The 55672-nt window shown below is 74.0% G+C and carries 52 protein-coding genes, 1 pseudogene and 1 riboswitch; of the genes and pseudogenes, 23 read left to right on the top strand and 30 right to left on the bottom strand.

All coding sequences use genetic code 11. The features are described from left to right. Positions 1–257: 257 nt before the first annotated feature. On the top strand, positions 258–902 hold the full coding sequence (locus ACIA5F_RS27200) for a transglycosylase SLT domain-containing protein (RefSeq protein ID WP_399357369.1): 645 nt from the start codon (positions 258–260) through the stop codon (positions 900–902). Positions 903–1053: 151 nt separating this feature from the next. Here the strand turns inward: ACIA5F_RS27200 and ACIA5F_RS27195 are convergent, their stop codons facing one another. Beyond that, positions 1054–3705, bottom strand: a complete 2652-nt coding sequence (locus tag ACIA5F_RS27195) for an FHA domain-containing protein (protein WP_399357367.1) — start codon at positions 3703–3705, stop codon at positions 1054–1056. 253 nt (positions 3706–3958) lie between these two features. Between ACIA5F_RS27195 and serB the strand changes: the two genes are divergently transcribed. Next, entirely contained in the window at positions 3959–5158 is a 1200-nt protein-coding gene (serB, locus tag ACIA5F_RS27190; RefSeq protein WP_399357364.1) for a phosphoserine phosphatase SerB, read from the top strand. Positions 5159–5319: 161 nt separating this feature from the next. Here serB and ACIA5F_RS27185 read toward each other — a convergent pair whose 3' ends face one another. The 4 genes from ACIA5F_RS27185 to ACIA5F_RS27170 all read right to left on the bottom strand — a co-directional run bounded on the left by ACIA5F_RS27185 (position 5320) and on the right by ACIA5F_RS27170 (position 7854). After that, positions 5320–5841 (bottom strand): SixA phosphatase family protein, encoded by a 522-nt coding sequence (locus ACIA5F_RS27185; RefSeq protein ID WP_399357362.1) that lies wholly within the window; start codon positions 5839–5841, stop codon positions 5320–5322. A 108-nt stretch (positions 5842–5949) separates the two neighbouring features. Next, on the bottom strand, positions 5950–6246 hold the full coding sequence (locus ACIA5F_RS27180; protein ID WP_399357360.1) for a hypothetical protein: 297 nt from the start codon (positions 6244–6246) through the stop codon (positions 5950–5952). A 157-nt stretch (positions 6247–6403) separates the two neighbouring features. Then, a complete protein-coding gene (locus ACIA5F_RS27175) occupies positions 6404–6523 on the bottom strand; it encodes an SGM_5486 family transporter-associated protein (RefSeq protein WP_399357358.1) in 120 nt (39 codons plus the stop codon). Between the two features lie 5 nt (positions 6524–6528). Beyond that, on the bottom strand, positions 6529–7854 hold the full coding sequence (locus tag ACIA5F_RS27170; protein ID WP_399357356.1) for a CynX/NimT family MFS transporter: 1326 nt from the start codon (positions 7852–7854) through the stop codon (positions 6529–6531). A 119-nt stretch (positions 7855–7973) separates the two neighbouring features. Here ACIA5F_RS27170 and ACIA5F_RS27165 point away from each other — a divergent pair, with 119 nt between their 5' ends. Next, complete coding sequence (locus ACIA5F_RS27165) at positions 7974–8678, top strand: FadR/GntR family transcriptional regulator (RefSeq protein WP_399357354.1); 705 nt, start codon at positions 7974–7976, stop codon at positions 8676–8678. Here the strand turns inward: ACIA5F_RS27165 and ACIA5F_RS27160 are convergent. The 3 genes from ACIA5F_RS27160 to fabG form a co-directional block, all read right to left on the bottom strand. After that, on the bottom strand, positions 8659–9168 hold the full coding sequence (locus ACIA5F_RS27160; protein ID WP_399357352.1) for a hypothetical protein: 510 nt from the start codon (positions 9166–9168) through the stop codon (positions 8659–8661). The genes ACIA5F_RS27165 and ACIA5F_RS27160 overlap by 20 nt on opposite strands. Before the next feature lie 409 nt (positions 9169–9577). Then, positions 9578–10348: an enoyl-ACP reductase FabI gene (gene fabI / locus ACIA5F_RS27155; protein ID WP_399357350.1), complete on the bottom strand. Its 771-nt coding sequence runs from the start codon at positions 10346–10348 to the stop codon at positions 9578–9580. A 5-nt stretch (positions 10349–10353) separates the two neighbouring features. After that, entirely contained in the window at positions 10354–11073 is a 720-nt protein-coding gene (gene fabG / locus ACIA5F_RS27150; RefSeq protein ID WP_399357348.1) for a 3-oxoacyl-[acyl-carrier-protein] reductase, read from the bottom strand. 145 nt (positions 11074–11218) lie between these two features. On the opposite strand from fabG, the gene ACIA5F_RS27145 reads away from it, so the two are divergent. The 3 genes from ACIA5F_RS27145 (at position 11219) to tyrS (ending at position 15527) form a co-directional block, all read left to right on the top strand. Further along, on the top strand, positions 11219–12781 hold the full coding sequence (locus ACIA5F_RS27145) for a TldD/PmbA family protein (RefSeq protein ID WP_399357346.1): 1563 nt from the start codon (positions 11219–11221) through the stop codon (positions 12779–12781). Next, entirely contained in the window at positions 12778–14196 is a 1419-nt protein-coding gene (locus ACIA5F_RS27140; protein ID WP_399357344.1) for a metallopeptidase TldD-related protein, read from the top strand. The genes ACIA5F_RS27145 and ACIA5F_RS27140 overlap by 4 nt, the downstream gene beginning before the upstream one ends. A 62-nt stretch (positions 14197–14258) precedes the next feature. Further along, positions 14259–15527 (top strand): tyrosine--tRNA ligase, encoded by a 1269-nt coding sequence (tyrS, locus tag ACIA5F_RS27135; protein WP_399357342.1) that lies wholly within the window; start codon positions 14259–14261, stop codon positions 15525–15527. Positions 15528–15641: 114 nt separating this feature from the next. Here tyrS and ACIA5F_RS27130 read toward each other — a convergent pair whose 3' ends face one another. Then, positions 15642–15917: a GlsB/YeaQ/YmgE family stress response membrane protein gene (locus tag ACIA5F_RS27130; protein WP_399357340.1), complete on the bottom strand. Its 276-nt coding sequence runs from the start codon at positions 15915–15917 to the stop codon at positions 15642–15644. 177 nt (positions 15918–16094) lie between these two features. Here ACIA5F_RS27130 and ACIA5F_RS27125 point away from each other — a divergent pair, with 177 nt between their 5' ends. Then, positions 16095–16427 (top strand): DUF3099 domain-containing protein, encoded by a 333-nt coding sequence (locus ACIA5F_RS27125; protein ID WP_399357338.1) that lies wholly within the window; start codon positions 16095–16097, stop codon positions 16425–16427. 146 nt (positions 16428–16573) lie between these two features. Then, positions 16574–16846 carry a hypothetical protein gene (locus ACIA5F_RS27120; RefSeq protein ID WP_399357336.1) on the top strand — a complete coding sequence of 91 codons (273 nt, stop codon included), beginning with the start codon at positions 16574–16576 and terminating at the stop codon, positions 16844–16846. Between the two features lie 50 nt (positions 16847–16896). Here the strand turns inward: ACIA5F_RS27120 and moaA are convergent, their stop codons facing one another. From moaA to ACIA5F_RS27105, 3 genes are all read right to left on the bottom strand, one after another. Continuing rightward, positions 16897–17886, bottom strand: a complete 990-nt coding sequence (moaA, locus tag ACIA5F_RS27115; RefSeq protein ID WP_399357334.1) for a GTP 3',8-cyclase MoaA — start codon at positions 17884–17886, stop codon at positions 16897–16899. A gap of 176 nt (positions 17887–18062) precedes the next feature. Beyond that, positions 18063–19682, bottom strand: a complete 1620-nt coding sequence (locus tag ACIA5F_RS27110; protein WP_399357400.1) for a cation acetate symporter — start codon at positions 19680–19682, stop codon at positions 18063–18065. Positions 19683–19726: 44 nt separating this feature from the next. Continuing rightward, positions 19727–20092, bottom strand: coding sequence for a DUF485 domain-containing protein (locus ACIA5F_RS27105; RefSeq protein ID WP_399357332.1), 366 nt, complete (start codon positions 20090–20092; stop codon positions 19727–19729). A gap of 255 nt (positions 20093–20347) precedes the next feature. Between ACIA5F_RS27105 and ACIA5F_RS27100 the strand changes: the two genes are divergently transcribed. Continuing rightward, positions 20348–21895 carry a S8 family peptidase gene (locus tag ACIA5F_RS27100; protein WP_399357330.1) on the top strand — a complete coding sequence of 516 codons (1548 nt, stop codon included), beginning with the start codon at positions 20348–20350 and terminating at the stop codon, positions 21893–21895. A gap of 122 nt (positions 21896–22017) precedes the next feature. Here the strand turns inward: ACIA5F_RS27100 and ACIA5F_RS27095 are convergent, their stop codons facing one another. The 3 genes from ACIA5F_RS27095 to ACIA5F_RS27085 all read right to left on the bottom strand — a co-directional run bounded on the left by ACIA5F_RS27095 (position 22018) and on the right by ACIA5F_RS27085 (position 24893). Further along, the gene (locus ACIA5F_RS27095; RefSeq protein ID WP_399357328.1) at positions 22018–23061 is read right to left on the bottom strand and encodes a zinc-dependent alcohol dehydrogenase family protein; all 1044 of its coding nucleotides are present in this window, start codon (positions 23059–23061) and stop codon (positions 22018–22020) included. Between the two features lie 30 nt (positions 23062–23091). Continuing rightward, a complete protein-coding gene (locus ACIA5F_RS27090) occupies positions 23092–23724 on the bottom strand; it encodes a lysoplasmalogenase (RefSeq protein WP_399357398.1) in 633 nt (210 codons plus the stop codon). Between the two features lie 71 nt (positions 23725–23795). After that, positions 23796–24893, bottom strand: a complete 1098-nt coding sequence (locus ACIA5F_RS27085) for a sterol desaturase family protein (protein WP_399357326.1) — start codon at positions 24891–24893, stop codon at positions 23796–23798. A gap of 290 nt (positions 24894–25183) precedes the next feature. On the opposite strand from ACIA5F_RS27085, the gene ACIA5F_RS27080 reads away from it, so the two are divergent. From ACIA5F_RS27080 to ACIA5F_RS27070, 3 genes are all read left to right on the top strand, one after another. Then, positions 25184–26158 (top strand): DEDDh family exonuclease, encoded by a 975-nt coding sequence (locus ACIA5F_RS27080; protein ID WP_399357324.1) that lies wholly within the window; start codon positions 25184–25186, stop codon positions 26156–26158. 92 nt (positions 26159–26250) lie between these two features. Next, a complete protein-coding gene (locus ACIA5F_RS27075; protein WP_399357322.1) occupies positions 26251–27036 on the top strand; it encodes an SURF1 family protein in 786 nt (261 codons plus the stop codon). 9 nt (positions 27037–27045) lie between these two features. Then, on the top strand, positions 27046–27801 hold the full coding sequence (locus ACIA5F_RS27070; protein WP_399357320.1) for an SDR family oxidoreductase: 756 nt from the start codon (positions 27046–27048) through the stop codon (positions 27799–27801). A gap of 56 nt (positions 27802–27857) precedes the next feature. On the opposite strand, the gene amaP is transcribed toward ACIA5F_RS27070, so the two are convergent. From amaP to ACIA5F_RS27030, 8 genes are all read right to left on the bottom strand, one after another. Next, entirely contained in the window at positions 27858–28415 is a 558-nt protein-coding gene (gene amaP / locus ACIA5F_RS27065) for an alkaline shock response membrane anchor protein AmaP (protein ID WP_399357318.1), read from the bottom strand. A 4-nt stretch (positions 28416–28419) separates the two neighbouring features. After that, on the bottom strand, positions 28420–29001 hold the full coding sequence (locus tag ACIA5F_RS27060) for a DUF6286 domain-containing protein (RefSeq protein ID WP_399357315.1): 582 nt from the start codon (positions 28999–29001) through the stop codon (positions 28420–28422). Continuing rightward, on the bottom strand, positions 28998–29375 hold the full coding sequence (locus ACIA5F_RS27055; protein WP_399357313.1) for a hypothetical protein: 378 nt from the start codon (positions 29373–29375) through the stop codon (positions 28998–29000). The genes ACIA5F_RS27060 and ACIA5F_RS27055 overlap by 4 nt, the downstream gene beginning before the upstream one ends. 7 nt (positions 29376–29382) lie before the next feature. Further along, on the bottom strand, positions 29383–29574 hold the full coding sequence (locus tag ACIA5F_RS27050; RefSeq protein ID WP_399357311.1) for a hypothetical protein: 192 nt from the start codon (positions 29572–29574) through the stop codon (positions 29383–29385). A 30-nt stretch (positions 29575–29604) separates the two neighbouring features. Beyond that, on the bottom strand, positions 29605–30036 hold the full coding sequence (locus ACIA5F_RS27045) for an Asp23/Gls24 family envelope stress response protein (protein ID WP_399357309.1): 432 nt from the start codon (positions 30034–30036) through the stop codon (positions 29605–29607). Positions 30037–30180: 144 nt separating this feature from the next. Next, complete coding sequence (locus tag ACIA5F_RS27040) at positions 30181–30960, bottom strand: enoyl-CoA hydratase/isomerase family protein (protein WP_399357307.1); 780 nt, start codon at positions 30958–30960, stop codon at positions 30181–30183. A 134-nt stretch (positions 30961–31094) separates the two neighbouring features. Next, a complete protein-coding gene (locus ACIA5F_RS27035; RefSeq protein WP_005319113.1) occupies positions 31095–31316 on the bottom strand; it encodes a helix-turn-helix domain-containing protein in 222 nt (73 codons plus the stop codon). A gap of 356 nt (positions 31317–31672) precedes the next feature. Continuing rightward, positions 31673–33271 carry an ABC-F family ATP-binding cassette domain-containing protein gene (locus ACIA5F_RS27030; protein WP_399357305.1) on the bottom strand — a complete coding sequence of 533 codons (1599 nt, stop codon included), beginning with the start codon at positions 33269–33271 and terminating at the stop codon, positions 31673–31675. A 304-nt stretch (positions 33272–33575) separates the two neighbouring features. Here ACIA5F_RS27030 and ACIA5F_RS27025 point away from each other — a divergent pair, with 304 nt between their 5' ends. Together ACIA5F_RS27025 and ACIA5F_RS27020 are read left to right on the top strand one after the other, a co-directional pair. Beyond that, entirely contained in the window at positions 33576–34466 is an 891-nt protein-coding gene (locus tag ACIA5F_RS27025; protein WP_399357303.1) for a neutral zinc metallopeptidase, read from the top strand. 77 nt (positions 34467–34543) lie between these two features. After that, complete coding sequence (locus ACIA5F_RS27020) at positions 34544–34972, top strand: VOC family protein (RefSeq protein WP_399357396.1); 429 nt, start codon at positions 34544–34546, stop codon at positions 34970–34972. Positions 34973–34999: 27 nt separating this feature from the next. Here the strand turns inward: ACIA5F_RS27020 and ACIA5F_RS27015 are convergent, their stop codons facing one another. Next, positions 35000–36418 carry a hypothetical protein gene (locus tag ACIA5F_RS27015; RefSeq protein ID WP_399357302.1) on the bottom strand — a complete coding sequence of 473 codons (1419 nt, stop codon included), beginning with the start codon at positions 36416–36418 and terminating at the stop codon, positions 35000–35002. A gap of 188 nt (positions 36419–36606) precedes the next feature. Continuing rightward, positions 36607–37734, bottom strand: coding sequence for an alpha/beta hydrolase family protein (locus tag ACIA5F_RS27010; protein WP_399357300.1), 1128 nt, complete (start codon positions 37732–37734; stop codon positions 36607–36609). Between the two features lie 382 nt (positions 37735–38116). On the opposite strand from ACIA5F_RS27010, the gene ACIA5F_RS27005 reads away from it, so the two are divergent. The 7 genes and pseudogenes from ACIA5F_RS27005 (at position 38117) to ACIA5F_RS26975 (ending at position 46955) form a co-directional block, all read left to right on the top strand. Next, complete coding sequence (locus ACIA5F_RS27005; RefSeq protein ID WP_399357298.1) at positions 38117–39391, top strand: anion permease; 1275 nt, start codon at positions 38117–38119, stop codon at positions 39389–39391. Positions 39392–39419: 28 nt separating this feature from the next. Further along, positions 39420–39641 carry a hypothetical protein gene (locus ACIA5F_RS27000; RefSeq protein ID WP_399357296.1) on the top strand — a complete coding sequence of 74 codons (222 nt, stop codon included), beginning with the start codon at positions 39420–39422 and terminating at the stop codon, positions 39639–39641. A gap of 203 nt (positions 39642–39844) precedes the next feature. Further along, positions 39845–39933: riboswitch (cobalamin riboswitch) on the top strand. Positions 39934–39991: 58 nt separating this feature from the next. Further along, entirely contained in the window at positions 39992–40993 is a 1002-nt protein-coding gene (locus ACIA5F_RS26995) for a cobalamin biosynthesis protein (RefSeq protein WP_399357294.1), read from the top strand. Beyond that, positions 40990–42746 (top strand): annotated as a pseudogene (locus ACIA5F_RS26990) (cobyric acid synthase). Before ACIA5F_RS26995 ends, ACIA5F_RS26990 begins: the two are co-directional and overlap by 4 nt. Then, a complete protein-coding gene (locus tag ACIA5F_RS26985) occupies positions 42743–44947 on the top strand; it encodes a putative cobaltochelatase (protein WP_399357292.1) in 2205 nt (734 codons plus the stop codon). Before ACIA5F_RS26990 ends, ACIA5F_RS26985 begins: the two are co-directional and overlap by 4 nt. Then, positions 44947–45546, top strand: coding sequence for a cob(I)yrinic acid a,c-diamide adenosyltransferase (gene cobO, locus ACIA5F_RS26980; RefSeq protein WP_399357290.1), 600 nt, complete (start codon positions 44947–44949; stop codon positions 45544–45546). The genes ACIA5F_RS26985 and cobO overlap by 1 nt, the downstream gene beginning before the upstream one ends. Continuing rightward, positions 45540–46955, top strand: coding sequence for a cobyrinate a,c-diamide synthase (locus ACIA5F_RS26975; protein WP_399357288.1), 1416 nt, complete (start codon positions 45540–45542; stop codon positions 46953–46955). The genes cobO and ACIA5F_RS26975 overlap by 7 nt, the downstream gene beginning before the upstream one ends. Positions 46956–47011: 56 nt before the next feature. Here ACIA5F_RS26975 and ACIA5F_RS26970 read toward each other — a convergent pair whose 3' ends face one another. Then, complete coding sequence (locus ACIA5F_RS26970) at positions 47012–47737, bottom strand: ZIP family metal transporter (RefSeq protein WP_399357394.1); 726 nt, start codon at positions 47735–47737, stop codon at positions 47012–47014. 283 nt (positions 47738–48020) lie between these two features. Here ACIA5F_RS26970 and cobC point away from each other — a divergent pair, with 283 nt between their 5' ends. Further along, positions 48021–49454: an Rv2231c family pyridoxal phosphate-dependent protein CobC gene (cobC, locus tag ACIA5F_RS26965; protein WP_399357286.1), complete on the top strand. Its 1434-nt coding sequence runs from the start codon at positions 48021–48023 to the stop codon at positions 49452–49454. A gap of 82 nt (positions 49455–49536) precedes the next feature. Here the strand turns inward: cobC and ACIA5F_RS26960 are convergent, their stop codons facing one another. After that, complete coding sequence (locus ACIA5F_RS26960) at positions 49537–50475, bottom strand: SCO1860 family LAETG-anchored protein (RefSeq protein WP_399357284.1); 939 nt, start codon at positions 50473–50475, stop codon at positions 49537–49539. Positions 50476–50835: 360 nt separating this feature from the next. Then, entirely contained in the window at positions 50836–51912 is a 1077-nt protein-coding gene (locus ACIA5F_RS26955; RefSeq protein ID WP_399357391.1) for an amidohydrolase family protein, read from the bottom strand. A 148-nt stretch (positions 51913–52060) separates the two neighbouring features. Here ACIA5F_RS26955 and ACIA5F_RS26950 point away from each other — a divergent pair, with 148 nt between their 5' ends. Beyond that, positions 52061–53149, top strand: coding sequence for a pyridoxal-phosphate-dependent aminotransferase family protein (locus tag ACIA5F_RS26950; protein WP_399357282.1), 1089 nt, complete (start codon positions 52061–52063; stop codon positions 53147–53149). A 64-nt stretch (positions 53150–53213) separates the two neighbouring features. On the opposite strand, the gene ACIA5F_RS26945 is transcribed toward ACIA5F_RS26950, so the two are convergent. Together ACIA5F_RS26945 and ACIA5F_RS26940 are read right to left on the bottom strand one after the other, a co-directional pair. Next, on the bottom strand, positions 53214–54272 hold the full coding sequence (locus tag ACIA5F_RS26945) for an aminotransferase class V-fold PLP-dependent enzyme (protein WP_399357280.1): 1059 nt from the start codon (positions 54270–54272) through the stop codon (positions 53214–53216). A 79-nt stretch (positions 54273–54351) separates the two neighbouring features. Further along, positions 54352–55125 carry a DsbA family oxidoreductase gene (locus tag ACIA5F_RS26940; protein ID WP_399357389.1) on the bottom strand — a complete coding sequence of 258 codons (774 nt, stop codon included), beginning with the start codon at positions 55123–55125 and terminating at the stop codon, positions 54352–54354. Positions 55126–55672: the final 547 nt, after the last annotated feature.

Raw genomic sequence — 55672 nt, 5'->3', positions numbered from 1 at the left:
AAGTTCCTTAGTGGACGGATAAAGGCGCCGTCAGGACGGGCGCGAGTAAAGCGGATGCCTCAGAACCGGGGACGGCGGGGGGGCTTGATCCACTAAGCGGGATCGTACGTCACACCTTTGCCAGGGGTTTTTGCCACCGCTAAGAATTGCTCTCGTCGCACAGCACCGCAGATCACCGATCACCGTGGCGCTCCCCTGCGGCTCCCGCTCCCCCAGACGCCGTCCGGGGTGTCCCCGTCGAAGAGGTTGCCCCCGCCATGTCTGCTTCCCGTACCCCCGGTCACAGTCGTCTGACGAAGGCACACAAGCTGTCCGTCGCAGGTGTCGCCACCCTCGGTGCCGCCGCGCTCGCCTTCTCCCTCGTCCCGGCCGGCGCCGGTGAGGCCGAGACGGTCGCCATGGCCCCCGTGGCCTGGACCCAGGCCGTCGACGGCGCGCAGTCCAAGACGGTTCAGCAGCACCTCACCGCCCAGCACGTCGTCGCGGACAAGCAGGCGAAGGCCACGGCCGAGGCCGCCGCGCTGAAGAGCCGCGAGGTGAAGGAGGCCGCCAGCCGCGCGGCCGCCCGCAAGCCGGTCTACGCGAACAACCTTGACGGATGGATCAAGGAGTCGCTGTCGATCATGAAGCAGAAGAGCATCCCGGGCAGCTACCACGGGCTGTACAAGAACATCATGCGCGAGTCCAGCGGCAACCCGCGGGCGATCAACAACTGGGACATCAACGCCAAGAACGGCGTGCCCTCGATCGGTCTGCTCCAGGTCATCCGCCCGACCTTCCTGGCCTACCACGTGCCCGGCACGCCCAAGGACCAGTACCACCCGGTCGCCAACATCGTCGCCGCGGCCAACTACGCCGCCGACCGTTACGGCTCGATCGACAACGTCAACAGCGCCTACTAGGCCACACTGACGCCCCACACCCCCCATGCGCCTCAGGGCGGCCCCCGGAGTCCCGGGTGGCCGCCCTGAGGCGTTTCGCGCGTCCCCCGCGCACGGGCGGGCCCGTACGCGGGGACCTGCGCCGTCCGTACGCCGTACGCCGTACGCCGTCCTACTTGCGCATGACCTCGGGCTCGTGGCGGCGCAGCAGGCGGGAGACCACGAAGCCGCAGGCGACGCCGAGCAGCAGCAGGACGGTGACGTTCAGTCCCCACTGGCCGGCGGTGGCCTCCCAGAGCGGGTCGGTGTTCGAGGGGGCGTCGCGGTCCCACGGCGGCATCAGCGCGGCGAGGTCCAGCGTGGTGCCGGTGGCGGCGACGGCCCAGCGGGCCGGCATCAGCCAGGCGAACTGCTCCAGGCCCGGCGAGTCGTACACCTGGAAGAGGACGCCGGTGAAGACGATCTGGACGATCGCGAACATGACCAGCAGCGGCATGGTCTTCTCGGAGGTCCGCACCAGCGAGGAGATCACCAGGCCGAACATCATCGAGGTGAAGCCGAGCGCGATCACCGACAGGCAGAGCTCGACGGCCGGCGGCAGCAGCAGGCCCTGCTCGGGCAGCTCGCGCGGGAAGAAGCCGATCCCGCAGATGATCAGGCCCTGGACGGCCGTGACGGCGCCGAGGACGATCACCTTCGACATGAGGTAGGCCGACCGGGAGAGCCCGGTGGCGCGCTCACGCTCGTAGATCACGCGTTCCTTGATCAGCTCGCGGACGGAGTTCGCCGCGCCCGAGAGACACATGCCGACGGTGAGGATCAGCATGATCGTGCCGGCGGTGCCGTTGAACGGGTTCGGCGGGGTCGGGGCCGCGAGGCCGAAGGGCGCGGGGACGAGGGTGGAGACCACGCCCAGGACCGCCGGGAGGATCACCATCAGGCCGATGAAACCCTTGTCGGAGGCGATCACCGACACATAGCGGCGGATCAGCGTCCCGAGCTGTGCGCCCCAGCCCTGCGGCTCGGGCGGGCGCACCTGCGCGGCGGGGGCGGAGACCGGCTGGGGGGCCACCGCGTCGAGGTCGGCGGCGTGGAGCTGGTAGTGCTGCGAGCCCTTCCAGCGGCCGGCCCAGTCGTACTCCCGGTAGTTCTCGAAGGCGGAGAAGACATCGGCCCAGGTGGTGTAGCCGAAGAAGTTCAGCGCCTCGTCCGGCGGGCCGAAGTACGCGACCGAGCCGCCCGGGGCCATGACGAGCAGCTTGTCGCAGAGGGCCAGCTCGGCGACGGAGTGGGTGACGACCAGGACCGTGCGGCCGTCGTCGGCGAGGGCGCGCAGCAGCTGCATGACATCGCGGTCCATGCCCGGGTCGAGGCCGGAGGTCGGCTCGTCCAGGAAGATCAGCGACGGCTTGGTGAGCAGCTCCAGGGCGACCGAGACGCGCTTGCGCTGGCCGCCCGAGAGCGAGGCGATCTTCTTGTTCTCGTGGAGGTCGAGCTTGAGCTCGCGCAGCACCTCGTCGATGCGGGCGGCGCGCTCGGACCCGGCGGTGTCGCCGGGGAAGCGGAGCTTGGCCGCGTACGTCAGGGCCGTGCGGACGGACAGCTCCTTGTGCAGGATGTCGTCCTGCGGGACCAGGCCGATGCGCCGGCGCAGCTCCGCGAACTGCTTGTACAGGTCGCGGTTGTCGTAGAGGACCTCGCCCTCGTCGGCGGGACGGTAGCCGGTCAGCGCCTTGAGCAGGGTCGACTTGCCCGAGCCGGACGGGCCGATGACCCCGATCAGGGACTTCTCCGGGACGCCGAAGGTGACGTCCCGCAGGATCTGCTTGCCGCCGTCGACGGTGACCGTGAGGTGGCGGGCCGAGAAGGAGACCGCGCCGGTGTCGACGAACTCCTCCAGCCGGTCGCCGACGATCCGGAAGGTGGAGCGGCCGACGCCGACGACGTCGTCCGGGCCGAGCAGCGCGGCGGTGGACTTGGACAGCGGCTGGCCGTTGACGTAGGTGCCGTTGTGGCTGCCGAGGTCGTGGATCTCGAACCGGCCGCCGGGCATCGAGCGGAACTCGGCGTGGTGGCGGGAGACCTGGAGGTCGGAGACGACCAGCTCGTTCTCCAGCGCACGGCCGATCCGCATGACGTGGCCCAGCGCGAGCAGGTGGAACGTGGTCGGGGTGCGGTCGGCACCGGCCTCGCCGGGCGCCGGGCCGGGCGCGGCGACCTGCGGGTACGCGTGCGGCTGCGGCTGTGGCTGCGACGGCTGGTACGGGACCTGCGCCCGGAGCTGGGTCTGCGCCTGGGCATGGGCATGGGCCTGCTGCTGGGCCTGGACCTGCTGCGGTACCTGCTGCTGAGCCTGGTGCGGGACCTGGTACTGCTGCTGCGACTGGGGCTGGGTGTACTGGTGGGGCTCGGTGTACGACTGGGGCTCGTGGTGCTCCTGCTGGTACGGGTACTGCTGCGGTGCCTGCGCGGGCTGCTGCCAGCCCTGCTGGGGCTGGTGTGCGTACGGCTGGTGCGCGGCGGGCTCGTACGGCGGGGCGACGGCGTCGAGTCGCGGGCCGTCCGTGGCGTTGCCCAGCCGGACCGGTGTGCCGGGCGCGAAGGCGGCCCGCTGGACCCGGGCGCCCTGCGCGTAGGTGCCGTTGGTGCTGCCGTGGTCCTCGATCTCCCAGCCCTGCCCGGTCCAGGCGAGCGTGGCGTGCCGCCACGAGACCCGGGCGTCCTCCAGCACCACGTCCCCCTGGGGATCACGCCCCAGCACGTACGACCTGGACGGATCGAGCGTCCAGGTCCTTCCGTTCACTTCCAGTACGACTTCCGGCACTGCAGCCCCACTTACGGTCCCCCGGGAATCCCCCCGCGAGCAGGGAGTTCCAGGAATGGCGAACATCCGGGGGGAACTATTTCAGGCTCGCGCCCACCCGCTGAATCCGGGCCTCGCCGCCCGGTCCGCCCCGGGCCGGTGCGGCGGCGGGCCGGTGGCGCGGACCTTCCCGGCGGGCCGGGACGGCGGCGGGCGACCGCAGGGTGGGACGGGGGTCCACCCGTGGGGAACGGGGAGATACGGTGAGTCCACCATGAGCGCTTCGCAGACCTCCGACGTCCCCACCCTCCTCGTCAAGATCTTCGGCAAGGACCGTCCCGGGATCACCGCCGGGCTGTTCGACACCCTCGCCGCCTACTCCGTCGACGTCATCGACATCGAGCAGCTCGTCACCCGTGGCCGCATCGTCCTGTGCGCCCTCGTCACCCAGCCCGGCAACGGCGCCGAGGGCGGGCTGCGGGCCACCGTCCACAGCTGGGCCGAGTCGCTCAAGTTGCAGGCCGAGATCCTCTCCGGCACCGGCGACAACCGGCCGCGCGGCAGTGGCCGTTCCCATGTCACCGTGCTCGGGCACCCGCTCACGGCCGAGGCCACGGCCGCCGTCGCCGCCCGGATCACCGCGACCGGCGGCAACATCGACCGGATCTTCCGGCTCGCCAAGTACCCGGTGACGGCGGTGGAGTTCGCCGTCTCCGGCACCGCGACCGAGCGGCTCCGCACCGTCCTGGCCACCGCCGCCTCGCACATCGGGGTGGACGTGGCCGTGGTCTCGGCCGGGCTGCACCGCCGGGCGCAGCGCCTGGTCGTCATGGACGTGGACTCGACCATGATCCAGGACGAGGTCATCGAGCTGTTCGCGGCGCACGCGGGCTGCGAGGCCGAGGTGGCCGAGGTCACCGAGCGGGCCATGCGCGGCGAGCTGGACTTCGAGCAGTCGCTGCACGCCCGGGTGGCGCTGCTGGCGGGCCTGGACGCCTCCGTCGTGGACAAGGTCCGCTCCGAGGTACGGCTCACCCCGGGCGCCCGGACCCTGATCCGCACCCTCAAGCAGCTCGGCTACCAGGTCGGCGTGGTCTCCGGCGGGTTCACCCAGGTGACGGACGACCTCCAGGAGCGGCTGGGGCTGGACTTCGCCTCCGCCAACACCCTGGAGATCGTCGACGGGAAGCTGACCGGCCGGGTCACCGGCGAGATCGTCGACCGGGCGGGCAAGGCCCGGCTGCTGCGCCGCTTCGCCGCGGAGGCCGGCGTACCGCTGTCCCAGACGGTGGCCATCGGCGACGGCGCGAACGACCTGGACATGCTGAACGCGGCCGGGCTGGGCGTGGCCTTCAACGCGAAGCCGGTCGTGCGCGAGGCCGCGCACACCGCGGTGAACGTGCCGTTCCTGGACGCGGTGCTGTACCTGCTCGGGATCACCCGGGAAGAGGTCGAGGCCGCCGGCCTGGCCTGAACCGTACGGTGCCGCAGGAACGCGGGACGCAGGACGGGAACGGGGCCGACGGGCCCCGGCGGCCTTCGCGGCTGCCGGGGCCCGTCGTGCGTGCGTCACCCCGGGGGTGCGTCCGTCCGTGTGCGGTACGTCCGTCCGTGGGGGTGCGCCCCCTGTCGCGGTCAGTGGTCCTTCGGGGTCCAGAAGTCGAGCAGGGTGCCCACCCCGGGTTCCAGGGACTTCCAGGAGCCGGTGAAGGAGACGACGGCGAGCGCCGCGGTCGGGAAGCCGGAACGGTTCATCCGGGCGAGGCCGTCGCCCTCCGCACGGCCGGAGAGGAGGTCGGCGAGGGCGTGCGTGCCGGGGTTGTGGCCGATGACCAGGAGGTCGGCGACCTCGTCGGACGTCTCGTTCAGCAGGGCGACGAGCTCGCCCGGCGAAGCCTCGTACAGCCGCTCCTCGTACACGGTCCGCGGCCGGTACGGCAGTTCCTGGACGGCGAGCTTCCAGGTCTCGCGGGTGCGGGTGGCGGTGGAGCAGAGGGCCAGGTCGAAGACGATGCCGGTCTCGGCGAGCTTCAGACCGGCGGCCGGTGCGTCCTTGCGGCCCCGCTCCGCCAGCGGACGGTCGTGGTCGGACACCTCGGGCCAGTCGGCCTTGGCGTGCCGGAGGAGGACGATCCTGCGGGATGTGTCGGCGCTCATGGCTCCCAGCTTCGCATGAAATGAGCCATGGGGCGCAGGGTGTTGGGGGCTCGCCACGTGGAGCGGGGGCGTGCGGGGCGCGGGGGCGTGCGGGGCGCGCCGGGGACGTCAGCCGACGACGCGCAGGACCTGGGTGGTGACCTGGAGCAGCGTGGGGCCGTCCCCGGTGGCGGCGCGGGCCTCGCCGGAACCGGCGAGGAGGAGCAGGAGGAGCCCGAAGGCGAGCGCGGGCAGGGCCAGCGCCCACCAGGGCAGCCGGGTGTCGGCGCCGGTCGCGGTCCGGGAGGCGGACGGGCGGGGCCGGGGGAGGGCGGCTGCGGGCGGCGCGGAGGCGAGGGCCCGTCGGGCGGGGAGGACGGTCCGTCGGGCGAAGGGGAGGGACCGGGTGTGCGTGGGGGCCGACATGGCCGCCTCCGTGGGTGCGGGTGGGGCGGGGTTCGCTCCGTCGAATCTATGGATTCGAGGCAGCCGCTCCCATCCGGGGCGCACCCCACTTCCCCCTGAGCCTGACCCCCTAAGGGTCGGTGGGGGTAGCCCTACCGGCCCTTGGAGGGGCCTGTCGTCACGGGGAGATGATGGTGGCGATGACGGCGATGACCACGGTCACGAGGATCATTGCGCCGAAGACGAGGCCGAGCTTCTTGCGGCCGTCCTGCGGGTTGGGTTCAAGTACGGGCGACATGCCGTTCAGTCTCGCATGCCGCATTCGTCCTCGATCGTGCGGTCCCGGCCGGCCAGGACGCCCAGGGCGATCTGCGGGACGAGCAGTGCGGCCATCACCGCGAGGGGGATGTCCCAGCCGCCGCTGTGCTGGTAGAGGGCGCCGATGAGGAGCGGGCCGGGGAGGGAGATGAGGTAGCCGGTGCTCTGGGCGAAGGCGGAGAGCTTGACGACTCCGGCCGGGGACTTGGCGCGCAGCCCGATCAGGGTGATGACCAGCGGGAAGGCGCAGTTGGAGATGCCGAGCAGGAGCGCCCAGACCCAGGCTCCGGCGACGGGGGCCAGGTAGAGCCCGGCGTATCCGACGAGGCCGAAGAGGCCGAGGGTGACGGCGATCGGGCCCTGGTTCCTCATCCGGCCGGCCAGGCCCGGGATGACGAAGGCGAGGGGGACGCCCATGACCATCGTGACGGCGAGCAGGACTCCGGCGGTGGAGGCGGAGACCCCGGCGTCGCGGAAGATCTGCGGGAGCCACCCCATGGCGACGTAGGCGCCGGTGGCCTGGAGGCCGAAGTAGCAGGCCAGGGCCCAGGCGGTGCGGCTGCGGAAGACCTTCGGGCCGGTGTCCGCCCGGACGGCCGTCCCCGGGCCGGAGCCCGCGGTGGATTGCGCGGCGGATTCCGCGGCGGCCCGTTCGGTGCGGCGGGAGGCGCGGGCGATGGGCAGCCAGGGCAGTACGGCGGCTGCCGCGAGCACGGCCCAGATCAGCAGGCCGGTGCGCCAGGTGCCGCCGAGGGCGGAGGTGAGGGGGACGGTCACGGCGGCGGCGAGCGAGGTGCCGGCGGCCAGGGCCATCGAGTAGAGGCCGGTCATGGTCCCGACCCGGTCCGGGAACCAGCGCTTGACGATCACCGGGAGGAGGACGTTGGTCAGGGCTATGCCGGCCAGGCAGAGGGCGCTGGCGGCGAGGAAGGCGGCGGCGCCGGTCGCGAACGGGCGGATCAGCAGGCCGGCCGCGATGGCGGCCATCCCGGCGCAGACGACGGCGGCCGGGCCGAAGCGGCGGGAGAGCCGGGGCGCGGTGACGCCGAAGACGGCGAAGCAGAGGGCGGGGACGGAGGTGATCAGTCCGGCGACGGTGCCGCTCATGCCGAGGCCGGTACGGGTCTCCTCGAAGACGGCGCCGAGGCTGGTGATGGCGGGCCGCAGGTTGAGGGCGGCCAGCACGATTCCGACGATGAGCACCGGGCCGAGCCACGTGGGGGCGACGTGGGCGGAGGGAGGAAGGGGAGCGGCGGTGGCGCCGCGCACGACCTTCGGGCGGTTCATGGTCTGGATTTCTTCGTCGGACATTGAACCATCATAGAATCATGGGATGATTGGTTGTCCAGTCGCCCTCTCCGGCCCCGCGTCCGGTCACGGCGCCGGACCCCGCCCCTTCCTTCCGTCCCGTCGTCCCCGAAGAGGAACCCATGCCGCTGACCTCGCCACGGCGCTCCGCGCTCGTCGACCAGGTGATCGCCCAGCTGCGGAACCAGATCACCTCCGGTGAATGGCCGGTCGGCTCCCGCATCCCCACCGAACCGGAGCTGGTGGAGCTGCTCGGCGTCGCCCGCAACACCGTGCGGGAGGCCGTCCGGGCCCTCGCGCACAACGGCCTCCTCGACATCCGCCAGGGTTCGGGGACGTACGTCCTCGCCACCAGCGAACTCGCCGGGGTGATGCACCGCCGCTTCGCCGGGGCCGATCCCCGGCACGTCGCGGAGCTGCGTTCGACCCTGGAGTCCTCGGCGGCCCGGCTGGCGGCGGAGCGGCGCGGCGCGCGGGACCTCGTCCAGCTGGACGTGTTGCTGGCACGGCGCGAGCAGGCGTGGGCGAGCGGGGACGCGGAGCTGTTCGTGGCGGCGGACGTGGCCCTGCACATGGCGGTGGTGGCGGCCTCCCACAACGACGTGCTGATCGGGCTGTACGCGGACCTCGGCGATCTGATGGCCGACTGGCTGCGGACCGACGTGGGCACCGAGCTCGACCCCGCCTCCCTCCCCGACCACGCCCGGCTGGTCGAGGCGGTCCGGCGCGGTGACGGGGACGCGGCCGCGTCGGAGGCGGCGGGTCATCCGTTCGCCTGTCCGGCCCGGGGCGAGGCCCGGCGGTCGCTCACGGGCGCCGGTGACTGACCCAGGCCGAGCGGACCTCTTTCCAGCAGCGGCCGACGAGTTCGGTCCGCCCGGCCGGGTCGAGCGCCACGGCGGCGCCGTCCACGTCCACGTCCCACCAGCGGTCGCACTCCACGTGCAGCCGCAGCAGGTCGGTCCGCGGGTAGCCGTTGTGGCAGTGCGCGGTCACCTGCGAGCCGTCGATCTCGGTGTCGCAGTCGGCGCCGAAGAGTTGCGCTCCGGTGGGCGGGCGGGGCTGTACGGGCGGCTCGGCGGGAAGTTCGGCGGGCGGTTCGGCCAGGCCGCCGTCGGCCCGGCCCGGGCCTGCTCCGCCCGTGTCGGCCCGGCCCGCAGCAGGAGCCGGGGCCGCGGCTCCGGGGCCCCCGGTCGGGCGTTCCCCGGCCAGGTGCTCCCCGGCCAGGTGTCCCGCGAGGCCTCCCGGGGCCAGGATCGCGGTCAGGGCCACTGCGGCGACCAGTAGCGATACCGCCCGGCTCCGCCTCGCGCGCACTCCCGTACCTCCTCCCCGCAGGAACCGGGAAGATCCCGGCCCGGCCAGTTTGCAGGCATATGTTCAGGTTTTCGACTCGGGAGACTCCGGCCGGACGGCAGACCCCCGGCCCTGACCCCGGCCCGGCACCGGCCCCGTACGAGGACCGGCCCACCGGAGAACGGCGGGGGGGGGGGGGGGGGGGGGGGGGGCGGGGGGGCGCGGCGGCGGGGGGGGGGGGGGGGGGGGGGGGGGGGGGGGCGGCGGCGCGCGGGGGGGGGGGCGCCCCGCCGGGGCGGCGGCGCCCCCGCCGGCCCCGCCCCCCCCCGCCCCGCCCCGCCCCCCCCCCGCGCCGCCCCCCCCCCGCCCCCCCCCCCCCCCCCCCCCCCCCCCCCCCGCCGTACGGAGGGAAGAGGAAGGACGGGCCCGGTCAGGCACCCATCGCGTGCAGGCCGCCGTCCACGTGGACGATCTCGCCGGTGGTCTTCGGGAACCAGTCCGACAGCAGGGCCACGACGCCCCGGCCCGTCGGCTCCGGGTCGCTCATGTCCCACTCCATCGGAGCGCGGTGGTTCCAGACGTCCGCCAGCTCGGAGAAGCCCGGGATGGACTTCGCGGCCATGGAGCCGATCGGGCCGGCCGAGACCAGGTTGCAGCGGATCTTCTCCTTGCCCAGGTCGCGGGCGAGGTAGCGGCTGGTGGCCTCCAGCGCGGCCTTGGCCGGGCCCATCCAGTCGTACTGCGGCCAGGCGTACTGCGCGTCGAAGGTGAGGCCGACGACCGCCGCGCCCTCCTCCGGGAAGAGCGGCTTGCAGGCCATGGTCAGCGACTTCAGCGAGAACGCCGAGACGTGCATCGCGGTGGCGACCGACTCGAACGGGGTGTTCAGGAAGTTGCCGCCGAGGGCGTCCTGCGGGGCGAAACCGATGGAGTGGACGACTCCGTCGAGGCCGCCGAGCTCCGCCCGGACCAGTCCCTCCAGCCGGGCGAGGTGCTCGTCGTTGGTGACGTCGAGCTCGATCACCTTGGCGGGCTTGGGCAGCTTGCGGGCGATGCGCTCCGTCAGCGTCGGCCGCGGGAACGCCGTGAGGATGACCTCGGCGCCCTGCTCCTGCGCCAGCCGGGCGGTGTGGAAGGCGATGGACGACTCCATCAGCACCCCCGTGATGAGGACGCGCTTGCCGTCGAGAATTCCACTCATGGTGATCAGTGACCCATGCCCAATCCGCCGTCAACGGGAATGACGGCTCCGGTGATGTACGCGGCGTCGTCGGACGCCAGGAAACGCACGGCTGCCGCGATCTCCTCGGGCTGCGCGTAACGGCCGAGCGGCACCTGGCCCACGATGCCCGCGCGCTGCTCGTCGGTGAGCACCTTCGTCATGTCGGTGTCCACGAAACCGGGGGCGACCACGTTGAAGGTGATGTTGCGGGAGCCCAGCTCACGGGCGAGCGAACGGGCGAACCCGACCAGGGCCGCCTTGGAGGCGGCGTAGTTGGCCTGTCCCGCCGAGCCGAGCAGTGCGACGACCGAGGAGATCAGGACGACGCGGCCCTTCTTGGCACGGAGCATGCCGCGGTTCGCGCGCTTGACCACCCGGAAGGTGCCGGTGAGGTTGGTGTCGACGACCGAGGCGAAGTCCTCCTCGGACATCCGCATCAGCAGCGTGTCCTTGGTGATGCCGGCGTTGGCCACCAGCACCTCGACCGCGCCGTGCGCGTCCTCGATCTCCTTGTACGCCTGCTCCACCTGGCCGGAGTCGGTGATGTCGCAGCGGACCGCCAGGACGCCCAGGGAGGTGAGCGCCTCCGGCGGCTCGCCCGAGCGGTACGTGATCGCGACCTTGTCTCCGGCCTCCGCGAAGGCACGGGCGATGGCGAGGCCGATGCCCCGGTTTCCTCCGGTGACGAGAACCGAGCGGCTCAACGGATCACCCTTTCGCTAGCGGTCTGAATACCAAAAACCTATAGGTCGTACCCCTTGTACGGAGAATCGGTCCCCGACAGGGCCTCGGTACCGGCTCTGTCGAGTCCCTACAGAAAGATGTAGTCACACAGGCCCTGGTCACGACATGATCGGGGCGACCGGTCCCGACTCCGGGAGGACTCCCGTGCCCCATTCCATCGACGCGGCCTTCACCGCGCTGCCCTTGCGGGCGCTCGCCGACGCGGCGCTCGCCCGGGCCCGCGCGCTGGGCGCCGACCATGCCGACTTCCGGCTGGAGCGCGTCCGCAGTGCCGCCTGGCGGCTGCGGGACGCCAAGCCCGCGGGCAGCTCCGACACCACCGACCTCGGGTACGCGGTCCGCGTGGTGCACGGGGGCAGCTGGGGGTTCGCCTCCGGGGTGGACCTGACCATGGACGGCGCCGCGAAGGTCGCCTCGCAGGCCGTGGCGATGGCCAAGCTGTCGGCCCAGGTGATCAAGGCCGCCGGTTCCGGTGAGCGCGTGGAGCTGGCCGACGAGCCGGTGCACGCCGACCGGACCTGGATCTCCGCCTACGACGTGAACCCCTTCGAGGTGCCGGACGCCGAGAAGGCCGCGCTGCTCGCCGACTGGAGCGCCCGGCTGCTGGCGGCCGACGGGGTGGCCCACGCGGACGCCTCGCTGCTCGCCGTGCACGAGAACAAGTTCTACGCCGACACCTCGGGCACCTCCACCACCCAGCAGCGGGTGCGCGTCCACCCGCAGCTCACCGCCGTCGCCGTGAACACCACCACCGGCGAGTTCGACTCGATGCGCACCCTCGCCCCGCCCGCCGGGCGCGGCTGGGAGTACCTGACCGGCACCGGCTGGGACTGGGACGACGAGCTGGAGCGCATCCCCGGGCTGCTCGCCGAGAAGATGCGCGCGCCGAGTGTCGAGGCCGGGCGTTACGACCTGGTCGTGGACCCGTCCAACCTGTGGCTCACCATCCACGAGTCCATCGGCCACGCCACCGAGCTGGACCGGGCGCTGGGGTACGAGGCGGCGTACGCGGGGACCTCCTTCGCCACCTTCGACCAGCTGGGCACCCTCGCGTACGGCTCCCCGATCATGAACGTGACGGGCGACCGCACCGCGGAGCACGGGCTGGCCACCATCGGCTTCGACGACGAGGGCGTCGAGGCGCAGAGCTGGGACCTGGTCAAGGACGGTGTCCTGGCCGGCTACCAGCTGGACCGCCGGATCGCGAAGCTGACCGGCCTCGGGCGCTCCAACGGCTGCGCCTACGCGGACTCCCCCGGGCACGTCCCGGTCCAGCGGATGGCGAACGTGTCGCTCCGGCCGGACCCGGACGGGCTCTCCACCGAGGAGCTGATCGGCGGGGTGGAGCGCGGGATCTACGTGGTCGGTGACCGCTCCTGGTCGATCGACATGCAGCGCTACAACTTCCAGTTCACCGGGCAGCGGTTCTTCCGGATCGAGAACGGCCGGCTGGCCGGGCAGCTGCGCGACGTCGCGTACCAGGCGACGACCACCGAGTTCTGGGGTTCGATGGAGAAGCTCGGCGGGCCGCAGACCTATGTCCTGGGCGGCGCCTTCAACTGCGGCAAGGCCCAGCCGGGGCAGGTCGCGGCGGTCTCGCACGGCTGCCCGTCCGCGCTCTTCCGTGACGTCAACATTCTGAACACCACGCAGGAGGCCGGGCGATGAGCACGCTTTCGGGCAAGCGCGGCACCAGGCCGCACGAGATCGTCGAACGGGCGCTGGAGCTGTCCACCGCGGACGGCTGCGTCGTCATCGCCGACGAGGAGTCCAGCGCCAACCTGCGCTGGGCGGGCAACTCGCTCACCACCAACGGGGTCACCCGCGGCCGGACCCTCACCGTCATCGCCACGGTCGACGGCGCCCAGGGCACGGCCTCGGGGGTCGTGTCCCGCTCCGCCGTCACCGCCGCCGACCTGGAGCCGCTGGTCAGGGCCGCCGAGGCCGCCGCGCGCGCGGCGGGACCGGCCGAGGACGCCCAGCCGCTGGTCACCGGGACCCCGGCCGCCCCCGGTTTCACCGAGGCCCCGGCCGAGACCTCCTCGGCCGTCTTCGCGGAGTTCGCCCCGGCCCTCGGCGAGGCCTTCGCCCGCGCCCGCGCGGGCGGCCGGGAACTGTACGGCTTCGCCAACCACGAGCTGGTCTCCACGTACGTGGGCACCTCGACGGGGCTGCGGCTCCGCCACGACCAGCCCACGGGCACCCTGGAGCTCAACGCCAAGTCCTCTGCGACTGCCGATGGCCGTTCGCGTTCGGCCTGGGCCGGGCGCTCCACCCGGGACTTCACGGACGTGGACCCGACCGTGCTCGACGCGGAGCTGGCCGTCCGGCTGGGCTGGGCGGAGCGGAAGATCGAGCTGCCCGCCGGCCGGTACGAGACGCTGCTCCCGCCGACGGCCGTGGCCGACCTGCTGATCTACCAGATGTGGTCGGCGGCGGCCCGGGACGCGGTGGAGGGCCGGACGGTCTTCTCCAAGCCCGGCGGCTCCACCCGGATCGGCGAGAAGCTGTCCGGTCTGCCGCTGACCCTGCGCAGCGACCCGTACGCCCCGGGCCTGGAGTCGGCGCCGTTCGTGATCGCGCGCAGTTCCGGCGACGACGCCTCGGTCTTCGACAACGGCCTGCCGGTCCCGGCGACCGAGTGGATCAAGGACGGCGAGCTGGCCCGGCTGACCACCACCCGGCACAGCGCCGCCCTGACCGGGCTGCCGGTCGCCCCGGCCTTCGGGAACCTGCTGCTGGACGGGGGCGGCGACGCGTCGCTGGAGGAGATGGTGGCGGGGACGGAGCGGGGTCTGCTGCTGACCTGCCTCTGGTACATCCGCGAGGTCGACCCGGCGACGCTGCTGCTCACGGGGCTGACCCGGGACGGCGTCTACCTGGTGGAGGACGGGCAGGTCGTCGGGGAGGTCAACAACTTCCGGTTCAACGAGTCGCCGGTGGACCTGCTCTCGCGGGCCTCGGAGGCGGGCCGGACCGAGAAGACGCTGCCGCGCGAGTGGAGCGACTGGTTCACCCGGGCCGCGATGCCCGCGCTGCGCATCCCGGACTTCAACATGAGCTCGGTCAGCCAGGGGGTCTGACCGGCCTAGACTGAAGTGTTGCACCACAACCCACCTGACTGCATCGAAGGAGTCGAGAGACCGTGACGGACATCGTCGACGAACTGAAGTGGCGCGGGCTGTTCGCCCAGTCCACCGACGAAGAAGCGCTGCGCAAGGCGTTCGCGGACGGTCCGGTCACGTTCTATTGCGGCTTCGACCCGACGGCGGCCTCGCTGCACGTGGGGCACCTGGTGCAGGTGCTCACCGTGCGCCGGCTCCAGCTCGCCGGGAACCGGCCGCTGGCGCTGGTCGGCGGGGCCACCGGCCAGATCGGTGACCCGCGCCCGACCGCCGAGCGCACCCTGAACGATCCGGAGACCGTCGCGAACTGGGTGTCGCGGCTGCGCGGCCAGATCGAGCCGTTCCTCTCCTTCGAGGGGGAGAACGCGGCGGTCATGGTGAACAACCTGGACTGGACGGCGGGCCTGTCCGCCATCGAGTTCCTGCGGGACATCGGCAAGCACTTCCGGGTCAACAAGATGCTGACGAAGGACTCGGTCGCCCGGCGGCTGGAGTCGGACCAGGGCATCAGCTACACCGAGTTCAGCTACCAGCTCCTGCAGGGCATGGACTTCCTGGAGCTGTACCGGCGCCACGGCTGTGTCCTCCAGCAGGGCGGCTCGGACCAGTGGGGCAACCTGACGGCCGGGCTCGACCTGATCCACCGCCTGGAGCCGGACGCGCACGTGCACGCGCTGGCGACGCCGCTGATGGTCAAGGCGGACGGCACCAAGTTCGGCAAGTCCGAGAGCGGGGCCGTCTGGCTCGACCCGGAGATGACCACCCCGTACGCCTTCTACCAGTTCTGGCTGAACGTGGACGACCGGGACATCTCCGCCTACCTGCGCATCCTGTCCTTCCGCACCCGTGAGGAGCTGGAGGCGCTGGAGGCGCAGACCGCCGAGCGACCGCAGGCGCGCGCCGCCCAGCGGGCGCTGGCCGAGGAGCTGACCACGCTCGTGCACGGCGCGGACCAGTGCGCCGCCGTGATCGCGGCGTCGAAGGCGCTGTTCGGTCAGGGCGAGCTGGCGGAGCTGGACGAGGCCACGCTGGCCGCGGCCCTGTCCGAGCTGCCGCACGCCCGGGTCGGCGAGCTGACGCAGGTGGTGGACCTGTTCGCCGAGACGGGACTGGTCGCCAGCAAGTCGGCCGGGCGGCGGACCGTGAAGGAGGGCGGCGCCTACGTGAACAACGTGAAGGTCACCGCCGAGGACGCGGTCCCCGCGCGCGAGGACCTGCTGCACGGGCGCTGGCTGGTGCTGCGCCGCGGCAAGAAGAACCTGGCCGCGGTGGAGGTCACGGGCGCCTGACACCCCGGCGCACCGCGGGGGCGGGTACCGGCCGGTCGGCCGGTACCCGCCCCTGCGCCGTGCGCGCGCGGTACGGGCCGCGCGCACAGGTGGGCGGGCGGTGGGCGCCCGCCGTCAGGTCGTCCGTCTGTTGCCCCGCAGCGCGACGTAGACCACGTCACCGACCCCGACGACGACCACGGCCCCGACGAGCTGGAGCAGGTGCCTGATCCAGTCGATGCCCCCGGTGTCGTTGACCCCGATCCAGGTGGCGACGGCGTTGCCGAGGACACTGCCGAGCATGCCGAAGACAACGGTCAGCCAGAGGGGCTGGTGCTGTTTGCCCGGCAGGATGGCCCGGGCGATCAGACCCAGGACGAATCCGACGATGATGGCCCACAACCACTGCATGTCGAGCCTCCTCCCGGCGCGTTGTGCGCACGTGCGCCCAGTCTCGGGCCACCCGGCCCGCGGCGCATTCCGGACGGCCCCGTCCGGGGGACACCCGCCCTCCCCACGGCCGGTGCGGCGGCGTACCGTGGGAGGGTCCGGGCCGGGAGTGTCCGGCGGGTGATCGGGTGGTGGAGCGTGACACGGAAGAAGCGGAACGAGACCGGGGTCTTCCGGATCACCGGGGCGCGGATGGGGCTCGCCGAGGACGTGCGGGGACGCCAGCGCCGGTATGTCATCTCGATGATCATCAGGACCCTGTCGGTCATCGCGACCGTGGTCCTGTGGAACGTGGAACGCCACGTGGCGATCGTGACGCTCGTGGCCGGCGCCCTCCTGCCCTACATCGCGGTGGTCATCGCCAACGCCGGACGCGAGTCGACGCCCTCGCTCCCCTCGCACTTCGCACCCGCCCCGGTACGGCCCGCGCTGGAGCCCGGAGACCTGACCAAGAGCCCGGATCAATCATGACGTTCCGCTGCACCGTACTGGGTCCTGCGTGACATACTGCCTACGCGCTCCGCATCCCCCGTCGGAGCGACGGACCGACGCCGGGCAGCTCCCCCCGTGGCTGCTCGGCGTCGCCCTTCCGGCCGGGGGGTTTGTAGGGTTGAGGCGTGAACTCCCCTGAACTTCCCGGCGCTCCCGGCACCGACGGTCCCGGCACCGACGCACCCACCTGTTCCGCCAAGGGCTGCCGCGGGACGGCCGTCTGGGTGCTGGCCTGGAACAACCCCTCGCTGCACACGCCGGAGCGGCGCAAGACCTGGCTGGCGTGCGAGGAGCACCGCGAGCACCTCTCCCAGTTCCTGGGGGTCCGCGGCTTCCTCAAGGACGTCGTGGCGCTCGCCGACTGGGTGCAGCCGGAGGGCTCGGACCGCAGGCGCTGACCGCCCGTACCCCTGGCCGCGCTGCCCGCTGCCCGCCGGTCCCCGGGTCCTCAGCCGCCGATCGCGGACATCGGGCGGTCGGGCTGGAGGAAGGACGGGTCGTCGAGGCCCGATCCCGCCTTCTTGCCCCACATCGCCGCCTCCCACCGCCGGGCGATCTCCTCGTCCGGCGCGCCCGAGCGCAGGGCGGCCCGCAGGTCGGACTCCTCGGTGGCGAACAGGCACGTACGGATCTGGCCGTCGGCGGTGAGCCGGGTGCGGTCGCAGGCTCCGCAGAACGGGCGGGTGACCGAGGCGATGACCCCGACGGTGGCCGGGCCGCCGTCGACGAGCCAGCGCTCGGCGGGGGCGGAGCCGCGCTCGGCGGCGCCCTCCTCGGTGAGGGTGAAGCGGGTGCGCAGGGAGTCCAGGATGTCCCCGGCCGTGATCATGCCGTCGCGCTTCCAGCCGTGCTGGGCGTCGAGCGGCATCTGCTCGATGAAGCGCAGCTCGTAGGCGTTCTCCACGGCCCAGGCGAGGAGGTCGGGGGCCTCGTCGTCGTTGAGGCCCGGCATCAGGACGGCGTTGACCTTGACCGGGGTGAGGCCGGCGGCGCGGGCGGCTGCCATGCCGTCGAGGACGTCCCGGTGGCGGTCGCGCCGGGTGAGGGTCTTGAAGACCTCGGGCCGCAGGGTGTCCAGGGAGACGTTGACCCGGTCCAGGCCGGCGGCCTTCAGGGCCCGGGCGGTCCGCTTGAGGCCGATGCCGTTGGTGGTCAGCGACATCCGGGGGCGGGGTTCCAGGGCCGCGCAGCGCTCGACGATCCCGGTCAGGCCGGGGCGCAGCAGGGGTTCGCCGCCGGTGAAGCGGACCTCGGTGATCCCGAGCCGGGTCACGGCTATGCCGATCAGCCGGACGATCTCGTCGTCGCTGAGCAGGTCGGACTTGCCGAGCCACTGCAGCCCTTCCTCGGGCATGCAGTAGGTGCACCGCAGGTTGCACCGGTCGGTGAGCGAGACGCGCAGGTCGGTGGCCACGCGGCCGTAGGTGTCGCGAAGCATGGTGGGCCCCCTCCCCGGTCCGGTTCCGTCAGGTGCGCGCGGTCCTGGGCGGGCCGGTGCGCTGGGGTGGAGCCTACGCGACGCCTGTGGCGTGCAGAGGGGCCCGAAGGGGCGGGACGCACCGCGGCCACGTCCTAGGCAAGTACGACGTGGCCGCGGCGGGCGTCCGGACGGGGTCAGTGCGCCCCTGTCCCGGTGAGGGAGCGGACCTCCAGCTCGGCGAACTTCTGCGGGTCGGCCTTCTCCTTGGACAGGACGGTTCCCAGCCAGCCGAGGAGGAAGCCGAGCGGGATCGAGATGATGCCCGGGTTCTCCAGCGGGAACCAGAAGAAGTCGGCGTCCTTGAACATCGAGGTGGGCTTCCCGGAGACGACCGGGGAGAACAGCACCAGGACGACCGAGGAGACCAGGCCGCCGTAGATCGACCAGAGCGCTCCCCGGGTGGTGAAGCGCTTCCAGAAGAGGCTGTAGAGGATGGTCGGGAGGTTGGCGGAGGCGGCGACCGCGAAGGCGAGCGCGACCAGCCCGGCGACGTTCAGGTCGCGGGCGAGGGCGCCGAGGCCGATGGCGGCGGCGCCGATCACCACGGTCGACCAGCGGGCGGCCCGGACCTCCTCCTTCTCGGTGGCCTTGCCCTTGCGGATCACGTTCACGTAGAGGTCGTGCGCGAAGGACGAGGAGGAGGCGAGGGTGAGGCCCGCGACCACCGCGAGGATGGTGGCGAAGGCCACGGCGGAGATCACGGCGAGCAGGATCGCGCCGCCGGTGGAGCCCTCGCCGCCGCCGACGGCCTGGGCGAGCAGGGGCGCCGCGGTGTTGCCCGCCTTGTTGGAGGCCAGGATGTCGGCGCGGTTCAGCAGGGCCGCGGCGCCGAAGCCGAGGGCGATCGTCATCAGGTAGAAGGCGCCGATGATGCCGATGGCCCAGTTCACGGACTTACGGGCGGCGTTGGCGGTGGGCACGGTGTAGAAGCGGATCAGGATGTGCGGCAGTCCGGCGGTGCCCAGGACGAGGGCGAGGCCCAGCGAGACGAAGTCCAGCTTGGAGGTGGCGTCCTGGCCGTACTTGAGGCCGGGCTCCAGGAACTTGGCGCCCTGCCCGCTGTTCTCGGCGGCCTTGCCCAGCAGGTCGGAGATGTTGAAGTCGAACTTCATCAGCACCAGGAAGGTGATCAGCAGGGCTCCCGCGATGAGCAGGACGGCCTTGACCATCTGGACCCAGGTGGTGCCCTTCATGCCGCCGATGGTCACGTAGACGATCATCAGGAGGCCGACCAGGGCGACGACGGCCACCTTGCCGCCGTCACTGGTGATGCCCAGGAGCAGCGAGACGAGCACGCCGGCGCCGGCCATCTGGGCGAGCAGGTAGAAGATCGAGACGACGATGGTGGAGGTGCCGGCCGCGGTGCGGACGGGCCGCTGGCGCATCCGGTAGGCCAGGACGTCGCCCATGGTGTAGCGGCCGGAGTTGCGCAGCGGCTCGGCGACGAGCAGCAGCGCGACGAGCCAGGCGACGAGGAAGCCGATGGAGTAGAGGAAGCCGTCGTAGCCGAAGAGGGCGATGGCTCCGGCGATGCCGAGGAACGAGGCGGCGGACATGTAGTCGCCGGAGATGGCCAGGCCGTTCTGGAAGCCGGTGAACTGGCGTCCGCCCGCGTAGAAGTCGGCGGCGCCCTTGGTCTGGCGGCCGGCCCACACGGTGATGATCAGGGTGGCGACGACGAAGAGCCCGAAGAGGGTGATGATCAGCGGGCGGTGCTCGGTGGCACCGACGGCGACCGTCACCGGGTGGGTCAGGGCGTCCGGTGCGGCCGGGCCCGTCAGGAACAGGGCGGGGGCGCTCACTTCCCGGCCTCCATCCGTGCCTTGATGGCCCGTGCCTTGGGGTCGAGCTTCGCGGCGGCGTGGTGCGAGTACCACCAGGCGATGAGGAAGGTCGTCGCGAACTGGCCGAGGCCCAGCACGAGGGCGACGTTGACGTTGCCGAAGAGCTTGGTCCCCATGAAGCCGCCCGCGTAGTTGGACAGCAGGACGTAGAGCAGGTACCAGGCGATGAAGGCCACGGTGAGCGGGAAGGCGAAGGATCGGTAGGAGCGGCGCAGTTCGGCGAATTCGGCGCTCTGCTGGACGCTCATGAACTCTTCGGCCGTGGGGGTCGCCGGCGGCGAGCCCGCGCTGCCCTGCGGCGGCGCTGCTTCGGTGGTCACGGGGGGCTCTCCTTGTGACGCGGGTGCGGTGGGGACGACGGACAAAACAACCTCCGTGCGGGGGGACGACGTGCTGATTCCCCCTGACAACGGCACGGCCGACACATCGGGACGGTTCAACACCTGCTGTTTCTCTGAAAACTGGCCACTCGAACTGATGGCGCAAAGGGGAACGTCGGCACTAGATTCCCTTGTCATGGACCCGTCCTGGGTGACCGCACAGGACGGCTTTTTCGAAGATGATGTGGAGAACCCATGGCTCATCTGGGATTCGGCCGCCGGCGTGCCCTCGCCGTACCGGTCGGCCTGGCGCTCACCGCCTCGCTCGCCTTCCTGCCCTCGGCCGCGGCGTCAGCCGCTCCGCTGGGCAACACGGCGCAGACCGCGACGGCCTCGAAGCCCAGCACCTCCGGCCCCAAGCTGTCCTACGTGGCGAACCTGACCGCGTACGGCACGGTGAAGCAGGCCCGGAAGGCCATCGAGCGGGCCGGCGGAACGGTGGTGATCGCCCACGAGAAGATCGGGGTCGTCGTCGCGCATTCCCAGAACCCGGAGTTCGCCAAGGAGCTGCGGACCCAGCGCAGCCTGTTCGTGTCGGTCGGCGCCACCCGCACGGCCCCCCTCCAGACGGTGCAGACCACCGAGGAGGGCACGACGCAGCAGCTGAGCACGGCGGACGCCGCCAAGTCCGCGGCGAAGGCCGCGCCGGGCCAGGAGCCGCTGGAGCCCAACCAGTGGGACCTGCGGAAGATCAAGGCCGACCAGGCCCACGCCATCGACGACGGCAGCAGGAACGTCACGGTGGGCGTCATCGACACGGGCGTGGACGACACCCACCCCGACCTCGCCGCGAACTTCTCCAAGAGCCAGTCGGCCAACTGCGTCGGCGGTGTCCCGGACACCTCCGAGGGCGCGTGGCGTCCGTACGCCGACGGCAGCGACCACGGCACGCACGTGGCGGGCACCATCGGGGCCGCCCGTGACGGCGCCGGCATCAGCGGTGTCGCGCCCGGCGCCCGGATCGCCGCGATCAAGGTGAGCGAGCCCGGGACCAGCCTCTTCTTCACCGAGGCGGTCGTCTGTGGCTTCATGTTCGCCGCCGAGAAGGGGATCGAGGTGACCAACAACAGCTACTACGTCGACCCCTGGAACTTCAACTGCAAGACGGACGACGACCAGAAGGCGCTGGTGGAGGCCCTCACCCGGGCGAGCAAGTACGCCGAGCGCAAGGGCGTGCTGAACGTGGCCGCCGCGGGCAACTCGAACTGGGACCTGGCCGCCGACTCGATCGTCGACAACACCAGCCCCAACGACACCACTCCGGTGCCGCGCACCATAGACCCGAAGACCTGCCTGGACCTGCCCACCCAGCTCCCGGGCGTGGTCACGGTGACCTCGACCGGTGACCAGGGCCTGCGCTCGTACTACTCCAGCTACGGCCTGGGCGTCGCGGACGTCACCGCCCCCGGCGGCGACAAGTGGCAGGTCCCGGCCACGCCGGACGGCAACGGCCGCATCCTGTCCACCCTCCCGGGCGGTGGCTACGGCTACAAGCAGGGCACCTCGATGGCCACCCCGCAGGTCGCGGGTGTCGCGGCGCTGCTCAAGAGCGCGCACCCGAACGCGACGCCCTCGCAGCTCCAGGCGATGCTGAAGAGCCAGGCCACCAAGATGGCCTGCCCGGAGCAGATCTACGACGCCAAGGGCGTCCTGATCCCCGCCAACACCTGCGAGAGCAAGTGGGGCCAGACCGGCTACTACGGTCACGGCCTGGTCGACGCGCTGAAGGCCGTCAAGAAGTAACGCGTCCGACAGGACACGGCAGAACACGGCGGGCCGCCGCGGGCCGCGGCGGGCCGCGAAAAGAAAGGGGCCGGACGGGGACCATCCCCCGTCCGGCCCCTTCCCCGTGGGCCCCGTCCGGGTCAGGGCGTGATGAGCACCTTGAGCGCGCTGCGGTCGTCCATCGCGCGGTAGCCGTCGGGGACCTCGTCCAGGGACACCGTCCGGTCGAAGACGGGTGCCGGGTCGATCGCGCCGCTGAGCACGTCCGCCAGCAGCTCCGGTATGTAGGCGCGGACCGGGGCGACGCCGCCGCGCAGGGTGATGTTGCGGTCGAACATCACGCCGAGGTCGACGCCGGTGCCGCTGCCGTGCGGGACGCCGACGTAACCGACCGCCCCGCCGTCGCGGGTGATGTTCAGGGCGGTGCGCATCGACTCCTCGGTGCCGACCGCCTCGATGACCGCGTGCGCGCCCCGGCCCGCGGTGAGTTCGCGGACGGCGGCCACGGCGGCCTCGCCCCGCTCGGCGACGACGTCGGTGGCCCCGAAGAGCCGCGCGACGTCCGTACGGGCGGTGTGGCGGCCCAGGGCGATGATCCGCCCGGCACCCAGGCGCCGGGCGGCCAGGACGCCGCAGAGACCGACCGCGCCGTCACCGACCACGGCGACGGTGGAGCCCTCGCGCACGCCCGCGCCCAGCGCGGCGTGGTGCCCGGTGCCCATGACGTCGGAGAGCGCGAGCAGCCCGGTCAGGAGGTGGTCGTCGGAGGCGGCGTCGGCGGGCAGCTTCACCAGGGTGCCGTCGGCGTGCGGGACGCGCACGGCCTCGCCCTGCCCGCCGTCGGAGCCGACCGAGCCCCAGAACCCGCCGCGCGCGCAGGAGGTGTGGAGTCCCTCGGCGCAGTGGTCGCAGGTGCCGTCGGACCACATGAAGGGGGCGACGACGAGGTCACCGGCGCGCAGGCCCGAGACGGCGGAACCGGTCTCCTCGACGATGCCGAGGAACTCGTGGCCGATGCGCTGGCCGGGCTTGCGCGCGGACTCGCCCCGGTAGGCCCACAGGTCGCTGCCGCAGATGCAGGAGCGCAGGACGCGGACGACGGCGTCCTCGGGGCGCTGGATCGCGGCGTCGGGCACCTCCTCCACGCGGATGTCGTGCGGGGCGTGGATGACGGTGGCGCGCATGAGGGTGCAGTCCTCCGGGTCGGAAATGGTTCAGCTTTGTATGACCGGGTCCACGGTACGCCGCCCGCCGGCCCCGAGGACCCCGGTGACCAGGAGGTACTGGGCGGCCAGGTAGGTGGCCATGACCCAGAAGCCCGGCCGGAACGGCTGCGGCCACCCGGCGACGTCCATGGCGATGAGCGTGTCGGAGAGCAGGAACAGCGCCCCGCCCGCACCGGCCCGCAGCCCCAGGGCGGTGGAGCGGGCGGCCACGGCGGTGAGCAGCAGGCTGTACGCGGCCACGGGGACGCGCAGCCCGGCCGGCAGGTCGCCCCAGAGCGCGGTGACGGTGGCGACGAGGGCGACGGCGTACGCGGGCCCGGCCGTGGGGTGCCCCGGGCGCCTGCCGAGGAGGACGAGGTAGCAGACGTGCCCGGCGGCGAAGCAGCCCATGCCGGCCAGGAAGGCGGCCTCGGCGTCGAGGAGCAGGGCCAGGTCCCCGCACCAGCCGAGGGCCAGGGCCGCGGTCAGCAGCCGGGGCGCGCCGCGGGTGTGGGCGTACCCGAGGAGCAGCGGCATCAGCAGCGGCTTGGCGATGACGTGGCCGGGCCCCCAGCCGGCCAGCAGTGACCCCAGGTCGAGGGCGGCGGCGAGGGCGAAGCCGACGAGGGCGGCCCGGCCCAGGCGGGTCCGGGCGGCCGGTACGGGGGCGGCGGCCCCGGCGGGGACCGGGCGGCCGGGGAATTCTGCGGTACTCACGCGGTGGACTCCTGTACGGCCTGCGGACCGCCGTCGGGGGCGGGCGCGCAGGCGGGCGGTGGGACGGATACGGACGGGGACGCGGGGGCAGGCGGTGCGGGCGGTGCGGGCGGTGCGAACGCGGACGGTGCGGGCGGGGCCCCGGCGCCGGGGCCGTCGCCCGGCCGGTCGCGAACGTCGCCGCGAGGGGCATCATGAGGGGCGTCACGAACGCCGTCACACGCAACGCCGTCACACCTACCGTCACGCCCCTCGTGGCGGGCCGCGTCCGGCCGCCATCCGGGGCCGCGCAGGAGGTGGCCCGCCCGTTCGCGCCAGCCGTCCGCGGCCCGGAGGTCCCGGGCGAGGGCGGCGTACTCGTGGGTGGCGACCCGCAGCGGGTTGTGGGTGTCGATGTTCTTCGTCAGGCCGAAGACGGGCCGCTCGCCCTCCCCCGTCCAGGAGCCGAACGCCCGGTCCCAGACGATCAGTATCCCGGCGAAGTTGCGGTCCAGGTAGCCCCCTTGGGAGCCGTGGTGGACGCGGTGGTGGGAGGGGGTGTTGAAGAGGTACTCCACGGGGCGCGGCAGCCTGCCGACGCGCTCGGTGTGAATCCAGAACTGGTAGACGAGGTTGACCGCGTAGCAGAAGGCGACCACGGCCGGATGCACGCCGAGGGCGATCATCGGCAGGTAGAACGGCCAGGAGGTGACGCTGGTCCACGGCTGGCGCAGGGCGGTGGTCAGGTTGAACTTGCGGCTGCTGTGGTGGACGACGTGACAGGCCCACAGGACGCGGACGACGTGGTGGCCGCGGTGCTGCCAGTAGTAGAGGAAGTCCTGCGCGAGCAGGATCGGCGGGACCGTCCACCAGAGCAGGGGGACGCGCAGCGGGGTCAGTTCGTACACCGCCGTGCAGACGGCGGCGATGGGAATCTTCCAGAGGAAGTCGAAGGCGAGGCTGCCCAGCCCCATGCCGAGGCTGGTGACGGTGTCCTTGGCCGCGTACCCGGCGGCGTCCTCGTCGGGGTGGACGCGGTAGCTCACCAGCTCGACGGCGGTGAGCAGCGCGAAGGCGGGCACGGACCACAGCACGACATCCGGCAGGTTTGGCATGTCCGCACCATAAAGGCGACTCCAGGGCTGCCGCCAGGGGTTGTTACCGATCGGTATTCTTCGGTGTCACCGCAGGTACCCGCAGCCGGGCGAGGGGCGGGCGGAACCCACGCGGCTGACGGCCCGTCGGTCCGACGGGCCGTCGGACCGAGGCGCGCGGGCTCCCGCCGGGGTCTCGCCGAGGGGGCGCCGAAGGGTCCCGGGAGCCGGTGCGCGGCCGGTCGACGCCCGGTCCGCGCCCCGGGAAGGCCTGCGGGGGACCGGGCTGTCGGTGCGGGCCGATATCCTCTGTGACCATGCTCTACGACCGTACGACCGCAGAGGCGATGTGGCCGCCCGCGTACCCACAGGGGTACGCGGTCGTCGACGTCGAGACGACCGGGCTCGCTCGCGACGACCGGATAGTCTCCGCCGCCGTCTACCGGCTCGACGCACAGGGCAATGTCGAGGACCACTGGTACACCCTGGTCAACCCGCAGCGCGACCCGGGGCCGGTGTGGATTCACGGCCTGACCAGCGCCGTGCTCCAGGACGCCCCGCTCTTCGAGGACATCGCCGAGGAGTTCGCCGGACGGCTCGCGGACCGGGTGCTGGTCGCGCACAACGCCCTCTTCGACTGGCAGATGATCGCCCGGGAGTACGCGCGGGCCGCCGGGGCCGCGCCGGTCCGTCAGCGGCTGTGCACCATCGCCCTGTCGAAGGAACTGAACCTCCCGCTGCCCAACCACAAGCTGGCCTCGCTCGCCGCGCACTTCGGGGTGGTCCAGCAGCGCGCCCACAACGCGCTCGACGACGCCAGGGTCCTGGCGGAGGCGTTCCGTCCCTCGCTGCACGCCGCCGCGCGGGACGGCGTACGGCTGCCCCTGCTGGAGTGCCGGCCGCTGACGGAGTGGTCGGACTCCCCCGCCGCCCCGCGCGTCGGCTACCAGTCCTCCTACCGGGGCACGAGCTGGCGGCCCTCGCGCAGGCGCCCGGTGTGCCCGTACCCGAACCCGGGGCGTTTCGAGGACGGCAAGCCGCTCAAGCAGGGCATGCGGATCGCCTTCTCCGGTGACACCTCGGTGGACCGGGAGCTGCTGGAGGACCGCGCCGTCGAGGCGGGGCTGCACATCGCCACGAGCGTGTCCCGCCTCACGAGCCTGCTGGTGACCAACGACCCCGACTCGGCGACCTCCAAGACGGTCAAGGCCAAGTCCTTCGGCACCCCGGTCGTCGACGAGGCCGCCTTCACCCACCTGCTGCGGGACGTGGCGGCGGCCGGCTAGTGCTGTGACCGGAAAGGTTCACCGGCCGCGTCCGGTCCCGTACGGCCACCCGGCCGCCGGGACCGGTCCGGCGGGGGGGTACCGTCGTGGGCGTGTACCGCTTTGTGCTGACCCGGCAGTGGGTGTGCCTCACCCTCGTCGCCCTGGCCCTCGTCCCCGCCATGATCGAGCTGGGGTTCTGGCAGTTCCACCGCCATGAGCACCGGGTCGCGCAGAACCGGCTGATCGCGGCGAACCTGGAGGCGGAGCCGGCCCCCGTGACCGCACTCACCTCCCCCGGCCACACGGTGCCGCGCGCCGACTTCTGGCGGACGGTCACCGCGACCGGCACCTACGACCCCGCGCACGAGGTCGTCGTCCGGATGCGCACCTCCAACGACGACAAGGTCGGCTTCCACGTCGTGACCCCGCTCGTCCTCGGCGACGGCCGCGTGGTGCTGGTCAACCGGGGCTGGGTGGCGGGCGGCGCCGACCTCCGCGCCTACCCGCCGGTACCGGCCGCGCCCCCGGGCGAGGTGACCGTGACCGGCCGGCTGAAGGCCGACGAGACGACCGGCGGCAGCGGCATCAAGGACCGCAAGGGGCTGCCGGACCGCCAGGTGATGCTGATCAACAGCGCCCGGCAGGCGGAGTCCCTGGGCAGGCCCGTCCTCGGCGGCTACCTGGAACTGACCGCTCCGGCCCCGGTGGACGGCGGCCCCGAGCCGGTCGGCGAGCCCGACCACCGGTCGATCGGCGCGCACATGGCGTACGCGGTCCAGTGGTGGCTGTTCACGGCCGGGGTCCCGGTGGGCTGGGTGGTCCTCGTCCGGCGCGAGAAGCGCGACCGGGAGCAGGAGGCGGCCCGGGCCGCCGTGCGGGAGACGGCGACGGCGTAGCGTGTCGGCATGGATCTTGGACTGAAGGACCGTGTCTATGTCGTCACCGGGGCCACGCGCGGCCTCGGCCACGCCTGTGCCCGTGAACTGACCGCCGACGGCGCGAAGGTGGTGCTGACGGGCCGGGACGCCGCGCGCGCGGCATCGGCCGCCGCCGCGCTGGGCCCGAACGCGGTCGGCGTGGCGGCCGACAACGCCGACCCCGGGGCGGCCGGGCGGCTGATCGCCGCCGCGCGGGAGCACTTCGGGCGCTTCGACGGCATCCTCATCAGCGTCGGCGGACCCGCTCCGGGCTCGGCCGCGCAGAACACCGACGCCCAGTGGACGGCGGCCTTCGAGTCGGTCTTCCTGGGCGCCGTCCGGCTCGCCCGCGCCGCCGCCGCCGAACTGGGCGAGGGCGGGGTCATCGGCTTCGTCCTCTCCGGCTCGGTCCACGAGCCGATCCCGGGCCTGACCATCTCCAACGGGCTCCGCCCCGGCCTGGCCGGCTTCGCGAAGTCCCTGTCGGTGGAGCTCGGCCCGCGCGGCATCCGTGTCGTCGGGCTGCTCCCGGCCCGCGTCGACACCGACCGGGTGCGCGAGCTCGACGCCCTCTCCGGCGACGCGGCGGCGGCCCGCGCGGCCAACGAGTCCCGCATCCCGCTGCGGCGCTACGGCACCCCGGAGGAGTTCGGCCGCGCCGGGGCGTTCCTCCTCTCCCCCGCCGCCTCGTACCTGACGGGTGTGATGCTCCCGGTCGACGGCGGTTCCCGGCACGGCTTCTGACCGGCCGCGTCCACCGGGCCCGGCGGGTCGGGTCACCCGGCGCCGGGCCCGGTGGGTCAGGTCACCCGCCGGGCCCGGTGGGAGGCGGCCGTGAGACGGGCCTCCGCGGGCAGCGCGGGAAGCCCCGTCGAGCTGCGGGCGTGCGCCAGCACCGGGCCCGCGAGCCCGGCCAGGGCGTCGGCGGGGACGGCGTGCGGCTCCAGTTCCAGGGCGATCCGCAGGGACGGGGAGCCGCGCCGGCCGCGCAGCGCGACCCGGCAGCGGGCGACCCCGTCCAGCGCGCCCGCCTCCGCGGCCACCGCCGCCTCCAGCGCCCGCCCCCGCAGCAGGGCGAACGCGCCGTCCCCGGTGTCCACGACGAGCGCCGGCAGCCGTGAGCGCCGCAGCTGGGACAGGAGCCACCACAGCGCCAGCAGGACGCAGAGCGCGAGCCCGGCGAGGACCACCCACCGCCACCAGTCCTCGGCGTGTCCGTACCGGTGCCGGGCCGCCTCCGTCAGCAGCGGCGCGTGCCGGCCGGCCGGCGGCCACCAGCCCGTCAGCAGGGCGGCCCCGGTGGCCGTCAGGACGAGTCCGGCCAGCGCCAGCAGGGTCCGGTTCACCACCCCGAGCATCCCCTCACCCCTTTCCGCCGGCCCGGCCGACGCGCACCCTCGGCCGGGGCGGCCGGGCCAGGCCCAGTTCCCCGATGCCGACGGCGAGCACCGCGTCCAGGTCGGTCCGTACGTCGTCCAGGTCGCGGAAGTGCGAGGTGGCCCGGACCCGGACGCGGGAGCGGCCCACCCGGACCCGCGCCGACCGCACCCCGGACACCTCCATGGCCCGGTCGCGCAGCACCTGCGCGGCGGCCTTCCGGCCGAGCCCGGCCCGTACGGGGGCGCCCTGGTCCGGGGCCGCGCCGGGTGTCCGCATCGGCAGGAGCCCCCGCAGCCCGGGGGTGAGGGCCAGCAGCAGGAGCACCGCGCCGGCCGCGACGAGGACCCCGGCGCCCACCTGCACCGCCAGGTCGGCCGGGGTGTGCCGCTCCAGCTGGTGGGCCAGTTCGCGGCGCCAGCGCATGCCGGGCCGGTGGGCCCGTACGGCGGCCAGGTCGTAGAGGAAGAGGCCCGCCACCGCCAGGACGGCGAGGGCGGTGAGCGCGGCCGGAACGCGGCGGGCGGAGCGGAAGCGGGGGGCGGGCGCGGCGCCGGGGGCCGTCACCGCAGCCGCCGGTCCCGCCCGGCGGCGGCCCGGACGTCGGTGGGGTGCAGGTGCTCGATCTCGACGTCCACCTCGGGCACGGTCATGCCGGCGTACTCCTCGACCCGCAGGGCGACCTGGCGGCGCACGGCCGCGCAGCGGGCTGCGAGGTCCGAGGGGTAGTCCAGTTCCAGGCTCACCCGAACCCGTGCGATGTCGTGGTGCACGGTGACATCGGCGTGGGGGGAGGAGGCCTCCGGGAGTCCGCCCGCGCCTTCGGCGAGCGCTTCCCGGGCGGCCCGGGCCGCGATCTTGGCCACGACCCGGTCGGCGATGCGGGTGGCGCCCCGCTCGGCGGGGGCCACCCGGGGCGGTGGGGTCTGTGCCGGGGTCATCAGGGCCTCACCCGCGCCGGCCGTCGCGGCCACGGGGCCGGAAGAGATCGCCGGGTTCCAGGTCCCCGTCGAGGAACCTGCCGACGACGAAGCCGATGGCGCCGAGCGCCGCCACCAGCAGAAATGCTCCGAAGCCGCCGAAATACCCGGCGAATCCGAGTGCCATGCCGGCCACCAGGCCGACGACCGCCATGCTCATGCGGGCTCCTTTCGGCGGGACGGGACGCTGTTACTGGAGCCGGGGCTCCGGCTCGGCGTCCTCTTCGTCGGGCAGCTTCACGTCGCTGACCGCGATGTTCACCTCGACGACCTCCAGGCCCGTCATCCGCTCGACCTCCGAGATCACGTTCTCCCGTACGGCGCGGGCCACGTCACGGATCGACACGCCGTAGTCGACGACGATCTCCAGGTCGAGGGCGGTCTGCACCTCCCCGACCTCGGCCTTGACGCCCCGGCTGACGGCGGCCTTCGCGCCGCCGGGGACCCGGTCGCGGACGGCGCCGAAGGTGCGGGAGAGGCCGCTGCCGCTGCCCATGGCGTGGACGCCGGCCACCTCGCGGGCGGCCATTCCGGCGATCTTCTCGACCACGCCGTCGGCGATGCTCGTGCGGCCCCGGTCGGCGGGGTCCTTGGCGTGGCCCTTCGCTGCGGTTTCGGTCATCACGTGTCCCTTCGCGCGGTGCGGACTCCCCCACCACCGTAAGCGGGCGACCCCGTCACCGCTCCCGGTCGCTGCGCCGGTCGGCCGGTACCGGTCCCCCGGACCCCGCCCCGTGGCGGTACGGGACCGTCGGGGCCCGGGCCGTCAGTCGGAGAGGCCCGCCAGGTCGCGCAGACGGCGGGCCTGGGCGGCGCGCTCGGCGGCGCGCTGGCCGTCGTAGGTGCGGGTGTGCGCCGTCGCGAGCAGGGCCTTGGTCTCGATCACGGCGTCACGCGGCGGGGCCAGCAGGGCCGTGGTGAGGTCCTGGACGGCGGCGTCGAGTTCGTCCGCCGGGACGACGAGGTTGGCGAGGCCGGTCCGCTCGGCCTCCTCGGCCTGGACGAAGCGGCCCGTCGCGCAGATCTCCAGCGCGCGGGCATAGCCCACCAGGGCGGTCAGGGGCTGGGTCCCGGCGAGGTCGGGGACCAGACCGAGGCTGGTCTCGCGCATGGCGAACCGCACGTCGTCCGCGACGACGCGCAGGTCACAGGCGAGCGCGAGCTGGAAGCCGGCGCCGATCGCGTGCCCCTGCACGGCCGCGACGGAGACGAGGTCGTGGCGGCGCCACCAGGTGAACGCCTCCTGGTACTCGGCGATGGTCGCGTCCAGGGCCTCGTCCGACGCGCGCGCCAGGTCGAGGAGGGACGGCTCGCCCTCGAAGCCCTCGGGGGTGAACGCCTGCCGGTCGAGGCCGGCGGAGAAGGATGTTCCCTCGGCGCGCAGCACGACGACCCGGACGGTGCCCGGCAACGACCTTCCGGCCTCCGCCAACGCCCGCCAGAGCGCGGGGGACTGGGCGTTTCGCTTGGCCGGATTGGTCAGTGTCACCGTGGCGACCGTGTCGTCGGCGGTGAGCCGTACGCCGTCCTTGTCGAGCAGAGCCATCCGTGTGCCTCCGGTGTGCAGTCGGCCGCAGTCCGGCCTAAGTGACTGCACAGTAACCACCCGGCCGGTCCGAGGACAGGCCGGGGGGTCACCGAAGGAACCTCGGAAAACCGTTGCAACCGTTGGGAACAGGGTCAGGCCGAAGCAGCCTTCTTGCCGCGCGTCGCGCCTCCGCGACCACGCAGGACGACTCCGGACTCACTGAGCATCCGGTGCACGAATCCATAGGACCGGCCGGTCTCTTCGGCCAGCGCCCGGATACTCGCACCGGAGTCGTACTTCTTCTTCAGGTCTGCCGCGAGCTTGTCGCGCGCGGCGCCGGTAACCCGGCTGCCCTTCTTCAGAGTCTCGGCCACCCGTGCCTCCTCGTGGGAAGTGCGCTCTGGTCTTCTCATGATCACCCCTCCCCGGCTTCCTGGCCACCCATTCGGCAAGGTCGGTACGACGGCAATCCCCCGGAGGTGGACACCCGAGCAGAGCGGAATCCCTCTTTCCGTTAGGCGCGCTCGGCCGCTCTCTCCCGGGCCCTGAGTGAATTCCCAGGTCAGGGCCGGTCTGCCGGAAACCGGAAGGCCCCGGCCGCACACCCTCACGGGTGTGGCCGGGGCCTTCGGACGGCGTGCGGCGGTACGAGACCGTCTCACTCAGATGATGGATCACTCCTGAGCCGAATGATCCATAAGGAACTGGATCACGACCCGGCGGGGGCGGATCAGGCGAGGGCGACCAGGTCCCGGTAGTCCGGGCCCCACAGGTCCTCGACACCGTCCGGGAGCAGGATGATCCGCTCCGGCTCCAGCGCCTCCACCGCGCCCTCGTCGTGCGTGACGAGGATGACGGCGCCCTTGTACGTGCGCAGCGCGCCGAGGATCTCCTCGCGGCTGGCCGGGTCGAGGTTGTTGGTGGGCTCGTCCAGGAGCAGCACGTTCGCCGAGGAGACGACCAGCGTGGCCAGGGCCAGCCGGGTCTTCTCGCCGCCGGAGAGCACCCCGGCGGGCTTGTCCACGTCGTCCCCGGAGAAGAGGAAGGAGCCCAGGGTCTTGCGCACGGCGACCAGGTCCAGGTCCGGCGCGGAGGAGCGCATGTTCTCCAGGACCGTGCGCTCGGGGTCCAGGGTCTCGTGCTCCTGGGCGTAGTAGCCGAGCTTGAGCCCGTGGCCGGGGACGACCGTGCCGGTGTCGGGCTTCTCCGTGCCCGACAGCAGACGGAGCAGGGTGGTCTTGCCGGCGCCGTTGAGGCCGAGGATGACGACGCGCGAGCCCTTGTCGATGGCCAGGTCGACGTCGGTGAAGATCTCCAGGGAGCCGTACGACTTCGACAGGCCCTCGGCGGTCAGCGGGGTCTTGCCGCAGGGCGCCGGGTCCGGGAAGCGCAGCTTGGCGACCTTGTCGGAGACGCGGACCGCGTCCAGGCCCGACAGCAGCCGCTCGGCGCGCTTGGCCATGTTCTGCGCGGCGACGGTCTTCGTCGCCTTGGCGCGCATCTTGTCGGCCTGCGAGTTCAGGGCCGCGGCCTTCTTCTCCGCGTTCTGGCGCTCGCGCTTGCGGCGCTTCTCGTCGGCCTCGCGCTGCTGCTGGTAGAGCTTCCAGCCCATGTTGTAGACGTCGATCTGGGCCCGGTTGGCGTCCAGGTAGAAGACCTTGTTCACGACGGTCTCGACCAGGTCGACGTCGTGGGAGATCACGATGAAGCCGCCGCGGTAGCTCTTCAGGTAGTCGCGCAGCCAGACGACGGAGTCGGCGTCGAGGTGGTTGGTGGGCTCGTCGAGGAGGAGGGTGTCGGCGTCCGAGAAGAGGATGCGGGCCAGCTCGACGCGGCGGCGCTGGCCACCGGAGAGGGTGTGCAGCGGCTGGCCGAGGACCCGGTCGGGCAGGCCCAGGGCGGCCGAGATGGTGGCGGCCTCGGACTCGGCCGCGTAGCCGCCCTTGGTCAGGAACTCGGTCTCCTGGCGCTCGTACTGGCGCATCGCCTTCTCGCGGGTGGCGCCGGAGCCGGTGGAGATGCGCTCCTCGTTGATCCGCATCTTCTTGATCAGGACGTCGAGGCCGCGGGCGGAGAGGATGCGGTCGCGGGCCAGGACGTCGAGGTCACCGGTGCGCGGGTCCTGCGGGAGGTAGCCGACCTCGCCCGAGCGGGCGATGGCCCCGGCGGCGGGCTGACCCTCGCCGGCGAGGCACTTGGTGAGCGTGGTCTTGCCCGCTCCGTTGCGGCCGACCAGGCCGATGCGGTCGCCCTTGGCGACGCGGAAGGAGGCGGACTCGATGAGGACGCGGGCGCCGGCGCGCAGCTCGACGCCGGTGGCGGTGATCACGGAAATACTCCAGGGCGGGTGGGTACGGCGGAAGGGGGGCAGGACGCGAAGCTTCGACGCCGCTAATCCGCGAGGAGATTTGCCATGGGGACATTCTACCGGTGACGCGCAACTACTTATCGGACCGCCGAAACGCCCCGGCCCCCTCCCGCGCGCACCGGACCCGTCCCCCGTACGGCTGCGCGTACGGCCTCTCGCACGGCTGCGGGGCCGTACCGGTGGGCCGTGGGGCGTACCGGGGCGAAGGGGGTGATACTCGCCCCAGGAGCGGTCGCGGGGCCACGGGAACCGAGGGCGGTACGGGATGCAGTTCGACGACGACGCCAGGCTGGACACCTCCGAGGTCAAGGACGTGCGCGGCAGCCGCATCCCGGGCGGGCGGGCCACCATCGGCGGCGGGGTCGCCGGTCTCCTCGCGCTGATCCTCGGACTGCTGTTCGGTGTCGGCCCGGAGCAGCTCGGGCTCTCCTCCGGGGACCGGGCCCCGGCGCCCGTCCCCTCCACCGTGAGCCAGGTCCAGCAGACCTGCCGCACGGGGCAGGACGCCAACGCGCGGGAGGACTGCCGGCTGGTCGCGGTCGTCAACAGCGTCCAGGACTTCTGGAAGCAGGAGTTCACCCGGCGCGGGGCCGTCTACGGCCCGGCGCAGACGGTCTTCTTCACCGGCCGGGTGGCGACCGCCTGCGGGACGGCCACCTCGGCGGTCGGCCCCTTCTACTGCCCCGCCGACCGGAAGGTCTATCTGGACCTGGGTTTCTTCCAGGAGCTGCGGACGAAGTTCGGCGCGAGCGGCGGACCCTTCGCCCAGGCGTACGTCGTCGCCCACGAGTACGGGCACCACGTCCAGAACCTGACCGGGACCCTCCAGAAGGCCCAGGACGGCAGCCAGGGCGCGAACAGCAACGCGGTCAAGGTCGAACTCCAGGCGGACTGCTACGCCGGGGTCTGGGCCCGTCACGCCACCCGGACCCCGGACCGGTCCACCGGCCGGCCGCTGGTCACCAGCCTGACCGACCAGGACATCCGGGACGGGCTGGACGCGGCGGCGGCGGTCGGCGACGACCGCATCCAGGAGAAGTTCCAGGGCCGGGTGACCCCGGAGTCCTGGACGCACGGCTCGGCGCTCCAGCGCCAGCAGTGGTTCTACCAGGGCTACCGGACCGGCGACATGGCCCGGTGCGACACCTTCCGCTGACGGCGCCCGCCCCGGAGGAGCACGAGCGGTACGGGCGGTACGAGCGGCACGGAGATGCACGGGAGGCGGTGACCGTCATGACCGGAACAGGAAGGGGTGCGTCCGTGACGAACGGTGGCGCGTCCGTCTTCCCCGCGCTGCTCCACCGCGACGCGCGGGCCGTGATCCGGCAGCTGACGGAGGCGTTCGGCTTCACCCCGGTCGCGGTGCACGAGGACGACGACGGTGTCGTGCTGCACGCGGAGCTGTCGTACGGCAACGGCGCGGTGATGCCCGGCTCCAAGGGCCGGGGCGGCGCCTTCGACCGGGCGATGGAGGGCGCCGGGCCGACGGGCGTCCACGTCGTCGTCGGTGCCGTGGACGCCCACCACCGGCGGCGGGCCGTCGAGCACGGCGTGGAGATCCTCGTGGCCCCCGCCGACCAGGAGTACGGCTCCCGGGACTGCACGGCCCGGGACGCCGAGGGCAACGTCTGGAGCTTCGGGACGTACGCGCCCCGGCTCTGACCGGGACCGCCGTCTCCCCGGGCGCCGTCAGACGCCGCCCGTGTGGAGCTGGAAGGCGGCGCGGCGGACCGCCTTGGCCAGGGCCGGGTCGGGGTGGGCGGCGGCCAGTGCGACCAGGACCTGGACGGTGCGCGGATGGCCGACCGCCCGGACCTCGTCCAGCAGCCGGGGCACGGTGGTGCGCACGGCCGAGTCCAGGTGGCGGGCGAGCAGGTCGGCCTCGCCGTGGTCGGCGATGGCGGCGGCGGTGTCCACCCAGAGCCAGGTCGACTCCTCGGGGGTCAGCACGTCCTGGGCCTCGTCGGGGTCGACCCCGTCGTGCTCGGCGAGCCAGAGCAGGGCGTACGGGCGCAGGGCGGGTTCCCGGACGGCGGCGCGCACCTCGGGCTCGGCGGGGGCGCCGACCACGCGCAGCGCCTCGAAGGCGAGGCCGCGCAGCAGGGCGTCCTCGCCCCGGGCGGCGTGCAGGAGCTCGCTGACGGCGTGGCCGACGGGGCGGGCGGCGAGCCAGGCCCGGTACTCGGCGCGGGCCGGTCCGGGAGTGAGGCGGGCGCAGCCGTGCAGCATGGCGGCGGCGGACTGCTCGATGTTCCCGGCGGGGCTCTGCGCGGCGACGCAGATCTGTTCCAGCTTGACCCAGACCGCCCAGCTCCCGAGCGGGGTCAGGGCGGCCCGCGCGGGGCCGAGGGTGACGGCGTCCACGGCGGCGAGCCCGCCGAGGGCCCAGCGCAGCAGCCGGGCCAGCGGGACGGGCCCGGTGGGGGCGGCCTCCGGGCCGGTGGCCTCCTGGGGCGGGGCGTCGTACGGGACCTCGCACCGCTCGTCGCGCAGTTCGGTGACGCGCTGCCCGAGCAGGTCGAGCAGGTCGGGGACGGTCACCGGGCCGGCGGAGAGCTGGAGCAGGGAGAGGAGCTGGGGCATCGCCTCGACCACTTCGGCGACGGCCCCGGGGGCGAGGTCGGCGGGGGCCGGGTGGACGAGCGACCAGGCGTCGAAGAGGGCGACCCAGCCGCGCAGCACGGCCGTGTCGTCGCGGTCCCAGGCGTGCAGCCGCCAGCCGGGGCGGGCGTGGCCGCCGTGCACCTCGACGAGTCCGGCGAGGCGGGCGCGGTCCCAGCCGGCCTGGATCTGGCCGTGCGTCAGCCGTAGGTCCCCGGCGGCGCGTTCGGCGTCGGCGGCGGGCAGGGCGCCCGCCGGGGCGGGCCTGCCGCCGTCACCGGCGCCGAGGTTGCGCTCGGCCCAGCGGGCCAGGCGCACGGCGTCGGCGAGGGAGGTCCGGGCCCGGTTCGCGAGGTCCGCCGTGGCGGGCGTGCCCGCCGGGGGCCGCTGGGCGGACCGGGTCCGCCGGTCGGTCACCGCCTTGCGGGCCGCGGCGACGGACCGCGGGGAGACGAGTCGGAGTCTGGAGTCGCGAGCCAACTGCTCATCAGGCTTTCGGGACGTCACGGAAGCAGTCTCGCCCGTCACCGGCCGAAAGCCCAAACGGAACCGGTCGTTACTGTCACCGGCCGGAGGAACAGAACGGGACAACCCGCCCCTCGCACCCCGCCCGCCGCAGGACTTCCGCCGGAGAACGCGCAGGAACCGACAAGAAGAGGACAGGAAGCCGGGGACAGGAACCCTTCGCGCGGGTTTCACATGAGGGGGACCAGGAAGCGGCGCAGGGCCTCCTCGTACCCGGCCTGGTCGGCGTTCCACATCGCCGCGTGCGGGGCCTCGCGCACGGGGCGCAGGGTGACCAGGTCGGGGCGGGCGGCGGCGAGCCGGCGGGAGGGTTCCCAGGGGGCGACCGTGTCCTCCGGGCCGTGGAAGATCAGGACCGGGACGCGGAGCGCGCCGGGGTCCGCCCCCGGCGACGGGAGGTCGGCGTGGAGCCGGGCGCGGCTCTCGGCGGCCCGTAGCGCGAGCGGCAGCACCAGGGGCGGGGTGCGGCGGGCGGCGGCGAGCCGGCGGAAGGTGGCGCGCCGGTCGAGGACGGGCGAGTCCAGCACCACCCCGGCGATCCGGCTCGCCAGGGCCGAGCGCTCGGCGGCGTACAGGGCCATGGTGGCGCCGGTGGACCAGCCGTGCAGGACGACGCGGCGGGCGCCGTGGCGCAGGGCGTGGCGGATGGCGGCCTCCAGGTCCCGCCACTCCGTGGCGCCGAGGTGGCCGAGGCCGTCCGGGGAGGCGGGGGCGCCGGGGTCGCCCCGGTAGGCCAGGTCGAGGACGGGCAGCCGGTGCCGGTGGAGGAAGGGCATGACCACCATCGGGTGCTCGCGGCCCGCGCCGAGCCCGTGCACGGTGATGACCCAGGTGTCCCGGGCGGCGGGCACGAACCAGGCGGGCAGCGGGCCCAGCTCCCCGGGGACCGCCACGTCGGCGTGGTCGAGACCGAGGGCGGTGCGCGGGTCGCCGGAGTGGAGCTGGGGGGTGAGGGAGACCCGGGTGCCGGGGGCGAGGCTGCCGTGGGTGACGGCGAGGAGCCGCCGTACGACGGTGTCCGGTTCGGCCGGGACGTCGGTGAGGACGGAGCCGACGACGGCGTGCACCCCGGGCGCGGTCAGGCCGTAGGTGCCGGGGCGCAGGGAGGCCAGGGAGCGGGTCAGCGCGACCCGGCCGGCGGCGGTGGAGTGGACGCTGAGCCGTCGTCCGCCGGGCAGGGGGCGGCCCGGGCGGGGCCGCAGGGTGGCGGCGGCGTACCGGCCGGCCGCGAGCGCGGCGACCGAGGCACCCAGCAGGGTCGTGGTGACGGCCGCTGCCGTCGCTGTGGCGGTACGCACGGCTCCAGTGTCGGGGCGCGGGTTCCGCCGGGCCACCGGAGCGGGCCCGATGGAGGCGCACAGGAGTGCGAACAGGGCCCCGATGGGGTGATGGCGGTGGTGCGACGGAGACCTCGTGGGGCTCCGGTGGGGCCCCGATGGAGTGATCTGGATCTCTTCCGGGGTTCCGGGCCGTTGGTCCGATGAACAGAAAGATGCGGGTCAGCGGGCCCGTCGACCCCTCTCTGACGTGCACTAATCGCTCCATCTACGCCAGAAACGGGACGAACATCCCGATCAGCCCGCGCACCAGTACACCGGTCCGCCCGTGTCAGTTCACCTTCCGTTCATCCAGGTTGCCTACGGTCGCCGAGCCACTGACGTCAAACAGAAGCCTGGGTAAATGGAGCACGTAACGCTTCTCCTCGGGATCGTGATCATCACCGCTCTCGTGTTCGACTTCACGAACGGTTTCCACGACACGGCCAACGCGATGGCCACCACCATCTCGACCGGCGCCCTCAAGCCCAAGACGGCGGTGGCCATGTCCGCCGTACTGAACCTGGTCGGCGCGTTCCTCTCGGTGGAGGTCGCCAAGACCATCTCCAGCGGACTCGTCAACGAGGACGGCATCCAGCCCGAGGTGATCTACGCCGCGCTCGTCGGCGCGATCCTCTGGAACCTGCTCACCTGGCTGGTCGGTCTGCCCTCCAGCTCCTCGCACGCCCTGATGGGCGGCCTGGTCGGTGCCGCGGTCGCCTCGGCCGGATTCTCCGCCGTCAACGGCGGTGTGGTCGTCACCAAGGTGCTGCTGCCCGCCATCGCCGCGCCGCTGGTCGCCGGCCTCGCCGCGTACCTGGCCACCAAGGTCACGTACCGGATCGGCAACCAGATGGGCGAGAAGACCTCGGCCAAGGGTTACCGCGCCGGTCAGATCGCCTCGGCCGGTCTGGTCTCGCTCGCGCACGGCACCAACGACGCGCAGAAGACGATGGGCATCATCACGCTGGCGCTGGTCGCCGGAGGCATCCTCGCCCCCGGTTCCAACCCGCCGGCCTGGGTCATCGTCTCCGCCGGTGTCGCCATCGCGCTGGGTACCTACCTGGGCGGCTGGCGCATCATCCGCACCATGGGCAAGGGCCTGACCGACCTCCAGCCGCAGCAGGGCTTCGCCGCCCAGACCTCGGCCGCGAGCGTCATCCTGGCCTCCTCGAACCTCGGCTTCTCCCTCTCCACCACCCACTCGTGCTCCGGCGCGGTCATGGGTGCGGGCCTGGGACGCAAGGGCGGTGTGGTCCGCTGGTCCACCGCCACCCGCATGTTCATCGCCTGGGGCCTGACCCTGCCGGCCGCGGCCCTGGTCGCCGCGGGCGCCGAGCTGGTCATGCGCACCGGTGACATCGGCATCGCCGTCGTCACGGTCTTCCTGGTCGGCTCCTGCCTCGCCATCTGGCTCATCTCGCGCCGCCAGGTCGTCGACCACCACAACGTCAACGACGTCGAGCCGGCCGCCGCCGAGCAGCCGGGCGTCGTCACCACGGCCATCGCCGCCGTCGCCGTCCCCCCGATCGCGGGCGGCGCCCCGGCCGGTACGACCGCCGCCGTGACGGACGAGGACCTCAAGGCCACCATCCCGGCCGCGACGGCGACCCCGGCCGCTCCGGCCGCCACGGTCTGATCCCCAGAGACACAGAGGAATCCGCAGTATGAAGATCGACTGGGCAGCACTCGGCTCCGTCTTCGGGGTCAGCCTCTCGGCCACCGTCGCCCTCGTGGCCCTCTTCACCCTGGGCCTGGTGGGCCTCTCCCGGCACGAGGCCGCCACCGAGCAGGGGGGCGCCGCCACCCTGGCCCGCAGCGGTGCCTACGTCTGCTTCGCGCTCTGCGCGGTGGCCGTGACCTTCGGGATCTACCTGATCGTCAACTGAGCCGCCCGCACGCGGCGCACGAGAGCTCCCCCCGGGTCCGTCCCGGGGGGAGCTTTCGTATGCCCGCCGGGTGTCCGCGGCCCGCTCCGCCGCGCCCCCGCCCCGCCCCCGCTCCTCCTCCGCCGCGCCCCCGCCGCAGGTCAACAGCGAGTTGACGGGTGTTCGAGGCGCGTGGTGGACTGCCCGAGCCAATACGGCGGCAGAAGAGGAAGTCCGGTGCGAGTCCGGCGCGGTCCCGCCACTGTCACCGGGGCGCGGCCGGTACGGCGTGCGCCCCGGGAGCCAGGAACTCTCGCCGCCCGTCACGTCGAACCAGGGCGCGGACCCTGAGTGAGGACATACCTGCCACCATGCGTGCCGACCGCGTCTTCGCGTACGGCGTCACGGCGGGCCTGATCGGTGACCGGATTCTGGGCGATCCGCGCCGTGGGCACCCCGTGGCCGCCTTCGGACGGGCCGCCGCCGCCGTCGAACGTGCCCTGTGGCGCGACGACCGGGCCCGCGGCCTCCTGCACACCCTGGTGTGCGCCGGGGGCGCCGCCGCCGTCGGCGCGCTGGGCGCCCGCGCCGTGCGCTCCCGGCCCCCGGCCGCCCGGATCGCCCTGACCGCCGCCGCCACCTGGGCCGTCGTGGGCGGCACCTCGCTGGGCCGGGAGGCCCGTGCCGTCGGCGGGGCGCTCGCCGCCGGGGACACCGGGGCCGCCCGGGAGCGCCTGCCCCACCTGTGCGGGCGCGACCCGCAGGCCCTGGACGGGCCGGAGCTGGCCCGCGCCGTCGTGGAGTCCGTCGCCGAGAACACCTCCGACGCGGTGGTCGGGGCCCTGGTGTGGGGCGCCGTCGCCGGGGTCCCCGGGCTGCTGGCCTTCCGCGCCGTGAACACCCTGGACGCGATGGTCGGCCACCGCTCGCCCCGCTACCTGCGCTACGGCTGGGCCTCCGCCCGCCTCGACGACCTGGCGGGCTGGCCGGGGGCCCGGCTGACGGCGCTCGCGGCCGTGGCGGCCGGGCCCGACCGGCGGGGCGCCGTACGGGCCTGGCGCGCCGACGCGGCCGGGCACCCGAGCCCGAACGCCGGGCCCGTGGAGGCCTCGTTCGCCGGGGCGCTCGGCGTCCGGCTGGGCGGGACCCTGGCGTACGGCGGCCGGGTCGAGCACCGGGCCGTCCTGAACGGCGCGGCCGGGCGGCCGGTGGAGGTCGCGGACATCGAGCGGGCGGTCCGGCTGTCGCGGCGGGTGACCTGGCTGGCGCTGGGCGCCTGTGTGACGGCCCGGCTGCTGGTCTCCGCCACGAGGGTTTCCGGTACGAGGGTCACCGGTACGAGGGTCTCCGGTACGGGAAAGGGACGCGGATGAGCGGCGCGAGGCGCGGCGGCGGACTGCTGGTCGCGGGGACCACCTCGGACGCGGGCAAGAGCGTGGTCACGGCGGGCATCTGCCGGTGGCTGGCCCGGCAGGGCGTGAAGGTGGCGCCATTCAAGGCGCAGAACATGTCGCTGAACTCGTTCGTGACGCGCGAGGGCGCCGAGATCGGACGGGCGCAGGCGATGCAGGCCCAGGCGGCCCGGGTCGAGCCGACCGCGCTGATGAACCCGGTGCTGCTCAAGCCCGGCGGCGACCAGAGCAGCCAGGTGGTGCTGCTGGGCAGGCCGGTCGGCGAGATGAGCGCGCGCGGGTTCTTCGGGGAGGCCGGGCCCTCGGGCGCGCTGCCTCCCGGCACGGGGCCGCGCGGCGGCCGTCGGGAACAGCTCCTCGGTGTCGTCACGGACTGCCTGGAGCAACTGCGGGGCACGTATGACGCCGTGATCTGCGAGGGGGCGGGGAGTCCGGCCGAGATCAACCTGCGCCGGACCGACATCGTGAACATGGGGATCGCGCGGGCCGCGCGGTTCCCGGTCGTCGTGGTCGGGGACATCGACCGGGGCGGGGTCTTCGCCTCCTTCTTCGGGACGACGGCGCTGCTGTCGCCCGAGGACCAGTCGCTGATCGCGGGGTACCTGGTCAACAAGTTCCGCGGTGACGTGTCGCTGCTGGAGCCGGGCATGGAGATGCTGCGCTCCCTGACCGGCCGGGCCACGTACGGGGTGCTGCCGTTCCGGCACGGGCTGGGGATCGACGAGGAGGACGGGCTCCGGGTCTCCTTGCGGGGCGCGGTGCGGGAGTCGGTGGTGGCGCCGCCGGTCGGGGCCGACGTGCTGCGGGTCGCGGTGTGCGCGGTGCCGCTGATGTCGAACTTCACGGACGTCGACGCGCTGGCCGCGGAGCCGGGGGTCGTGGTGCGGTTCGTGGACCGGGCCGAGGAGCTGGCCGACGCGGACCTGGTCGTCGTCCCCGGTACGCGCGGGACGGTGCGGGCGCTGGAGTGGCTGCGCGAGCGCGGGCTCGCGGACGCGCTGGCCCGGCGGGCGGCCGAGGGCCGGCCGGTGCTCGGCATCTGCGGCGGGTTCCAGGTGCTGGGCGAGCACATCGAGGACGAGGTCGAGTCACGGGCGGGTTCGGTGGACGGCCTGGGGCTGCTGCCGGTGCGCGTCCGCTTCGCGCGGGAGAAGACCCTGGCCCGGCCGGTGGGTTCGGCGCTGGGCGAGGAGGTCTCGGGGTACGAGATCCACCACGGCGTGGCCGAGGTGCTGGGCGGGGAACCGTTCCTGGACGGCTGCCGGACCGGGGCCGTGTGGGGCACCCACTGGCACGGCTCGCTGGAGTCGGACGGCTTCCGCCGGGCCTTCCTGCGCGAGGTCGCGGCGGCGGCCGGGCGGCGCTTCGTCCCCGCCCCGGACACCTCCTTCGGGACGCTGCGGGAGGAACAGCTGGACCTGCTGGGCGACCTGATCGAGGAGCACGCGGACACCGCCGCGCTGCTGCGCCTGATCGAGGGCGGGGCCCCGGCGGGCCTGCCGTTCCTGCCGCCGGGCGCGCCGTGAAGGGCCCCGTGAAGAGCGCCGTGAAGGGCGCCGGCCCGGACCCGGCGGGCCGCGGGGCACCACCCGCGCGCCGGGGCGGGGAGCCGAAGGCCGGCCCGGCCCAGGGGCCGGGGACCGGTCCGTCCGGGGCGGCGAGATCCGCCGTCCCGCATCCGAGAGAGCCACTCGAAGGAGTGATCACCGCATGAGCACCACCCGATACCCCTTCACCGCCGTCGTCGGCATGGACGACCTCCGGCTCGCGCTGCTGCTGAACGCCGTGAGCCCGGCGGTCGGCGGGGTGCTCGTGCGCGGGGAGAAGGGCACCGCCAAGTCCACCGCCGTGCGCGCGCTGTCGGCGCTGCTGCCGCAGGTGGACGTCGTGCCCGGGTGCCGGTTCTCCTGCGCGCCCGCCGCGCCGGACCCGGCCTGCCCCGACGGCCCCCACGAGCCCGGCCCGGGGACGGCCCGGCCCGCCCGGATGGTGGAGCTGCCCGTGGGCGCCTCCGAGGACCGTCTCGTCGGCGCCCTGGACATCGAACGGGCCCTCTCCGAGGGGGTGAAGGCGTTCGAGCCCGGCCTGCTGGCCGACGCCCACCGGGGCATCCTCTACGTCGACGAGGTCAACCTCCTCCACGACCACCTGGTCGACGTCCTGCTGGACGCCGCCGCCATGGGCGCCTCCTACGTCGAGCGCGAGGGCGTCTCGGTGCGGCACGCCGCCCGTTTCCTGCTCGTCGGCACGATGAACCCGGAGGAGGGCGAGCTGCGCCCGCAGCTGCTGGACCGGTTCGGGCTGACCGTCGAGGTCGTGGCCTCCCGGGAGCCCGCGCAGCGCGTCGAGGTGGTGCGGCGGCGGATGGCGTACGACGACGACCCCGAGGGCTTCACGGCCCGCTGGGCGCCGTCCGAGGCCGAGCTGCACGACCGGATCGTGACCGCGCGCGCCCTGGTGGCGCGGGTGCGGCTCGGTGACACCGCGCTGCACCGGATCGCGGCGGTCTGCGCGGCCTTCGAGGTCGACGGGATGCGCGCCGACCTGGTGATGGCCCGGACCGCGACGGCGCTGGCCGCCTGGGACGGACGGGCCGACGTGGTGAAGGAGGACGTCCGGCGGGCCGCCCTGCTGGCGCTGCCGCACCGCCGCAGGCGGGCCCCCTTCGACGCGCCCGGACTCGACGAGGAGAAGCTCGACGAGATCCTGGACGGCTTCCCCGACGACGAGCCGGAGCCGGAACCCGAGACCGAGGGCCCGGGCGGCAGTGACGACCCGGACGACGACGACGGCCCGGGGGACGGTCCCGACGGCGGGGGCGGGGTCCCTCCGCAGGGGGGCGGGCCCGAGGCGCCGGAGAACCCGCACGCCCCGGAGCCCCCCGCCGCACCGCAGACCCCTGAGGGCCCCGAGGCCCCCGCCGGACCGGAGGCCCCCGAGCCGGAGCCCGCCCGGGGCGACGGCGGGGCCGGGGCGCCCGAGCAGGCCGCCGTACGGGCCTCCGCGCCGTTCCGGACCAGGATGCTCAGCGTGCCGGGGCTCGGCGAGGGCGCGGCGGGGCGGCGCTCGCGCGCCCGGACCGCGCACGGCCGGACCACCGGCGCCCAGCGCCCGCGCGGCCAGCTGACCAAGCTGCACCTCGCCGCGACCGTCCAGGCCGCCGCCCCGCACCAGCGGGCGCGCGGGCGCGCCGGGCGCGGGCTCGTCGTGCGCAAGGACGACCTGCGCCAGGCGACGCGCGAGGGCCGGGAGGGGAACCTGGTCCTCTTCGTGGTCGACGCCTCCGGTTCCATGGCGGCGCGCCGGCGCATGAGCGCGGTCAAGGGCGCCGTGATGTCGCTCCTGCTCGACGCCTACCAGCGCCGGGACAAGGTCGGCCTGATCACCTTCCGCGGTACCGGGGCCACGCTGGCGCTGCCGCCGACCTCCTCGGTGGACGCGGCGGCGGCGCGGCTGGAGCGGTTGCCGACCGGTGGCCGGACCCCGCTCGCCGCCGGGCTGCTCAAGGCCCACGAGGTGCTGCGGGTCGAGCGGCTGCGGGACGCCTCGCGCCGGCCGCTGCTCGTGGTCGTCACCGACGGGCGGGCCACCTCGGCCGGGGCCCTCGGCGGGGACCCGCGCGAGCTCGCCGGGCGCAGCGCCGGGCTGCTGCGGGCCGGGGGCGTCGCCTCGGTGGTCGTGGACTGCGAGTCCGGGCCGGTGCGGCTGGGGCTGGCCGGGGTGCTGGCCGCGGCCCTGGGCGGGCCCGCCGTCACCCTCGACGGGCTGCGGGCCGACTCGCTGGCCGGGCTGGTCAAGGCCGTGCGCACACCGTCGTCACACAGCACCAACAGCACCAGCACCAGCACCAGCACCAGCACCAGCACCAGCACCAGCACCAGCACCGATCGTCACAGCAACAGGAGGGCCGCGTAATGCCGCAGGGACAGCCGTCCGTCGTCCCGGACGACGGGCTCACGACGCGTCAGCGCCGTACCCGTCCGCTCGTCCTCGTCCACACCGGCCCCGGCAAGGGCAAGTCCACGGCGGCCTTCGGGCTGGCGCTGCGCGCCTGGAACCAGGGCTGGCCGGTCGGGGTGTTCCAGTTCGTCAAGTCGGCGAAGTGGAAGGTCGGCGAGGAGACCGCGCTGAAGGTGCTCGGCGCCTCCGGCGAGGGCGGGCCGGTCGTCTGGCACAAGATGGGCGAGGGCTGGTCCTGGGTCCAGCGGGACGCCCAGCTCGACAACGAGCAGGCCGCCAAGGAGGGCTGGGAGCAGGTCAAGCGCGACCTGGCCGCCGAGACCCACCGGCTGTACGTGCTCGACGAGTTCACGTACCCGCTGCACTGGGGCTGGATCGACGTGGCCGAGGTCGTCGAGGTGCTGCGCGGCCGTCCCGGCACCCAGCACGTCGTGATCACCGGGCGCAACGCGCCGCCGGAGCTGGTGGAGTTCGCGGACCTGGTCACCGAGATGACCAAGGTCAAGCACCCGATGGACGCGGGCCAGAAGGGCCAGAAGGGCATCGAGTGGTGAGTTCCGTGGACATCCCGCGGCTGGTGATCGCCGCGCCCTCCTCCGGGAGCGGCAAGACCACCGTCGCGACGGGCCTGATGGCGGCCTTCTCGGAGCGCGGCCTCGCCGTCTCCCCGCACAAGGCCGGGCCCGACTACATCGACCCCGGCTACCACGCGCTGGCCACCGGCCGTCCGGGGCGCAACCTGGACTCCTTCCTGTGCGGGCCGGAGCTGGTGGCCCCGCTGTTCGCGCACGGGGCGGCGGGGTGCGACCTGGCCGTGGTCGAGGGTGTGATGGGGCTCTACGACGGGGCCGCGGGCCGGGGCGAGCTGGCCTCGACGGCCCATGTCGCGAAGTTGCTGCGGGCGCCCGTGGTGCTGGTGGTCGACGCCTCCTCGCAGTCGCGGTCGGTGGCGGCGCTGGCGCACGGCTTCGCCTCGTTCGACCCGCAGGTGCGGCTGGGGGGCGTGATCCTGAACAAGGTCGGCTCCGACCGGCACGAGGTGATGCTGCGGGAGGCGCTGGAGGAGGCCGGGATGCCGGTCCTCGGTGTCCTGCGCAGGGCTCCGCAGGTGGCGACTCCGTCGCGGCACCTGGGGCTGGTGCCGGTGGCGGAGCGGCGGGCCGATGCCCTCGCCGCCGTGGCGGCCCTCGCCGAACAGGTCCGCCAGGGCTGCGACCTCCAGGCCCTGCTCGGTCTCGCCCGGTCCGCCCCGGCGCTGGCCTGCGAGCCGTGGTCGCCCTCGGCCGCCCTGTCGGACGTCCGGGACCCCGGGCCGGTCACCGGCGCCCGGCCGGTGGTCGCCGTCGCGTCCGGGCCCGCCTTCACGTTCTCGTACGCCGAGCACGCGGAGCTGCTCACCGCGGCGGGCGCGGAGGTCGTCCCCTTCGACCCGCTGCGCGACGAGGCGCTCCCGCCCTGCACCACCGGCCTGGTGATCGGCGGCGGTTTCCCCGAGGTGTACGCGCCCGAGCTGTCCGCGAACGAGCCGCTGCGCGGGGCCGTCGCCGGTTTCGCGGCGAGCGGGGCGCCCGTGGCGGCGGAGTGCGCCGGGCTGCTGTACCTGTCCCGGTCGCTGGACGGGAAGCCCATGTGCGGGGTGCTCGACGCCGACGCGCGGATGTCGGAGCGCCTCACGCTGGGCTACCGCGAGGCGGTGGCGGTCTCCGACAGCGCCCTCGCGGTGGCCGGGACCCGGCTGCGCGGGCACGAGTTCCACCGGACGGTGGTGGAACCCGGCGCGGGGTCCGTGCCCGCGTGGGGGTTCACCCACCCGGAACGCCGTGTCGAGGGTTTCGTGCACCGGGGCGTCCACGCCAGCTACCTGCACACGCACTGGGCGGCACAGCCCCGCGTCGCCCGCCGCTTCGTGGACCGCGCGGGCAGCGCCGCGGACGTCACGAGACCTGCGGCAGCGCCCCGGTGACCCCTCGGAGACCGGCGCGCGCCCGCCTCGCGGCGCGTCGCGCGCGCCCGGCGGGCTCACTCCGCGAGGCCCACCACCAGCCAGATCCCGGCCACCCCGCCCACCGTGCACAGCAGCGTGGACAGGGCCGGGTGCCGGTGGTGCGCCTCGGGCAGGATCTCGGCGGCGGCCAGGTACAGCAGGACCCCGCCGAAGAAGCCGAGGTACGCGCCGAGCGGTTCCTCCGGAAGGGTGAAGAGCAGCGTCGACGCCGCTCCCACGACCGGGGCGACGGCGTCCGCGAGGAGCATCAGCTGGGCCTTGTGGCGGGCGTTGCCGTAGAGGCTGGTGAGCGTGTACGTGTTGAACCCGTCGGCGAAGTCGTGGGTGATGACGGCCAGCGCCACGGCCACGCCCATGCCCCCGCCCACCTGGAAGGCGGCGCCCAGGGCCACGCCGTCGGCGAGGCTGTGGCCGACCATCGCGGCGGCGGCCGTGAGCCCCACCTCGGGGACGCGCGCGCCCTCCTCGGCGCCGTGCGCGGCCTGGCGTACGGCCAGCAGGCGTTCGACGACGTGGGCGACGAGGAAGCCGGCCACGAAGAGGAGCAGGGCGAGCGGGACCCCGAAGACCTCCTCGCCGGCCGCGTGCAGCGCCTCCGGGAGCAGGTCGAGGCCGACCACGCCGAGCATCAGGCCGCCGGCCAGGCCCAGCACGAGGTGGCGGCGGTCGGTGACGCGCTGCGCCGTCCATCCGCCCGCCAGGGTCATCAGGAACGCGCCCAACGCCACGATCACGGCCATGTGCCCCTGCATACCGACTCCCCGGCGCACCCGCACGTCCGCGCGCGGGCGACGCCACTTTGAAGACACGACCTGGTGCTGTGACCGGAAAGGTTTGCCGGTGAGCCCGCGGCGTCCGGTGCCGAGCGCATCGCAAGGCGGAGGGGCGCCCGTAGTGCCGGACGTACTCGGGTGCTCCGACAACATCGCGAGGTGCCGTGCCGGGCGTCGCGGGCCGGTGAACCTTTCCGGTCACCGCACCAGCGGGCGACCAGTGACGGTGACTACGGAGGGAGGACCCCCGGTGGGCGAGTACGCGACGCAGCTGGTGGTCGGGGTCGGCGGACGCGCGGGGGTTTCCGTGGCGGAGGTCTGTGCCCTGGTCGAGGAGACGCTACGGGGGGCCGGGCTGGCCTCCGGGGCGGTGAAGGCGCTGGCCACGGTGGAGTCGAAGGCGGGCGAGACGGGCATCACGGGCGCGGCGAAACGTTTCGGCGTGCCGCTGCTCAGCTACTCCGCGGCCGAGCTGGCCGCGATCGCGGTGCCGCACCCCTCGGAGGCCGTGCGCACGGCCACCGGGACGGCCTCGGTGGCGGAGGCCGCGGCGCTGGCCGGGGGCGGGGAGCTCCTCGTGCCCAAGCGGCGGTCGGTGGCGGCGACCTGTGCCGTGGCCACCGCGCACGGGCACGACCTGCGCCATCACGGGGACGCGGAGGTGCGGGACGCGCCCGGCGCGCTGGTGGACCTCGCGGTCAACGTACGGGCGGGGACTCCCCCGGAGTGGCTCAGGCGGCGGATCGCCGACTCCCTCGGCGGCCTCGCCGCGTACCCCGACGGCCGGGCGGCCCGCGCGGCGGTGGCGGCGCGGCACGGGCTGCCCGTCGGACGGGTCCTGCTGACGGCCGGGGCGGCGGAGGCGTTCGTGCTGGTCGCGCGGGCGCTGGGCGCCGTACGGCCGGTCGTGGTGCACCCGCAGTTCACCGAGCCGGAGGCGGCGCTGCGGGACGCGGGGCACCGGGTGGAGCGGGTGGTGCTGCGCGCGGCGGACGGGTTCCGGCTGGACCCGGCGGCGGTGCCCGCCGACGCGGACCTGGTGGTGATCGGCAACCCGACGAATCCGACCTCCGTCCTGCACCCGGCGGCGACGCTGGCGGCGCTGGCCCGGCCGGGGCGGACCCTGGTGGTGGACGAGGCGTTCATGGACGCGGTCCCGGGCGAGCGGGAGGCGCTGGCCGGACGGACGGACGTGCCGGGGCTGGTGGTGCTGCGGAGCCTGACGAAGACGTGGGGGCTGGCGGGGCTGCGGATCGGCTACGTGCTGGCCGAGCCCGGGGTGATCGCGAAGCTCGCCGCCGCCCAGCCGCTGTGGCCGGTGTCGTCCCCGGCGCTGGTGGCGGCCGAGGCGTGTGTGACGCCGGAGGCGCTGGCCGAGGCGGAGGAGGCGGCGCGGCGGACCGCGGTGGACCGGGCCCATCTGCTGGCCGGGCTCACGGAGTTCGAGGAGGTCACGGTGGCGGGGGTGGCCCAGGGGCCGTTCGTGCTGATCCGGGTGGAGGGCGCCGCGGAGGTCCGCACCCGCCTGCGCGCCCTCGGTTTCGCCGTCCGCCGCGGGGACACCTTCCCGGGCCTGGACGACTCCTGGCTCCGGCTGGCGGTCCGCGACCGGGTGACGACGGGCCGTCTGCTCCAGGCCCTGGACCACGCGCTGGCCCTGACCGGGACCGTGCGACGGCCCTGACGGGACGCCCCCGCGCCGGACCACCCGCCCGCACGGGGCGGGGCGGGGGTCCGGGGCGGAGGCGGAGGCCGGGGCTACCCGGTCAGGAGGCCCGGCGGCGGCGGGTGATCACCATGGCCCCCGCCCCGGCCACGAGCAGGAGCAGCGCGCCGCCCGCGACGTACGGGGTCTTGGAGCTGCCGCCGGTCTCCGCCAGGTTGGCGCCGGACGTGCTCCCGGCGGCGGTCTGCACGGCGGTACCCGTGCCCGTCCCGGTCTGGGGCTTGACGTCGGGCTTCGCGGCGGACGTCGCGGCAGGGGTCGGCGCCGGTCCCGCCGGGGACTCGCAGCGTGCTTCGGCGAGCACGATCTCGCCCTCCACCCGGGCCACGTTCAGGTCCAGCGGGTTCACCGACACCTTGAGCCGGAGCGCGGCGGCGGCGGCCGTGGTGGAGGTGGTCTCCGTGCCGGACAGTTCCAGGGAGACCAGGCCCACGCCCGGGACCTCGACCCGGGTCGGGCCGCCCGCCGAGAGGGTGACCTTCTTGCCGAGGGCGGTCACCGACCCGAGGACGTTCGAGGTCGCCACCGGCTTGCGGCCCGCCTCGCAGACGGCCTTGGAGGTGACCTTCTCCACCTCGACGAGGGAGAGGCCCGGCAGGCCCGGCACGTGCACCCGGGCCCGGGCGAGGTTGGCCTCCGCCTCGGCGCGGTTCTTGTCGGCACTCGCCCTGGACGTGGCCACGTCCGCCCGCAGCACACTGACCGGCCGGCCCTGCTCGACCCCGTCCAGGGTCACGGTCAGCGCGGTCTTCTCGGCCGACGCCGGGGCGCTGACCTCGTTGAGCGTGGTCTTCAGCGGGATGTGCACGGCCTTGTTGAGCAGGCTCACGTCCAGTGCGGCGCGCAGGACGACGGCACTGGACCGGCCTTCGCGCACGGCGCCACCGCCCGTGGCGAAGGCGGGCGGGGCGGCGAGCAGGGCGACCGCTCCCGTGGCGAGCAGGGCGGCCACGGGCATGCGGAAGGTATGGCTGTTCACTGGGGGAACTCCCGGGGAGATGGGTGCCGTCGCGGCGTCCATGGGGGACATCGCGCACGCCGACGGCCTCGACCCCGGAATCTTTACGCACTGTGGGTGAACGGGCGGCAACCTGACGTGAGTTCACCCCAAAGGGTGGTTTCCGGGCAGGTATTCGAATTGCCGCGCCCCATGAAGAACGTGAGTGCTCCCCCACCCCAGGGATGGCGGCCCGCAGCGACGGCGCTCCCCCGGAACGGACGCGCACAACGACCGGCGGGACCCCGAAGTCACGCGAGGTCAACCCCGCGCCGCACCCCGCGCCCGCACCCCTCGCGCCCGCGCCGCCCTGGACGGTCCGCCGCCCGGCCGCCGGCCGCCTCAGGCCCGGACCGCGCCGTTCACGACGACCCGCAGGGGCCGCGCCAGGGCCCGTACGTCGGCCCGCGGATCGGCCCCGTAGACCACCAGGTCCGCCGGGGCCCCCTCGGTCAGGCCGGGCCTGCCGAGCCACTCCCGCGCCGCCCACGCCGTCGCCGAGAGGGCGTCCAGCGGCGGAATCCCGGCCTTCACCAGCTCCGCCACCTCCGCGGCGACCAGCCCGTGCGGCAGGGAACCCCCCGCGTCCGTGCCCACGTACACCGGGACGCCCGCGTCCCAGGCCGCCCGGACGGTGTCGTAGCGCCGCTCGTGGAGCCTGCGCATGTGCGCCGACCAGGCCGGGAACTTCGACTCCCCGGCCGCCGCCAGCTTCGGGAACGTCGCGATGTTCACGAGCGTCGGGACGATCGCGACCCCGCGCTCCGCGAAGAGCGGAACGGTCTCCTCGGTGAGGCCGGTCGCGTGCTCGACGCAGTCGATGCCCGCCTCCACCAGGTCGCGCAGCGAGTCCTCGGCGAAGCAGTGCGCGGTGACCCGGGCGCCCAGCCGGTGCGCCTCGGCGATGGCCGCCTCGACCTCGGCGCGCGGCCAGCAGGCCGTCAGGTCCCCCGCGTCCCGGTCGATCCAGTCGCCGACCAGCTTCACCCAGCCGTCGCCGCGCCGCGCCTCGCGGGCGACGTAGGGGACGAGGTCGGCGGGTTCGATCTCGTGCGCGTAGTTGCGGATGTAGCGGCGGGTCCGGGCGATGTGCCGGCCCGCCCGGATGATCTTCGGCAGGTCCTCGCGGCCGTCGATCCAGCGGGTGTCGGAGGGCGACCCGGCGTCGCGCAGCAGGAGGGCGCCCGCGTCCCGGTCGGTCAGCGCCTGGCACTCGGCGGTCGCGGCGTCGACCGGCCCGTGGGCGTCCAGCCCTACGTGACAGTGCGCGTCGACCAGTCCCGGCAGGACCCAGCCGGTCACCGTGGTGATCTCCCGGGCCGCGCGCGGGCGTTCGTAGGAGATCCGCCCGCCGACCACCCACAGCTCGTCGCGGACCTCCTCGGGCCCGACGAGCACGCGCCCCTTCACGTGCAGCACCCCGGGCCCGGCGCCCGCGCCCGTGTCCGTCCCACCCGCGCCCGCGCCCGCGCCGCCCGTACCCGTGCTGTCCCCATCGGTCATGTCGGCACTGTACGTGCGCGGTCGGTACGCTCTCCCGGTACCCCCGGACGAAGAGAGCACCGCCGTGACCCACCCCCTCCTGGACCTCCCGCCGCTCACCGCCGAGCGTTTCGCGTCGATCGAGCGGGGTGTCGCGGACCTCCTCTCCACCCGGCAGGACGTGGTGATCACCCAGGGCGAGGCGCTGCTGCCGCTGGAGGGGTGCATCCGCTCGGGCGCGCGGCCCGGCTCCACCGCGCTCAACGTGGTGACCGGCCCCTACGGGACCACCTTCGGCAACTGGCTGCGCGACTGCGGGGCGAGCGTCGTGGACCTGGCCGTCCCCTTCGACACGGCGGTGACGGCGGAGCAGGTGGCGGACGCCCTGGCCGCGCACCCGGAGATCGACTTCGTCTCGCTGGTCCACGCGGAGGCCGCGACCGGCAACACCAACCCGGTCGCGGAGATCGGGGCGGTCGTACGGGCGCACGGGGCCCTGTTCATGCTGGACGCGGTGGCCTCGGTCGGCGCGGAGCAGCTGCTCCCGGACGCCTGGGGCGTGGACCTGTGCGTGATCGGCGCGCAGAAGGCGATGGGCGGTCCGGCGGGCGTCTCGGCGGTGTCGGTCTCGGAGCGCGCCTGGGCCCGGTTCGCGCAGAACCCGGCGGCCCCGCGCCGCTCCTACCTCTCCCTGCTGGACTGGAAGGAACGCTGGATCGACGCCGGACGCAAGGCGCTGCCGCACGCCCCCGCGCAACTGGAGATGCTGGCGCTCCAGGCGTGCCTGGAGCGGATCGCCGCCGAGGGCCTCCCCGCGGTGACGGCCCGCCACGCGGCCGCGGCGGCGGCGACCCGCGCGGGCGCGGTGGCGCTCGGCGCGGGGGTGACCCCGTACGTGCCGGTGGCCGCCGAGGCCGCTCCGGTGGCCACCACGCTCCGGGTCGCGGACGCCTCGCTGGTGGTGGCCAAGGCCCTCGGGGCGGACCCGGCGGTCCCGCTCGTGGCGGGCGGCGGCGCGCTGGCGCGGGAGATGATCCGGGTCAACCACTACGGCCAGGCGGCCTCCCTGGGGACGGTCCGGGCCTGCCTGTCGGCCCTCGCGGAGGCGCTGTCGGTCCCGGCGGAGCCCGCTCTCGCGGCGGCGGAGTCGGCCTGGTCCTCGGCCCTGCACTGACCGGGAGCCGCCGGGCCCGGCGGGCCGGCCGGTCGGCGCACCCGTCGGCGGCCCGGCACGGTCCTCAGCCGGACAGGGCGTCGAGCAGCCGGTCCACGTCCGCCTCGGTGTTGTAGAGGTGGAAGGAGGCCCGCAGGCTGCCCGCGCGGGCGGCGGTGACGATCCCGGCCGCCAGCAGCGCGGGCTGCCGGCCGGCCAGGCCCGGCACCGAGACGATGGGGGCCGTACCGGGCACGGCTTCGTGGCCCAGGCGCAGCAGGCCGGCCCGGTAGCGGGCCGCGAGGGCGGTGTCGTGGGCGTGCACGGCCTCGATGCCGACCCGCCCGATCAGCTCCATCGACGCCTCGGCCGCGTAGTACGGGAGGAAGGCCGGGGACTCGTCGAACCGCCGCGCCCCGTCCGCCAGTTCCGGCATCGGGCCGTAGAGCGCGTCGTCCGTCGACTTCGCCGCCGCCCAGCCCGCGTGCAGCGGGACCAGGTCCCGCTGGGCCTCCCGCGACACGGTCAGGTAGGAGACCCCGCGCCCGCCGAGCAGCCATTTGAACCCGGCGGTGACCGTGTACTCGTACGGCGAGGCGTCGAAGGGCAGCCAGCCCACCGCGTGCGTCGCGTCCACCAGCATCCGCGCCCCGTGCCCGGCCGTCGCCGCGCGCACCGCCGCCAGGTCCGCCGCCCGCCCGTCCGCGGACTGGACGGCGGAGAAAGCGACGAGGGCGGTGTCCGGGCCGACGGCCTCCGCGAGGAGTTCCAGCGGGACGAGGCGCACCTTGAGGTCGCCCCGGACCACGAAGGGGTTCAGCACGGAGGCGAAGTCGTCCTCCGGGCACAGGACTTCGGCGCCCGCCGGGAGCGAGGCGGCGACGAGTCCGACGTGGGTGGCCACGGACGAGCCGACGGCCACCCGCTGCGGCGGGACGCCGACCAGCCCGGCGAAGGCGTCCCGGACCCGGTCGACCCGGCCGAAGTCCCCCGACCCGACGAGGAGTCCGGACCCGGCCGCCTCGGCCAGGTCCCGTACGGCCGCGACGGCGGCGCGCGGGAGGACCCCGCAGGTGGCGGTGTTGAGGTAGGTGGTGGAGTGGCCGAACTCGGCGCGGACGGCTTCGGGGAGCGGGAGATCCATGGCGCCCACTCTGCTCCAGGAACCCCCGGCCGTCCATGCCCGGCCGCCCCCCGCCCGCGCAGGCGGGCGGGCGCGGCGCCTACGGCTGCGGGGGCTGCGGGACCGCGCAGGCGCCGCCGGGCTCGCAGACCTCGGCGTCACCCGGGGCCCCGTCGGCCTCCTGGCCCCCCTCGGGCGCCTCAGCCTCCTCGGGCTCCTCCGCTGCCTCGCGTCCCGCCCACGCCTGCTCCAGCGCCTGGGTGAAGACCTCGGCCGGCTGCCCGCCGGAGACCCCGTAGCGGCGGTCGAACACGAAGAACGGCACGGCATCGGCCCCGAGCTCGGCGGCCTCCCGCTCGTCGGCCCGCACCTCGTCGGCGTAGGCGCGGGCATCGGCGAGGACCGTACGGGCCTCCGCCTCCTCCAGCCCCGCCTCGACGGCGAGCGCGACCAGCACCTCGGGGTCGAAGACGGACCGCTCCTCGCCGAAGTTGGCCCGGTAGGCGAGATCGAGCAGCTCCTCCTGCCGGCCCCGGGCGGCGGCCAGGTGCAGCAGCCGGTGGACGTCGAAGGTGTTGCCGTGGTCACGGCCCTCGATGCGGTACGTCAGCCCCTCGGCGCGGGCACTGGCCGCGACGTGCTCCTCCATCCCCCGCGCCTCGTCCAGGGTCCGGCCGTACTTCCTGGCGAGCAGCTCGACGACGGGCTCGCTGTGCTCCCTGGGGCTGTTCGGGTCGAGCTCGAAGGAGCGGTACACCACCTCCACCTCGTCCCGGTGCGCGAACTCGGCCAGCCCCTTCCCGAACCGGGCCTTGCCGATGTAGCACCACGGACAAGCGATGTCGCTCCGGATCTCGGCCTGCTCGACCTCCATCATGAGAAGTCTCAGGGTGAGGGAGTGCTTCTCCGGTGGCAGGGCGTCCAGGGCCGCCCGCGCGCAGTCGGTCCCGCCGGACGTGTCGCCGGACCGGGCGAGCATCAGGCCCCGGTGCAGCTCGAGGTGGGTGGTGAACCGGGGCAGCTCGGCCGGCATCTCGCGGCGTGCCGCTTCCTGCGCCCGCACCGCGCCACGTTCGTCGCCCAACCGGGCCAGGAGCAGCGACAGGAAGACGTTCATGCGCCACCAGGGCACGGCGTAGTCGCTGGTCTGCTCGGAGGACCCGGCCTTGTCGAAGATGCGCCGGCCGTCGTCGGCGAGCTGGAACGCCGTCGCGCGGTCGCCACGGATCGCCGCGGCGTGGGCCTTGCCCATCACGGCGTTCAGGAGCCCCAGCGAGGGGCGTTCCGATAGCGCCAGGGCCTGGTCCGCCAGGACGTCGGCGACCCCTAGTGCGGTGACCGGAAAGGTTTGCCGGTGAGCCCGCGGCGTCCGGTGCGGTGCATCGCAAGGCGGAGGGGCGCCCGTGTACTGGACGTACTCG

The sequence above is a fragment of the Streptomyces sp. NPDC051567 genome (assembly GCF_044454165.1).
In the GTDB taxonomy this organism is placed as follows: Bacteria; Actinomycetota; Actinomycetes; order Streptomycetales; family Streptomycetaceae; genus Streptomyces.
The sequence above is the reverse complement of the archived record's forward strand: the minus strand, read 5'-3'. Positions and strand labels throughout refer to the sequence as shown.

Bases quoted from the DNA above. Each gene is read 5' to 3' on its own strand.
- ACIA5F_RS27055 (WP_399357313.1), bottom strand. From the start codon at position 29,375: ATGACCCCGGCACAGACCCCACCGCCCCGGGTGGCCCCCGCCGAGCGG.
- ACIA5F_RS27100 (WP_399357330.1), top strand. From the start codon at position 20,348: ATGGCTCATCTGGGATTCGGCCGCCGGCGTGCCCTCGCCGTACCGGTC.
- serB (WP_399357364.1), top strand. From the start codon at position 3,959: ATGAGCGCTTCGCAGACCTCCGACGTCCCCACCCTCCTCGTCAAGATC.
- ACIA5F_RS26940 (WP_399357389.1), bottom strand. From the start codon at position 55,125: ATGGAGGTCGAGCAGGCCGAGATCCGGAGCGACATCGCTTGTCCGTGG.
- ACIA5F_RS27020 (WP_399357396.1), top strand. From the start codon at position 34,544: ATGACCGGAACAGGAAGGGGTGCGTCCGTGACGAACGGTGGCGCGTCC.
- ACIA5F_RS27145 (WP_399357346.1), top strand. From the start codon at position 11,219: ATGATCGGGGCGACCGGTCCCGACTCCGGGAGGACTCCCGTGCCCCAT.
- cobO (WP_399357290.1), top strand. From the start codon at position 44,947: ATGCCGCAGGGACAGCCGTCCGTCGTCCCGGACGACGGGCTCACGACG.
- ACIA5F_RS26970 (WP_399357394.1), bottom strand. From the start codon at position 47,737: ATGGCCGTGATCGTGGCGTTGGGCGCGTTCCTGATGACCCTGGCGGGC.
- ACIA5F_RS27140 (WP_399357344.1), top strand. From the start codon at position 12,778: ATGAGCACGCTTTCGGGCAAGCGCGGCACCAGGCCGCACGAGATCGTC.
- ACIA5F_RS27180 (WP_399357360.1), bottom strand. From the start codon at position 6,246: ATGTCGGCCCCCACGCACACCCGGTCCCTCCCCTTCGCCCGACGGACC.
- ACIA5F_RS27165 (WP_399357354.1), top strand. From the start codon at position 7,974: ATGCCGCTGACCTCGCCACGGCGCTCCGCGCTCGTCGACCAGGTGATC.
- ACIA5F_RS27175 (WP_399357358.1), bottom strand. From the start codon at position 6,523: ATGTCGCCCGTACTTGAACCCAACCCGCAGGACGGCCGCAAGAAGCTC.
- amaP (WP_399357318.1), bottom strand. From the start codon at position 28,415: ATGCTCGGGGTGGTGAACCGGACCCTGCTGGCGCTGGCCGGACTCGTC.
- ACIA5F_RS27045 (WP_399357309.1), bottom strand. From the start codon at position 30,036: ATGACCGAAACCGCAGCGAAGGGCCACGCCAAGGACCCCGCCGACCGG.
- moaA (WP_399357334.1), bottom strand. From the start codon at position 17,886: ATGCTTCGCGACACCTACGGCCGCGTGGCCACCGACCTGCGCGTCTCG.
- ACIA5F_RS27200 (WP_399357369.1), top strand. From the start codon at position 258: ATGTCTGCTTCCCGTACCCCCGGTCACAGTCGTCTGACGAAGGCACAC.
- fabI (WP_399357350.1), bottom strand. From the start codon at position 10,348: ATGAGTGGAATTCTCGACGGCAAGCGCGTCCTCATCACGGGGGTGCTG.
- ACIA5F_RS27025 (WP_399357303.1), top strand. From the start codon at position 33,576: ATGCAGTTCGACGACGACGCCAGGCTGGACACCTCCGAGGTCAAGGAC.
- ACIA5F_RS27050 (WP_399357311.1), bottom strand. From the start codon at position 29,574: ATGAGCATGGCGGTCGTCGGCCTGGTGGCCGGCATGGCACTCGGATTC.
- ACIA5F_RS27005 (WP_399357298.1), top strand. From the start codon at position 38,117: ATGGAGCACGTAACGCTTCTCCTCGGGATCGTGATCATCACCGCTCTC.
- ACIA5F_RS27040 (WP_399357307.1), bottom strand. From the start codon at position 30,960: ATGGCTCTGCTCGACAAGGACGGCGTACGGCTCACCGCCGACGACACG.
- ACIA5F_RS27070 (WP_399357320.1), top strand. From the start codon at position 27,046: ATGGATCTTGGACTGAAGGACCGTGTCTATGTCGTCACCGGGGCCACG.
- ACIA5F_RS26995 (WP_399357294.1), top strand. From the start codon at position 39,992: ATGCGTGCCGACCGCGTCTTCGCGTACGGCGTCACGGCGGGCCTGATC.
- ACIA5F_RS26985 (WP_399357292.1), top strand. From the start codon at position 42,743: ATGAGCACCACCCGATACCCCTTCACCGCCGTCGTCGGCATGGACGAC.
- ACIA5F_RS27130 (WP_399357340.1), bottom strand. From the start codon at position 15,917: ATGCAGTGGTTGTGGGCCATCATCGTCGGATTCGTCCTGGGTCTGATC.
- ACIA5F_RS27085 (WP_399357326.1), bottom strand. From the start codon at position 24,893: ATGCCAAACCTGCCGGATGTCGTGCTGTGGTCCGTGCCCGCCTTCGCG.
- ACIA5F_RS27000 (WP_399357296.1), top strand. From the start codon at position 39,420: ATGAAGATCGACTGGGCAGCACTCGGCTCCGTCTTCGGGGTCAGCCTC.
- ACIA5F_RS27185 (WP_399357362.1), bottom strand. From the start codon at position 5,841: ATGAGCGCCGACACATCCCGCAGGATCGTCCTCCTCCGGCACGCCAAG.
- ACIA5F_RS27170 (WP_399357356.1), bottom strand. From the start codon at position 7,854: ATGTCCGACGAAGAAATCCAGACCATGAACCGCCCGAAGGTCGTGCGC.
- ACIA5F_RS27095 (WP_399357328.1), bottom strand. From the start codon at position 23,061: ATGCGCGCCACCGTCATCCACGCCCCGCACGACATCCGCGTGGAGGAG.
- ACIA5F_RS26945 (WP_399357280.1), bottom strand. From the start codon at position 54,272: ATGGATCTCCCGCTCCCCGAAGCCGTCCGCGCCGAGTTCGGCCACTCC.